Annotated in this window: 61 protein-coding genes, 1 tRNA gene and 1 pseudogene (2 of these 63 running past the window's edge); 44 read left to right on the plus strand and 19 right to left on the minus strand. The window is 66.8% G+C overall.

The features are described 5' to 3' along the window. Positions 1-630, minus strand: partial view of an ergothioneine biosynthesis protein EgtB gene (gene egtB / locus AB8619_RS15000; protein ID WP_436793442.1) — the 5' portion only. Its footprint begins 606 nt before the window's first position; 630 of the gene's 1,236 nt are visible here — the first part of the coding sequence; it begins with the start codon at positions 628-630; the stop codon falls past the left edge of the window. 94 nt (positions 631-724) lie between these two features. Between egtB and AB8619_RS15005 the strand changes: the two genes are divergently transcribed. The 4 genes from AB8619_RS15005 to AB8619_RS15020 all read left to right on the plus strand — a co-directional run bounded on the left by AB8619_RS15005 (position 725) and on the right by AB8619_RS15020 (position 6,052). Then, positions 725-1,534, plus strand: a complete 810-nt coding sequence (locus tag AB8619_RS15005) for a dienelactone hydrolase family protein (protein ID WP_436793443.1) — start codon at positions 725-727, stop codon at positions 1,532-1,534. Between the two features lie 59 nt (positions 1,535-1,593). Continuing rightward, on the plus strand, positions 1,594-2,427 hold the full coding sequence (locus tag AB8619_RS15010; protein WP_436793444.1) for an enoyl-CoA hydratase/isomerase family protein: 834 nt from the start codon (positions 1,594-1,596) through the stop codon (positions 2,425-2,427). A 135-nt stretch (positions 2,428-2,562) separates the two neighbouring features. Continuing rightward, positions 2,563-4,758, plus strand: a complete 2,196-nt coding sequence (locus tag AB8619_RS15015) for a GH92 family glycosyl hydrolase (RefSeq protein ID WP_436793445.1) — start codon at positions 2,563-2,565, stop codon at positions 4,756-4,758. 34 nt (positions 4,759-4,792) lie between these two features. Next, on the plus strand, positions 4,793-6,052 hold the full coding sequence (locus AB8619_RS15020; protein ID WP_436796392.1) for a glycosyltransferase: 1,260 nt from the start codon (positions 4,793-4,795) through the stop codon (positions 6,050-6,052). Between the two features lie 9 nt (positions 6,053-6,061). Here the strand turns inward: AB8619_RS15020 and AB8619_RS15025 are convergent, their stop codons facing one another. Further along, positions 6,062-7,135, minus strand: coding sequence for a Gfo/Idh/MocA family protein (locus AB8619_RS15025; protein ID WP_436793446.1), 1,074 nt, complete (start codon positions 7,133-7,135; stop codon positions 6,062-6,064). A 20-nt stretch (positions 7,136-7,155) separates the two neighbouring features. Here AB8619_RS15025 and AB8619_RS15030 point away from each other — a divergent pair, with 20 nt between their 5' ends. Both AB8619_RS15030 and AB8619_RS15035 read left to right on the plus strand, forming a co-directional pair. Beyond that, on the plus strand, positions 7,156-8,061 hold the full coding sequence (locus AB8619_RS15030) for an aldo/keto reductase (RefSeq protein WP_436793447.1): 906 nt from the start codon (positions 7,156-7,158) through the stop codon (positions 8,059-8,061). Further along, the gene (locus tag AB8619_RS15035; RefSeq protein WP_436793448.1) at positions 8,058-9,128 is read left to right on the plus strand and encodes an LLM class flavin-dependent oxidoreductase; all 1,071 of its coding nucleotides are present in this window, start codon (positions 8,058-8,060) and stop codon (positions 9,126-9,128) included. The genes AB8619_RS15030 and AB8619_RS15035 overlap by 4 nt, the downstream gene beginning before the upstream one ends. A gap of 107 nt (positions 9,129-9,235) precedes the next feature. Here the strand turns inward: AB8619_RS15035 and AB8619_RS15040 are convergent, their stop codons facing one another. Both AB8619_RS15040 and AB8619_RS15045 read right to left on the minus strand, forming a co-directional pair. Then, positions 9,236-9,850 (minus strand): thymidine kinase, encoded by a 615-nt coding sequence (locus tag AB8619_RS15040; protein WP_436793449.1) that lies wholly within the window; start codon positions 9,848-9,850, stop codon positions 9,236-9,238. An 8-nt stretch (positions 9,851-9,858) separates the two neighbouring features. Beyond that, positions 9,859-10,302, minus strand: coding sequence for a nitroreductase family deazaflavin-dependent oxidoreductase (locus AB8619_RS15045; protein WP_436793450.1), 444 nt, complete (start codon positions 10,300-10,302; stop codon positions 9,859-9,861). A 51-nt stretch (positions 10,303-10,353) separates the two neighbouring features. On the opposite strand from AB8619_RS15045, the gene AB8619_RS15050 reads away from it, so the two are divergent. Genes AB8619_RS15050 through AB8619_RS15060 form a run of 3 tightly spaced genes read left to right on the plus strand, consistent with a single transcriptional unit; the run spans position 10,354 to position 11,908 of the window. Then, positions 10,354-10,713: a response regulator gene (locus tag AB8619_RS15050; RefSeq protein WP_436793451.1), complete on the plus strand. Its 360-nt coding sequence runs from the start codon at positions 10,354-10,356 to the stop codon at positions 10,711-10,713. Positions 10,714-10,723: 10 nt separating this feature from the next. Continuing rightward, the gene (locus AB8619_RS15055) at positions 10,724-11,464 is read left to right on the plus strand and encodes a zinc-dependent peptidase (RefSeq protein WP_436793452.1); all 741 of its coding nucleotides are present in this window, start codon (positions 10,724-10,726) and stop codon (positions 11,462-11,464) included. Positions 11,465-11,488: 24 nt separating this feature from the next. After that, entirely contained in the window at positions 11,489-11,908 is a 420-nt protein-coding gene (locus AB8619_RS15060; protein WP_436793453.1) for a cupin domain-containing protein, read from the plus strand. Positions 11,909-11,927: 19 nt separating this feature from the next. Here AB8619_RS15060 and AB8619_RS15065 read toward each other — a convergent pair whose 3' ends face one another. Further along, positions 11,928-12,572 carry an enoyl-CoA hydratase/isomerase family protein gene (locus AB8619_RS15065; RefSeq protein ID WP_436793454.1) on the minus strand — a complete coding sequence of 215 codons (645 nt, stop codon included), beginning with the start codon at positions 12,570-12,572 and terminating at the stop codon, positions 11,928-11,930. Between the two features lie 139 nt (positions 12,573-12,711). Here AB8619_RS15065 and AB8619_RS15070 point away from each other — a divergent pair. Both AB8619_RS15070 and AB8619_RS15075 read left to right on the plus strand, forming a co-directional pair. Continuing rightward, positions 12,712-13,011: pseudogene (locus AB8619_RS15070) on the plus strand (arsenate reductase family protein); the annotation flags it as partial. Positions 13,012-13,030: 19 nt separating this feature from the next. After that, entirely contained in the window at positions 13,031-14,506 is a 1,476-nt protein-coding gene (locus tag AB8619_RS15075; protein WP_436793455.1) for a protein adenylyltransferase SelO, read from the plus strand. Positions 14,507-14,513: 7 nt separating this feature from the next. Here AB8619_RS15075 and katG read toward each other — a convergent pair whose 3' ends face one another. Beyond that, entirely contained in the window at positions 14,514-16,730 is a 2,217-nt protein-coding gene (gene katG / locus AB8619_RS15080) for a catalase/peroxidase HPI (protein ID WP_436793456.1), read from the minus strand. 46 nt (positions 16,731-16,776) lie between these two features. After that, a complete protein-coding gene (locus AB8619_RS15085; RefSeq protein WP_436793457.1) occupies positions 16,777-17,208 on the minus strand; it encodes a Fur family transcriptional regulator in 432 nt (143 codons plus the stop codon). Positions 17,209-17,440: 232 nt separating this feature from the next. Here AB8619_RS15085 and AB8619_RS15090 point away from each other — a divergent pair, with 232 nt between their 5' ends. Continuing rightward, positions 17,441-18,826: a multicopper oxidase domain-containing protein gene (locus tag AB8619_RS15090; protein WP_436793458.1), complete on the plus strand. Its 1,386-nt coding sequence runs from the start codon at positions 17,441-17,443 to the stop codon at positions 18,824-18,826. A 13-nt stretch (positions 18,827-18,839) separates the two neighbouring features. Here the strand turns inward: AB8619_RS15090 and AB8619_RS15095 are convergent, their stop codons facing one another. Beyond that, the gene (locus AB8619_RS15095; RefSeq protein ID WP_436793459.1) at positions 18,840-19,499 is read right to left on the minus strand and encodes a response regulator; all 660 of its coding nucleotides are present in this window, start codon (positions 19,497-19,499) and stop codon (positions 18,840-18,842) included. Positions 19,500-19,557: 58 nt separating this feature from the next. Here AB8619_RS15095 and AB8619_RS15100 point away from each other — a divergent pair, with 58 nt between their 5' ends. Beyond that, the gene (locus tag AB8619_RS15100; RefSeq protein WP_436793460.1) at positions 19,558-20,697 is read left to right on the plus strand and encodes a GAF domain-containing protein; all 1,140 of its coding nucleotides are present in this window, start codon (positions 19,558-19,560) and stop codon (positions 20,695-20,697) included. Here AB8619_RS15100 and AB8619_RS15105 read toward each other — a convergent pair. Next, positions 20,644-21,090 carry a pyridoxamine 5'-phosphate oxidase family protein gene (locus AB8619_RS15105; protein ID WP_436793461.1) on the minus strand — a complete coding sequence of 149 codons (447 nt, stop codon included), beginning with the start codon at positions 21,088-21,090 and terminating at the stop codon, positions 20,644-20,646. The two genes, AB8619_RS15100 and AB8619_RS15105, sit on opposite strands and share 54 nt — an antisense overlap. 120 nt (positions 21,091-21,210) lie before the next feature. Between AB8619_RS15105 and AB8619_RS15110 the strand changes: the two genes are divergently transcribed. The 14 genes from AB8619_RS15110 (at position 21,211) to AB8619_RS15175 (ending at position 34,646) form a co-directional block, all read left to right on the plus strand. After that, positions 21,211-21,762: a hypothetical protein gene (locus tag AB8619_RS15110; RefSeq protein WP_436793462.1), complete on the plus strand. Its 552-nt coding sequence runs from the start codon at positions 21,211-21,213 to the stop codon at positions 21,760-21,762. Further along, positions 21,759-22,550 (plus strand): universal stress protein, encoded by a 792-nt coding sequence (locus AB8619_RS15115; protein ID WP_436793463.1) that lies wholly within the window; start codon positions 21,759-21,761, stop codon positions 22,548-22,550. Before AB8619_RS15110 ends, AB8619_RS15115 begins: the two co-directional genes overlap by 4 nt. Next, positions 22,547-23,002 carry a pyridoxamine 5'-phosphate oxidase family protein gene (locus AB8619_RS15120; RefSeq protein ID WP_436793464.1) on the plus strand — a complete coding sequence of 152 codons (456 nt, stop codon included), beginning with the start codon at positions 22,547-22,549 and terminating at the stop codon, positions 23,000-23,002. The genes AB8619_RS15115 and AB8619_RS15120 overlap by 4 nt, the downstream gene beginning before the upstream one ends. A gap of 25 nt (positions 23,003-23,027) precedes the next feature. Next, the gene (locus AB8619_RS15125; RefSeq protein ID WP_436793465.1) at positions 23,028-23,468 is read left to right on the plus strand and encodes a universal stress protein; all 441 of its coding nucleotides are present in this window, start codon (positions 23,028-23,030) and stop codon (positions 23,466-23,468) included. Position 23,469: 1 nt separating this feature from the next. Then, positions 23,470-24,264 carry a universal stress protein gene (locus tag AB8619_RS15130; RefSeq protein WP_436793466.1) on the plus strand — a complete coding sequence of 265 codons (795 nt, stop codon included), beginning with the start codon at positions 23,470-23,472 and terminating at the stop codon, positions 24,262-24,264. A gap of 34 nt (positions 24,265-24,298) precedes the next feature. After that, positions 24,299-25,345, plus strand: a complete 1,047-nt coding sequence (locus tag AB8619_RS15135; protein WP_436793467.1) for an AI-2E family transporter — start codon at positions 24,299-24,301, stop codon at positions 25,343-25,345. Positions 25,346-25,391: 46 nt separating this feature from the next. Next, on the plus strand, positions 25,392-26,039 hold the full coding sequence (locus AB8619_RS15140) for a universal stress protein (RefSeq protein WP_436793468.1): 648 nt from the start codon (positions 25,392-25,394) through the stop codon (positions 26,037-26,039). Positions 26,040-26,156: 117 nt separating this feature from the next. Next, positions 26,157-26,570 carry a pyridoxamine 5'-phosphate oxidase family protein gene (locus AB8619_RS15145; RefSeq protein WP_436793469.1) on the plus strand — a complete coding sequence of 138 codons (414 nt, stop codon included), beginning with the start codon at positions 26,157-26,159 and terminating at the stop codon, positions 26,568-26,570. 56 nt (positions 26,571-26,626) lie between these two features. Continuing rightward, entirely contained in the window at positions 26,627-26,911 is a 285-nt protein-coding gene (locus tag AB8619_RS15150) for a hypothetical protein (protein ID WP_436793470.1), read from the plus strand. A 518-nt stretch (positions 26,912-27,429) separates the two neighbouring features. After that, on the plus strand, positions 27,430-27,798 hold the full coding sequence (locus AB8619_RS15155; protein ID WP_436793471.1) for a hypothetical protein: 369 nt from the start codon (positions 27,430-27,432) through the stop codon (positions 27,796-27,798). Positions 27,799-27,944: 146 nt separating this feature from the next. Then, positions 27,945-28,436, plus strand: a complete 492-nt coding sequence (locus AB8619_RS15160; protein WP_436793472.1) for a hypothetical protein — start codon at positions 27,945-27,947, stop codon at positions 28,434-28,436. A 61-nt stretch (positions 28,437-28,497) separates the two neighbouring features. After that, on the plus strand, positions 28,498-28,881 hold the full coding sequence (locus AB8619_RS15165) for a hypothetical protein (protein ID WP_436793473.1): 384 nt from the start codon (positions 28,498-28,500) through the stop codon (positions 28,879-28,881). 395 nt (positions 28,882-29,276) lie between these two features. Then, positions 29,277-34,085 carry a DEAD/DEAH box helicase gene (locus tag AB8619_RS15170; RefSeq protein ID WP_436793474.1) on the plus strand — a complete coding sequence of 1,603 codons (4,809 nt, stop codon included), beginning with the start codon at positions 29,277-29,279 and terminating at the stop codon, positions 34,083-34,085. 87 nt (positions 34,086-34,172) lie between these two features. Further along, complete coding sequence (locus AB8619_RS15175; RefSeq protein WP_436793475.1) at positions 34,173-34,646, plus strand: hypothetical protein; 474 nt, start codon at positions 34,173-34,175, stop codon at positions 34,644-34,646. Positions 34,647-34,763: 117 nt separating this feature from the next. On the opposite strand, the gene AB8619_RS15180 is transcribed toward AB8619_RS15175, so the two are convergent. Then, positions 34,764-35,258: a hypothetical protein gene (locus AB8619_RS15180; RefSeq protein ID WP_436793476.1), complete on the minus strand. Its 495-nt coding sequence runs from the start codon at positions 35,256-35,258 to the stop codon at positions 34,764-34,766. 412 nt (positions 35,259-35,670) lie between these two features. On the opposite strand from AB8619_RS15180, the gene AB8619_RS15185 reads away from it, so the two are divergent. Next, the gene (locus AB8619_RS15185; RefSeq protein WP_436793477.1) at positions 35,671-36,606 is read left to right on the plus strand and encodes a tyrosine-type recombinase/integrase; all 936 of its coding nucleotides are present in this window, start codon (positions 35,671-35,673) and stop codon (positions 36,604-36,606) included. Positions 36,607-36,610: 4 nt separating this feature from the next. On the opposite strand, the gene AB8619_RS15190 is transcribed toward AB8619_RS15185, so the two are convergent. From AB8619_RS15190 to AB8619_RS15210, 5 genes are all read right to left on the minus strand, one after another. Continuing rightward, the gene (locus tag AB8619_RS15190; protein WP_436793478.1) at positions 36,611-37,093 is read right to left on the minus strand and encodes a hypothetical protein; all 483 of its coding nucleotides are present in this window, start codon (positions 37,091-37,093) and stop codon (positions 36,611-36,613) included. Between the two features lie 464 nt (positions 37,094-37,557). After that, positions 37,558-38,310, minus strand: a complete 753-nt coding sequence (locus tag AB8619_RS15195; protein WP_436793479.1) for a PASTA domain-containing protein — start codon at positions 38,308-38,310, stop codon at positions 37,558-37,560. 96 nt (positions 38,311-38,406) lie between these two features. Next, entirely contained in the window at positions 38,407-39,228 is an 822-nt protein-coding gene (locus tag AB8619_RS15200; protein WP_436793480.1) for a GIY-YIG nuclease family protein, read from the minus strand. Positions 39,229-39,329: 101 nt separating this feature from the next. Continuing rightward, positions 39,330-39,824 carry an HNH endonuclease gene (locus AB8619_RS15205; RefSeq protein WP_436793481.1) on the minus strand — a complete coding sequence of 165 codons (495 nt, stop codon included), beginning with the start codon at positions 39,822-39,824 and terminating at the stop codon, positions 39,330-39,332. Positions 39,825-40,174: 350 nt separating this feature from the next. Beyond that, positions 40,175-41,080, minus strand: coding sequence for a hypothetical protein (locus AB8619_RS15210; RefSeq protein WP_436793482.1), 906 nt, complete (start codon positions 41,078-41,080; stop codon positions 40,175-40,177). 191 nt (positions 41,081-41,271) lie between these two features. On the opposite strand from AB8619_RS15210, the gene AB8619_RS15215 reads away from it, so the two are divergent. Further along, complete coding sequence (locus AB8619_RS15215; RefSeq protein ID WP_436793483.1) at positions 41,272-41,790, plus strand: hypothetical protein; 519 nt, start codon at positions 41,272-41,274, stop codon at positions 41,788-41,790. Between the two features lie 150 nt (positions 41,791-41,940). Here AB8619_RS15215 and AB8619_RS15220 read toward each other — a convergent pair whose 3' ends face one another. Continuing rightward, complete coding sequence (locus AB8619_RS15220; protein ID WP_436793484.1) at positions 41,941-42,411, minus strand: hypothetical protein; 471 nt, start codon at positions 42,409-42,411, stop codon at positions 41,941-41,943. A gap of 340 nt (positions 42,412-42,751) precedes the next feature. Here AB8619_RS15220 and AB8619_RS15225 point away from each other — a divergent pair, with 340 nt between their 5' ends. From AB8619_RS15225 to AB8619_RS15275, 11 genes are all read left to right on the plus strand, one after another. Beyond that, positions 42,752-43,543 (plus strand): hypothetical protein, encoded by a 792-nt coding sequence (locus AB8619_RS15225; protein ID WP_436793485.1) that lies wholly within the window; start codon positions 42,752-42,754, stop codon positions 43,541-43,543. Between the two features lie 119 nt (positions 43,544-43,662). Next, on the plus strand, positions 43,663-44,088 hold the full coding sequence (locus AB8619_RS15230; protein ID WP_436793486.1) for a hypothetical protein: 426 nt from the start codon (positions 43,663-43,665) through the stop codon (positions 44,086-44,088). 92 nt (positions 44,089-44,180) lie between these two features. Continuing rightward, complete coding sequence (locus AB8619_RS15235; RefSeq protein ID WP_436793487.1) at positions 44,181-44,651, plus strand: hypothetical protein; 471 nt, start codon at positions 44,181-44,183, stop codon at positions 44,649-44,651. Between the two features lie 455 nt (positions 44,652-45,106). Next, the gene (locus AB8619_RS15240; RefSeq protein ID WP_436793488.1) at positions 45,107-45,553 is read left to right on the plus strand and encodes a hypothetical protein; all 447 of its coding nucleotides are present in this window, start codon (positions 45,107-45,109) and stop codon (positions 45,551-45,553) included. Positions 45,554-45,731: 178 nt separating this feature from the next. After that, positions 45,732-45,980: a helix-turn-helix domain-containing protein gene (locus AB8619_RS15245; protein ID WP_436796393.1), complete on the plus strand. Its 249-nt coding sequence runs from the start codon at positions 45,732-45,734 to the stop codon at positions 45,978-45,980. Positions 45,981-46,067: 87 nt separating this feature from the next. Continuing rightward, positions 46,068-46,874, plus strand: a complete 807-nt coding sequence (locus AB8619_RS15250) for a hypothetical protein (protein ID WP_436793489.1) — start codon at positions 46,068-46,070, stop codon at positions 46,872-46,874. Then, positions 46,871-47,935: an AAA family ATPase gene (locus AB8619_RS15255; RefSeq protein ID WP_436793490.1), complete on the plus strand. Its 1,065-nt coding sequence runs from the start codon at positions 46,871-46,873 to the stop codon at positions 47,933-47,935. The genes AB8619_RS15250 and AB8619_RS15255 overlap by 4 nt, the downstream gene beginning before the upstream one ends. Positions 47,936-48,083: 148 nt before the next feature. Beyond that, positions 48,084-48,569, plus strand: a complete 486-nt coding sequence (locus tag AB8619_RS15260) for a hypothetical protein (RefSeq protein ID WP_436793491.1) — start codon at positions 48,084-48,086, stop codon at positions 48,567-48,569. Positions 48,570-48,625: 56 nt separating this feature from the next. After that, positions 48,626-49,054: a hypothetical protein gene (locus AB8619_RS15265; protein ID WP_436793492.1), complete on the plus strand. Its 429-nt coding sequence runs from the start codon at positions 48,626-48,628 to the stop codon at positions 49,052-49,054. Positions 49,055-49,170: 116 nt separating this feature from the next. Then, a complete protein-coding gene (locus tag AB8619_RS15270; protein ID WP_436793493.1) occupies positions 49,171-49,446 on the plus strand; it encodes a helix-turn-helix domain-containing protein in 276 nt (91 codons plus the stop codon). Beyond that, positions 49,443-50,666 (plus strand): tyrosine-type recombinase/integrase, encoded by a 1,224-nt coding sequence (locus AB8619_RS15275; protein WP_436793494.1) that lies wholly within the window; start codon positions 49,443-49,445, stop codon positions 50,664-50,666. Before AB8619_RS15270 ends, AB8619_RS15275 begins: the two co-directional genes overlap by 4 nt. Positions 50,667-50,854: 188 nt before the next feature. Here the strand turns inward: AB8619_RS15275 and AB8619_RS15280 are convergent. Continuing rightward, positions 50,855-50,931, minus strand: a tRNA-Met gene (locus tag AB8619_RS15280). 87 nt (positions 50,932-51,018) lie between these two features. Between AB8619_RS15280 and AB8619_RS15285 the strand changes: the two genes are divergently transcribed. Both AB8619_RS15285 and AB8619_RS15290 read left to right on the plus strand, forming a co-directional pair. Beyond that, complete coding sequence (locus AB8619_RS15285; RefSeq protein WP_436793495.1) at positions 51,019-51,339, plus strand: helix-turn-helix domain-containing protein; 321 nt, start codon at positions 51,019-51,021, stop codon at positions 51,337-51,339. A gap of 4 nt (positions 51,340-51,343) precedes the next feature. Then, complete coding sequence (locus AB8619_RS15290) at positions 51,344-51,886, plus strand: hypothetical protein (RefSeq protein ID WP_436793496.1); 543 nt, start codon at positions 51,344-51,346, stop codon at positions 51,884-51,886. A 12-nt stretch (positions 51,887-51,898) separates the two neighbouring features. On the opposite strand, the gene AB8619_RS15295 is transcribed toward AB8619_RS15290, so the two are convergent. Beyond that, positions 51,899-53,131 (minus strand): hypothetical protein, encoded by a 1,233-nt coding sequence (locus AB8619_RS15295; protein ID WP_436793497.1) that lies wholly within the window; start codon positions 53,129-53,131, stop codon positions 51,899-51,901. A gap of 156 nt (positions 53,132-53,287) precedes the next feature. Between AB8619_RS15295 and AB8619_RS15300 the strand changes: the two genes are divergently transcribed. Then, entirely contained in the window at positions 53,288-54,178 is an 891-nt protein-coding gene (locus AB8619_RS15300) for a hypothetical protein (protein WP_436793498.1), read from the plus strand. A 63-nt stretch (positions 54,179-54,241) separates the two neighbouring features. Beyond that, positions 54,242-54,667, plus strand: coding sequence for a hypothetical protein (locus AB8619_RS15305; protein WP_436793499.1), 426 nt, complete (start codon positions 54,242-54,244; stop codon positions 54,665-54,667). Here AB8619_RS15305 and AB8619_RS15310 read toward each other — a convergent pair. Continuing rightward, positions 54,664-55,050: the 3' portion of a UPF0182 family membrane protein gene (locus tag AB8619_RS15310; RefSeq protein ID WP_436793500.1), read on the minus strand. The gene runs 2,631 nt beyond the window's last position; 387 of the gene's 3,018 nt are visible here — the last part of the coding sequence; its start codon lies beyond the right edge, outside the window — the gene reads right to left on this strand; the stop codon is at positions 54,664-54,666. The two genes, AB8619_RS15305 and AB8619_RS15310, sit on opposite strands and share 4 nt — an antisense overlap.

Here is a 55,050-nt window from a genome sequence, read left to right on the forward strand (position 1 = left end):
GGCGATCTCGAACGGTTGCACGTGGACGGCATGGCGAGGTCGTTCGTTGTCGTAGCAGAACGACCCGTCGTCGGCGGCCCCGATCTCGACCAGTCCACCGACATTCCCGATCCACGAGACCGGCCTCGAGATGCCGACCGTGGCATCGCGGAAGGCCCGATACGCAGGGTCGAGCACGCTCTGCGACAAGACGTGCTTCGCGTCCATCAACAGCAACTCCTGGTGCTGTTGTTCGTGATGGAGGCCGAGTTCGATCAATCCGGCGAGCGAGGGGTCCACGCCGGCGGACAGCAGCGCCACCATCGCCGAGTCGACCGCCTGCCGGTACTGCGTCACGTCGTCGACGGTGGGGCGAGAGACCGCGCCGCGGGCGGCACGCGGATGCCGGGCGCCGACGGCCTCGTAGTACGAGTTGAACAGGTAGCGGTACTGCGGGTGGAACGGCTCGTGACCGTCGACGTGCGGACCGAGCACGAACTCCTCGAAGAACCACGTGACGTGGGCCCGATGCCATTTCGTGGGACTCACGTCCGGCATGGACTGCACGGTCTGGTCTTCGGGGCCGAGCGGGGCGGCGAGCGCCTCGGTCAGGTCCCGGACCTCGCAGAAGCGCGTCCCCGGCAGAGCCATCACTGATGCACCGTAACGCCGTCGGCGTGCCTTCCGTCCGCGGCACCGGAGGACGGGTCCTACAGCTACGGTGCCGGAGACTCTGGGAGGACTCATGGCCGACGATCCGTTGGACGACTTCGAACGCACGACCTTCACCCACGACGGGAAGACACGCGACATCTTCCGTTCCGGCTCCGGGCCGGCGGTGATCGTCATGAGCGAGATCCCGGGCATCACCCCCAAGGTCGCCGACTTCGCCCGCATGGTCGTCGGCATCGGCTGCACCGCCGTGATGCCGCACCTCATGGGCGAGCCGGGCCGCGACCCGGCCCCCGATGGCAAGCCGTCACTCGGATACATGGCGCAGAGCGTCGTGCCCTCGTGCGTCTCGCGCGACTTCACGGTCTGGGCGACCGGGAAGACCTCACCGGTGATCGACTGGCTGCGCGCGCTCGCCCGCGACGAGCACGAGCGCTGCGGCGGTCCGGGCGTCGGCGCCATCGGCATGTGCTTCACCGGCGGCTTCGCGCTCGCGATGGCCACCGACGAACGGCTCCTGGCACCGGTGCTCTCCCAACCGTCGATGCCCCTGGCCATCGGGTCGAAGCGCAAGGGCACCATCGACATCTCCGACGAGGACCTCGCCGTGGTCAAGGACCGCTGTGCGGCCGGCCTCGAGGTCATCGGGATGCGGTTCACGTCGGACCGCTTGGTTCCGTCGGAGCGGTTCCGGTTCCTCGAGCAGGAACTCGGGACGGCGTTCCGCGCCATCGAACTCGACGACGAGGACGCCAACCCCGAGCCGAAGATGACGCCACACTCGGTCGTGACCGAGCATCTGATCGACGAGCCGGGCTCGAAGACCCGCGCCGCCGTCGACGAGGTGCTCGACCTGTTCCGCAGCCGCCTGCTCGACGCCTGACCCGGCTCCACTGTCGGCCGGTCCGGGATCCGGCAGCCCGGTTGCGCTAGCCAGTGGCCATGCAGGCACTCGACGCCCTCCCGGAACTCACCACCATCACCGTCGAGGAGGTGGACGACCGCATCCTCCTCGTCACGCTCAATCGACCCGATCGCCTCAACGCGCTCACACCGCTCCTCATCGAGGAGGTCGAGAAGGTCGTGACCGCCGTCGACCTCGACCCTCGCCTGCGGGCGGTCGTGGTGACGGGCGCCGGCCGTGGGTTCAGTGCAGGCCTCGACATGCAGGGCGCCGACAGCACCCCGCCCGGGGCCGAGGGCGTCAGCCCGGTCGTCGGACAGTTCATGGGCCAGGACCAGATCGCCACGTTGAACGAGCACATCCACCGATCGCGCAAGCCGTGGATCGCCGCGGTGAACGGCGCCTGCGTGGGCGGCGGCTTCGCCATCGCGCTCGCGTGCGACATCCGGGTCGCCGCCGAGTCCGCGACCTTCGGCGCCGTCTTCCTCAAGATCGGCGTGTCGAACTGCGACATGGGGACGAGCTACTTCCTCCCGCGCTTCGTCGGTGCCTCACGGGCGGCCGAACTCCTCCTGACCGCTCGGATCTTCGATGCTCGCGAAGCCTCCGACATGGGCCTGGTCGTCGACGTCGTACCCGACGGCACGGTCGTCGATCGTGCACTGGAGACCGCCCACCTCATCCGCGACAACGCCCCGTTCGGCACGTGGATGACCAAGGAGACGATGTGGCAGACGCTCGACGCCCCATCGCTGCGGCATGCGATCGACATCGAGAACCGCACACAGATCATGTGCAGCGCGAACGGCGAGGTCGTCGAGGCCATGCGCGCCTTCGGCGAGAAGCGACCCCCGGTGTGGAAGGACCTCTGACCCCGGGTCGGTGACGCGTCACTGACGGTGCACATCGGCTTCACCGACGCGAAACACGCACGGAACACGCCACTCGTACCGTCCGGGACATGAGACGAGCACAGGGACCGAACCGGTGGTGACCGGGTCCGCCCGGTGATCGAAGCCGTCGACCCGTTCATCGGGACCGACGTGACCGACCTCTCCCCGCCGAAGGGGTTGGCCGCCGCGTGGTGGTGGCCCAAGCCCCAGATCGGCAACACCCATCCGGGAGCGACGGCACCGCTCGGCATGGTGTCGGCGTGCCCCTACTCGGGTGCGTATCCGACCGGCTACGGGCGTCACCACATGAGCACCGAGGGCATACCCGCCACGCTCCGGGACCGCCTCGAGGCCAGTGGGTTCACCCACTTCCAGCAGTCGGGCACGGGCGCCATCCGCAAGTACTACAACTACTTCCGCGTCTCGCCGATGCTCGAACCGCTCGACGCGCTCGACACGCGTTGGGCTCTGCAGGACGAGACGGCGGAACCCGGCTACTACGCAGCGAGCCTCGACACCGGAATCCGATGCGAACTCACCGTCGGACCGAAGAGCGCGATACATCGCTACACGTTCCCGACGAACGCCGACAGCCGTCTGGTCGTGGACTTCTCGCTCGGCGGGCTCGACATCGAGCACGGGCGAACGGTCCCGATGCGGGCGTCGTTGGCGAGCGTCGAACCGGGGGTCCTGCAGGGCGAGATCGTGGTCGAGGGGGTGCCGCTGTCGGTGCACGTCGAGTGTGACACCCCGGGATGGCGCCAGATGCTCTGGTACGACCGGCGTTTGATGGCCGGGAGCAGCCGTCTCGACTTCGACTCGATCCGCCAGACGACGCTCCGTCCCTTCGGCGCCATCTTCATCGGGCCCACCGAGGCCGGGCACCCCGTCGAGCTGCGCATGGGATTCTCGCTGCGCGGGGTCGAGCGTGCTCGCACCAACCTGCACACCGACTGCGGACAGGCCGGACACGCCTTCGACGCCCGGCGTGCAGCGACACGTGGCGACTGGGTCGATCATCTCGACCGGGTGCGGGTGGAGGGTGGCTCAGGCGCGCAACGGACCGTGTTCGCGACGGCGTTGTACCACTCGCTCCTGAAGCCGTGTTTCGCCGCGGACGAGAGCCCGTTCTGGCCCTCGTCCGGCGCCTTTGTCTTCGACATCTGCACCATGTGGGACATCTACAAGACGCAGCTGCCGCTGCTCACGGCGCTCGCTCCCGACCGAGCCGTCGAGTTGGTACAGGCACTCCTGTCGGTGGTGGAGGAGGAGGGCAACCTGCCGATCGGGTACCGGATGGCGCGTGGCGCCGACCGCTTCTTCCGCCAGGCCAGCGCGCTGGCCCACACGTTCCTGGCCGACGTCTGCCAACTGGGGCTGGCCGGCATCGACTGGGACAACGCCCTGGTGCACCTGCACACCGACCTCCGGCGAGGCTACGGCGAGGAATTCCTCGAGAAGGGCGTGGCGCATCCCATCACCCACACCCTCGACCTCGCCTACGGCTACCACTGCACGGCTCGGGTGGCCCGTCGCGTAGGGGACCAGCAGTTGGCCGAACAGCTCGAAGCCATGGCCGCTCGCTGGACCAATGCCTTCGACCCGGTGACCGGACTCCTCGTCGACTCGACGTACTACGAGGGTGGCCGTTGGAACTACTCGTTCCGGCTGCTCCACGACATGGCCCAGCGCATCCACCTCGCTGGTGGCGACGACGCGTTCGTGGCGATGCTCGACCGCTTCTTCGGCTTCGGCGAGCCCCCGGTCGAACAGCTCGGGGCGCCCCCCTACGCCGGCGAACTCGCCGCCGGGTACGCCCTCGACCGCTTCGAAGGTCTCAACAACGAACCCGACATGGAAGCACCGTGGGCGTACCACTACGCCGGACGCCCGGATCGCACCGCAGAGATCGTGCATGCCGTGACCCAGAACCAGTTCGGTGTCGGCCGCGGCGGTCTCCCCGGCAACGACGACTCCGGCGGACTCAGCTCGTGGTTCGTGTGGGCGACGCTCGGGTTGTTCCCGGTGGCCGGTCAGAACCTCTTCCTCGTCAATGCACCCGCCTTCCGCCGTTCCCGACTTCGTGTCGCCGGCGGCGAATTCATCATCGACACGACCGGGTACCACGAGCCCTCGCCCGACGGCCCTCCGCAGTACGTGCAGTCCGCGACCTTGGACGGGGCCCCGCTCGATCGCTCGTGGATCGACGGCACCGACGTCCACGCAGGAGGCCACCTCGTGATCGACCTCGGCCCCCACCCGTCCGACTGGGCGACCGACACTCGCCCCCCTTCCCACCCACCGACCTGACGGTCACCGAACCGAGGACGCCGCCGTGCACTCCATGACACCCACCAAGCGCCTGGTCATCGTCGTCCGCGCCGATCCGGTCATCTGCGGCCATTCGGGCGAGGCACGCAACCTCGCCGAGGCTGCACTCCTCCGCGGGTTCGACGACGTCAGGATCGTGACCTGGCCGCTCGACGCGCTCGGCGATCTCCCGTGCAAGCCGATGGACACCGTGCTCGCCTACTCGCCGGGCATCACGGTCGAGCGACCCCCGCCGGTCGGCGACTACAAGGTCCCCGACGGCCGGCACGTCGCCGGCATGGTGGGCCGCCTCGTCGAACTCTTCACCGACGGTGTCCCCACGACGGCGATGTCGCTGTACCTGATGCCGCACGCCAACATCGTCATGGAAGCGCTCCACATCGCGCGCCAGATCGGCAAGCCGGTCGACGTCACCACGATCGCCGAAGCCGTGGGGTCCGACATCACCAACATCGTCCGGTCCTGTGTCGACGAGGGTCGCTTCGGGGCCGCGGCCCAGGTGTACGCGACCTATCTCGGCCACGACCGGTGCGTCGCCGTGTCGGACTACACGAAGCAGTGCATCGTCGAGTCGGCCGAGACGGTGGACCGGGCCTTCGGCACGACGTTCGCCGACCAGTGCCGGGCGCGGGTGACCATCTCGTATCCCGCGGTGAACAGCCGCACCTTCACCGACATCGAGGACTTCGAGATCGATCGGGCGCTCGCGAGTCGGGGTCTCGAGCGCGATGACTACGTGCTGTTCCTGTCGAGGCTGACCCCCGCAAAGGGCGTCGACGACCTCATCGAGGGCTTCACCCACTCCTGCGTCGCACACACTCGCACGCTGGTGATCGCCGGGACGGGCGCCGCCGCCGGGGAACTCCGAGCACAGGCAGCGGCGACCGGTCTGGGGGGCCGCATCGTGTTCCTCGACGATGTCGACGACGACGAGAAGCGCATGCTGCTCGCCGGGTCTGCTGCCTACGTGCTGCCGAGCAAACCGATGCAGGAGTTCGTCGAGACGTTCGGCATCGCCCTCGTCGAGAAGATGCTCGCCGGCGGCGGTCCGATCATCACGACCGAGACCGGCGGCATCCCCGAAGCGGTCGGCGACTGTGCGACGATCGTCCCACCGGGATCGCCCACCGCCATCGCCGACGCACTCGACGAGGTGCTGTTGGTGATCAATCCGGCCGAGCGGGCAGCGCGTGCTGAGAAGGCCCGCAAGTTCGCGCTCCAGTTCGACCGTCTCAACGTCTTCGACCGCTTGTTCGCGCCCGTGGACGCCTGACCGGAGCGGTCACAGCACGTCGTCGAGGACCACCACCCGCTGCTCCACGATGGAACGCTGGGCCGCGACGCCGACGGCGACGCTCCACAACCCGTCCTCGAGGCTGACCACCGGGGTCGAGCCCGACCGGCAGGTCGCGAGGAAATCGAGGTGTTCGAGGTAGCTCGACCCGTGGTGGAACCCCTCCCATCGGACCCGATCGTCGGTGACGATCTCCGACGTCACTCCGTCGCGGCCGGCGGCACGGGTCCCGAGTCGGAACTCCTTCGACGGGAGGAACGCCTCGGCCTTCCCGGCGTCGCCGACCACCGACAACTCCTCGGCGTTGGTCGAGCCCTCGGCGAACATGCACAGATCGAGCGACGCCCGCACCCCGTTCTCGTACTCCACGATGACCATCGCGTTGTCGATGATGTCGGGGACCTCGCCGTCGTACCGCTCGTCGAGATGGTTCACGTCCTGCGCACCGCTGGCCATCACCCGCACCGGGCGCCGCCCCACCATGTGGTTCATCAGGTCGAAGTAGTGACAGCACTTCTCGACCAGCGTGCCGCCCGTGTTGCGGTCGAACCGATTCCAGTCGCCGATCTTGCGCAGGAAGGGGAACCGATGTTCACGGATCCCGATCATGTGCAACTGGCCGATCTCGGCATCGTGAACGGCCCGCACCAGACGGCTGACCGGGGGCATGTAGCGGTATTCCAATCCGACCCAGACCACGCCCTGACGATCTGCGGCGGCCTCGATCACGTCACGGCAGTCGGCGACGGTCGTGCACAGCGGCTTCTCGACCAACACATGGAGATCGGTGGCGAGCACGTCGAGCAGCACGTCGTGATGCGTCATGTTCGGTGTGGCGATCACGACGACGTCACAGAGCCCGGACGCGAGCAACTCGGCGTGGTCCTCGAACTCCTCGAACCGGACATCCTCGGGCGCGGCGCTACGGGCCCAGTCACGGGAACCACCATGCGGGTCGGCGATCGCCGTGACCTCCGCCCCAGGCACATGAGCGAGGTTGAGGAGATGCTCGATCCCCATCATCCCGGAGCCGATGATCCCGTAGCGGAGCGCGTCGCCCATCGTGTGCGACCCTACCCACCATGGAATCGCTGGTTGACGGGGGACCCCGGACGATCGTGGGTGTCGATCGGCCGGTCGGGCCCCTCGCCTTCGGGTGCTGGCGCTTCACCCACGGCGACGTCGGCCATGCTCGACAGGTACTCGAGGCAGCGATCGACGCCGGCATGGTCCTCGTCGACACTGCAGACGTCTACGGCCTCGACTGGGGTGGTGCCGGCTTCGGCGCCAACGAGTCGCTGCTCGGCCGGGTGTTGCGCGAGGCCCCGCACCTGCGGGACCGGATCGTCGTCGCCACCAAGGGCGGCATCGCTCCCCCGGTGCCCTACGACTCGTCGCCCGCTGGACTCCGGGGCGCGTGCGAGGCGTCGCTGCGTCGCCTCGGGGTCGAGACCATCGACCTCTACCAGGTGCACCGGCCCGACCTGTTCGTCCATCCTTCGGCCCTCGCCGACACCCTCCTGATGCTCCGCGACGAGGGCAAGATCGCCGCCATCGGGGTGTCGAACCACACCGCGTCGCAGCACGCTGCGCTGGAGGCACACCTCGGCGAACCGTTGGCCACCAGCCAACCGGAGTTCTCCGTCCAGGAACTCGCGCCGGTACGCGACGGCGTGTTCGACCACTGCATGCGCACGGGGACCCAGCCACTCGCCTGGTCACCACTCGCCGGCGGCGCACTCGCCACCGGCGTCGGAGCACGTCCGGACGTCGTGACCGTCCTCGACCGCATCGCCGAACGCGAATCCGTCGGCCGCGCCGACGTGGCGTTGGCATTCGTTCTCGCCCATCCGTCCCGCCCGATCGCGGTGGTCGGGTCCCAGGACCCGGCTCGCCTCGCCACCGCCACCACGGCGACCAGCGTGCACCTCGACCGCACCGACCTCTACGAACTCGTCGTCGCCTCCGAAGGGAGACCCCTGCCGTGAGCCGTCCCACCGTGCCGGAGGTCTCGTGGTTCGGCGCGCTCTGCGACGACGACTACGAGTTCCTCGGTGTGTCCGACCCGACACTCCGGTCGTCGTGGCCACACTGCCGAGACATCACCCTCGCTGCCGATCGCCACGGGTACGACAACCTGCTGCTCCCGTCGGGCTATGCGCTCGGCATCGACTCGGTGGCGTTCGCCAGTGCCGTCGCTCCACTGCTGGAGTCGATGCGACTCCTCGTCGCCGTCCGTTGCGGTGAGCTCGTCGTCGCCCAACTCGCTCGTCAACTCGCCACGCTCGACCACCTGTTGGGAGGGCGGCTGACCATCAACATCATCAGCTCCGACCTCCCGGGCGAGACGATGCCGAGCGGACCCCGCTACCAGCGCACCCGCGAGCACATGGCCGTCCTGCGGACGCTCCTCCGCGGCGAGGCCGTCGACTTCCACGGCGAGTTCGTCGAATTGACGATCGATGCGCCGCGCATCGCGCGGGACGCAGGAGGATGCCCACCCTTCTACTTCGGTGGCTTCTCGCCCGACGCGAAGCAGACCGCAGCCGAGCAGGCCGATGTGTTCCTCACGTGGCCCGACACGGTCGCCTCGGTCGGCGACACCGTGACCGAGATGACCACCTTGGCGGCGGCGGAGGACCGCACCCTGCGTTTCGGGCTGCGGACGCATGTGATCGTGCGCGAGACCGAGGGCGCTGCCATGGACGCCGCCCGTTCCCTCGTGTCCCGACTCGACGACGAGATCGGTGCCTCGATCCGAGCCAAGTCGCTCGACACCACGTCGGCCGGCGTCGGGCGTCAGACCGAGTTGCGGGCGACCGCCGACGACGACGGCTTCGCCGAGGCGAACCTCTGGACCGGGATCGGGCGGGCGCGCTCGGGTGCCGGTGCTGCGATCGTGGGCGATCCCGACCAGGTGCGGGCCAAGCTCGACGACTACCGGGCCGTCGGCATCGACGCCTTCATCCTCTCGGGCTATCCACATCTGGCCGAGTGCGAGCGCTTCGCCCGCCTCGTCCTGGACGACTTCCCGCACGCACCCCTCAGCCGCTGAAGCGCCCGGGCCCGACGTGATCGCAACGTGCCGATCGGCACGTTCGGTGTCGTTTCCGTACGCCAACGTGCCGATCGGCACGGAACGAACGGGGGGCGCCGGCGGTCTCAGGTCCCGACGACCCCGTCGCGGAAGTGGCGCCGGCACAGGAGTTCGTAGGTGACGACGTCGCCGAAGAGCGGTTTCTCGTCCGGCGACGACGTGTCGCCGACGACGATGGTGTCGCCTTCACGGACCAATGCCCCGTTGACCAGACGCGCGTTGTTGGTCGCTCGCTCGCCGCACCAACAGCGCGCCTCGACGTGGAGCTCGACCCGCTCGTCGGCGATCTCGAACATGCGTCGGGTCCCGTCGAAGAGCACACCGCGGAAGTCGGTGAGGAGTCCGAACGCGTACACGTCGACGTCGAGGTCGTCCGCGATCCTCGCCAGCTGGTCGACCTGGTCGACCTCGTAGAACTGGACCTCGTCGCAGACCAGGTAGTCGAGTCGGCCGTGCTCGTCGACGAAGCTCCGAGCGAGCTCGAGGAGGTCCAGGTCCGGCGTGACCTCGATGGCCTGCACCGAGACGCCGAGCCGACTCGAGACCCGGGCGCCCTCCCGGTCGAAGAGGGACAGCAGCATCCCCTGGCGCGACCGCTTCGACAGGTTGTGGTGGATCTGGAGCGCGAGCGTGCTCTTGCCCGAGCTCATGGTCCCGTACGAGAAGCGGAGCAGGCCCATGCGACGTGTCAGGCGGGGGACGCCACGAAGACCGGGATCAACCGGTCGGTGTTCTCCTGGTACTCGGCGTACGAGGGGTAGACCGCGACGGCTCGCTCCCACCACTGGGCCCGTTCGTCGCCGGCGACCTCGCGGGCCACGGCGTCGAAGGGAGCCGGACCGTCCTGGATCATGAGCGCCGTCGGGTCCGCCTTGATGTTGTGATACCAGCCGGGGTTCTGCGGCGCGCCGCCGACGGACGCGACCAACGCGTACTCACCCTCGTGTTCGACCCGCATGAGCGCGAGCTTCCGGATCTTCCCCGACCGGTGTCCACGGGTGGTGACGATGATGATCGGGATCCCGGTGTCCCACAGCGTGTTCGCCTCGGCCCCGCCGGATCGCTCGTAGGCATCGACCTGTTCACGCACCCAGTCCCAGGCGCTCGGTTCGTACTCGCCGTCCAGAGTCATGACCGCACCCTAGGCAGCGCGGCTCGATGACGATCTGCGTACGGTGTGGTCATGCGGGTCCTCATCTGCGACGACGAGCCGAACATCCGACTGCTCTACCGCATGGAGTTCGAGGAGAGCGGCGCCGAGGTCACCGAGGCGGTCGACGGCGACGACTGCATCGAACGGGTCACCGACGTCTGCCCGGACCTGATCATCCTGGACCTGTTCATGCCCAACCGCGACGGGCTTTCCGCACTGCCCGAGCTCAAGCGGCGCTGCCCCGATTCCCGGGTGCTGGTCGTGAGCGCACACGCCGCCGAGGACACCTTCACCCGCAGTCGAGCCCGTGGGGCCACCGCGTGTTTCGAGAAGGTGAGCTTCGCCAGCCGCATCCCCCGCCTCGTCGAGCGGTACGGCGGGGCTGCGTGACCGACAGCCGATGAGGCTGCGCAGACGCCCACTCCCCGACGACGCCGAGGAACTGATCGCCCGCGAGGTCGTGCACTGGCGACACCTCGATGCCGACGAACGAGAAGCCTTGCTCGGCATCACCGAATGGCTGCTCCGACACAAGACCTGGGAGGCGGCCCGGGGGTTCGCGCTCGACGACACCATCCGGGTGGTGATCGCCGCACAGGCCGCGTTGTTGATCCTGGGGCTGTCGACCGACCACTACCACCTGGTGACGAGCATCATTGTCCACCCGGCCGGCATGACCACCCACGGCGAGCGGGCCGGGCTGGCGCGCGGCACGGTCACCGACTCGATCCTCCCGATCCACGGTCTCGCCCAGGACCGTCGAGGCCCGGTGCTCATCTCCTGGAATCAGGCGATCGCCGGCGCCCGCCATCCGGAGTGGGGCCACAACGTCGTCCTCCATGAATTCGCGCACAAGATCGACATGCTCGACGGCATCATCGACGGGACGCCTCCGCTCGCGCGGCCCGACCGGCGCCGCTGGGTCGACGTGTGCACGGAGGTCTACGAGTCCGTCCGGGCGGGCGAACCCCGTCCGCCGTTGCGGGCCTACGGCGGCACCAATCCCGCGGAGTTCTTCGCGGTCGCGACCGAGGCGTTCTTCGACCGCGCCGTCGACCTGAGCGAGGCCGAACCCGACCTCTACGACGTGCTCCGGGCGTTCTACGTCCAGGACCCCGCGGCCCGGTGCACTCGCGCCTGAGCGACGGTCGTCCATGATGGCGACATGACGTCACCCCTCGTCGACGCCCTGGACCTCCGACCGCACCCGGAAGGCGGTTGGTTCCGCGAGGTGTGGCGATCGGGAGTCGAGGTCGAGACGTCGGACGGGCACGTCCGAGCGACGGCGACGTCGATCCACTTCCTCCTCCACGCCGAGGAGTCATCGGCATGGCATCGCGTTGCGTCGGACGAGATCTGGATCGCGCACGTGGGCACCGTGACCATCGAACTCGGGGGGCACGAAGCCACTCCCGACCCGGAGGCGCGGGCCACCGTCGGCACCGATGTCGCGGCCGGACAGGTGCTGCAGTTCATCGTCCCGGCCGGAGCATGGCAACGCACGCTCCCCGGCTCCGACGACGCCCTCGTCAGCTGCGTCGTCTCGCCCGGCTTCGACTTCGAGGACTTCGAACTCCTGGACTGACCGGTCCGCGAACGGGGTCTCAGCGAACGGGGTCGCCGTGGAGGAGTTTCTTGTGGGCGGCGATGACCGTTCGGTCCTTCGCCGCCAACGACGCGGCGAGCTCCACCGCTCGGTCGAGCACGGCGTCGTCGGTCGCGAGCTCGTGGACGATCCCGGCGGCGAGTGCTTCGGGGCCGCTGTACCGCTTGCCGGTCAACGATGCCTCGGCGAGCGTCGTGCGGGGCAGGTGCGTGTCGAGGGTGGCGAACATGACGTCGGTCAGCGGCAGCCCGAGGTCGACCTCCGGGATGCACCAATAGCCGCGGTCCTCCCGCATCACGCGGAAGTCGTGGGCGACGGCGAGCATGGCTCCCCCGGCGAAGGCGTGGCCGTTGACGGCGGCGACGGTGATCAGGTCGAGGTGGGTCACGCGCTGGAGGACCCGATGGACGTCGTCGAGGAACGTCGGATCGTTGCGACCGTCGTCCGAACCCATCCAGTCGAGGTCCAGACCGTTCGAGAAGAACTTGCCGACGCCCACCGTGACCAGAGCGACGGGTCCCTGCGTCGCGGCGACCTCGTCGAGCGCTGCATGGATCGCATCGACGCTGCTCCGGTTGAAGCGGTTCTCTCCCTCGTCGAGGCGGAGGACACGGACGTCGCCGCGGGTTTCGAGATCGATCATGAGGTGCTCCCGTTCCGGTCTGGTCGGCCAGAGCATGACCGATCCTCGACATTCCCGGCGAGCGCGCCCGGCCGCTAGTTTCGCTGTCATGCCGAAGGTCAAGATCTTCCACAACCCCAACTGAACGTCTTCCAAGAACGCCCTGGCGGTCGCCGAGGCAAAGGGAATCGACGTCGACGTCGTGCTCTACATGAAGAACCCGCCCGATCGGGCCGAGTTGCAGTCGATCGTCGACGCACTCGAGGACCCGCCGGGTGATCTGGTGCGCAAGGACGCCCAGTTCAAGAAGCTCGACCTCGACCCGGACGACTACACCGAGGCGGACGCCGTGATCGACCTCCTCGTCGAGCACCCACGGCTGCTCCAACGCCCGGTGATCGTCTCCGGATCGAAGGCGATCATCGGCCGGCCGACCAGTCGGGTCGAAGAACTGCTCTAGACGCTCGTATCGTCGGGCCATGGAGCCCGCCGCCACGATCGACCTCGATCACCGCTTCGCCGACGCCCTGCCCGACCTCGCGGTCGAGTGGGCGGCAGCACCGGTACCGACCCCGTCCTTGGTCGCGTACAACCCTGCGCTCGCCGCCGAACTCGGTCTCGACGACGGCTGGCTCCGATCGCCCGAGGGTGTCGCAGTGCTGGCCGGGAACGCCGTCCCCGAGGGAGCGAAGCCGGTGGCCATGGGCTACGCCGGCCACCAGTTCGGGAACTACTCGCCACGTCTCGGAGACGGGCGGGCGTTGCTGCTCGGCGAGGTCACCGCGCCCGACGGTCGTGTGCTGGACCTCCACCTCAAGGGGTCGGGCCGGACGCCGTATGCGCGCGGCGGCGACGGCCGGGCCACCCTCGGGCCGATGCTCCGCGAGTTCCTGGTGTCGGAGGCGATGCACGCGCTCGGCATCCCCACCACACGGAGTCTGGCCGTGGTCACGACCGGACAGACCGTGGCCCGATCACGCCCGGAGCCGGGAGCCGTCCTCACGCGTGTCGCTGCCAGCCACCTCCGCGTCGGGACGTTCGAGTACGCACGCTGGCTCTACGGCGGACATGCACTCGTACCGCTGATCGATCACGCCGTCGAACGACACGTCGCCCCGGGCGACGACGCCTCCCCAGCGATGGCGCTGCTCCGTCACACCGTGGAGGTCCAGGCAGAGCTGGTCGCCCGTTGGATGCTCGTGGGCTTCGTCCACGGCGTCCTGAACACCGACAACGTCACGATCTCGGGCGAGGGCATCGACTACGGGCCGTGTGCATTCATGGACGCCTTCGACCCGGCCACGGTGTTCAGTTCGATCGACCACGCCGGCCGGTACGCCTACGGCAACCAGCCGGCGATCGCCCAGTGGAACCTGACCCGTCTGGCCGAGTCGTTGCTGCCGGCGATCGACGACGACCGCGACACTGCGGTCGCGCTCGCGACCGGCGCGCTCGAGCAGTTCGTCGACCGCTACCAGGGGGCGTGGTCACACGGCATGGCGGCGAAGCTCGGCGTGGACCCGGACCAGGCTGGGAACAGCGACCTGTTCGACGGCCTCGTCTCGCTCCAGACCCGGTCGCGCGCCGACCACACCTCGACCTATCGGGCCCTGGCGGACGAACTCCGGGGCGATCCGACCGCACTCGCAGCGCTGTTCCCTGGGCACGGACCCGAGGTCGAGGCGTGGTCGGCGACGTGGCGATCTGCCCTCGGCGCGCAGGATCCGGCTGCCGTCGCCGACGCGATGGACCGGGTGAATCCGGTGTACATCCCCCGCAACCACCTCGTCGAGGCGGCGCTCGACGACGCGGCCGTCGGCGGCGATCTCACGTCGTTCGAGCGCCTCCTCGACCTCGTGACCGACCCGTATGTGGAGCGGGCTGGTCACGAGACCGAGGCTCGGCCTGCCCCCGACGGCTTCGACGCCGGGTATCAGACCTTCTGCGGGACCTGATCCGAGGTCAGCGGAGGTCGAACCGGTCGAGGTTCATGACCTTGTCCCACGCAGCGACGAAGTCCGCCACGAACTTGTCCTTCGCGTCGTCCGCTGCGTACACCTCCGAGATGGCCCGGAGCTGCGAGTTCGACCCGAAGATCAGGTCGTAGCGAGAGGCGGTCCACCGGACGTCGCCGGTGGAGCGGTCCCGACCCTCGAACACGTTGTCGGTGTCGTCGGTCGACTTCCACTCGGTCCCGAGATCGAGCAGGTTCACGAAGAAGTCGTTCGTGAGCGTGCCCGCCCGGTCCGTGAACACTCCGCGGTCCGAGCCGTCGGCATTGGCGCCCAGGGCGCGCATGCCACCGACGAGGACCGTCATCTCCGGAGCACTCAACGACAGGAGCTGCGAGCGATCGACGAGGAGTTCCTCGGCGGTCTGCACGTGGCCCTTGCCGAGGAAGTTCCGGAAGCCGTCGGCCGTGGGCTCGAGCGGGGCGAACGAGTCGGCGTCGGTCTGCTCCTCGCTCGCATCGGTCCGACCGGGAGCGAACGGGACCGTGATGTCGACGCCGGCATCCTTGGCCGCGGCCTCGACCGCGGCACAGCCGCCGAGGACGATCAGGTCGGCGAGCGACACCGTCTTGCCCGACTGATTGAAGTCGGCTCGGACGCCCTCGAGCGTGTCGAGGACCCGGCGCAGCTCGGGCGGGTTGTTGACCTCCCACTCGTTCTGCGGCGCGAGGCGGATGCGGGCACCGTTGGCGCCGCCCCGCTTGTCGCTGTTGCGGAACGTGGACGCCGACGCCCACGCCGTCCTCACGAGGTCGGCGATGCCGAGACCCGACTCGAGAACCTTGGCCTTCAGCGTCGCGATGTCACCGTCGTCGATCAGCTCGTGGTCGACCGCGGGGACCGGGTCCTGCCAGAGCAGGTCCTCGGCGGGGACCTCGGGGCCGAGGTAGCGGTCCTTGGGCCCCATGTCGCGATGGGTGAGCTTGAACCACGCCCGGGCGAAGACGTCGGCGAACTCGTCGGGGTTCTCGTGGAACCGACGCGAGATCGGCTCGTACACCGGGTCCATGCGCAGCGCCATGTCGGCCGTCGACATCATCGGCGCGTGGGTCCGCGACGGGTCGTGCGCGTCGGGGACGGTGCCCTTGGCCTCGGGGTTGGTCGGCGTCCACTGCTTGGCGCCGGCCGGGCTCTCGGTGAGCTCCCAGTCGTAGCCGAACAGCGTGTCGAAGTACGTGTTGTCCCAGGTGGTCGGCGTCGCCGTCCACGCGCCCTCGAGTCCGCTGGTCGTCGTGTCGACGCCCTTGCCCGAGCCGAGGTCGTTCTTCCAACCCAGGCCCATCTGCTCGATGGGAGCCGCCTCCGGCTCCGGGCCCACGAGGTCCGGGTCGCCGGCACCGTGGGTCTTGCCGAAGGTGTGGCCGCCGGCGATCAGCGCCACGGTCTCCTCGTCGTCCATGGCCATGCGGGCGAACGTCTCGCGGATGTCTCGCGCCGAGGCGAGCGGGTCGGGGTCCCCGTTGGGGCCCTCCGGGTTGACGTAGATCAGGCCCATCTGGACCGCGCCGAGCGGGTTCTCGAGCTCGCGGTCGCCGTGGTAGCGCTCGTCGCCGAGCCACTCGGTCTCGGGACCCCAGTAGATGTCGTCCTCGGGCGCCCAGACGTCTTCACGGCCGCCGGCGAAGCCGAAGGTCTCGAAGCCCATCGTCTCCAGCGCGACGTTGCCGGTCAGGACCATGAGGTCGGCCCAGGAGATCTTGCGTCCGTACTTGCGCTTGATCGGCAGCAGCAACGCTCGGGCCTTGTCGAGGTTGCCGTTGTCGGGCCAGCTGTTGAGCGGCGCGAAGCGCTGGGTGCCGGTGCTGGCTCCCCCGCGCCCGTCCTCGATGCGGTAGGTGCCGGCACTGTGCCAGGCCATGCGGATGAAGAGCGGTCCGTAGTGGCCGTAGTCGGCTGGCCACCACTCCTGGGAGTCGGTCATCAAGGCGGCGAGGTCCTGCTTCAGCGCCTCGAGGTCGAGCGAAGCGAACTCGGCCGCGTAGTCGAAGTCCTCGCCCATCGGGTCCGAGGCCGGGTGGTTCTGGTGCAGGATCCGCAGGTTCAGCTGGTTGGGCCACCAGTGCTGGTTCGCCGTCGATCCGACGGCGGTGTGGGTTGCGTGGGGCCCGTGCATGACGGGGCACCCCTTCTCGGTGTCGTTGATGTCCCAGACCTGTTCGTCGGCCATGGCGCTCGCTCCTCGGTGGTGGTGGTGATGGTGTGGTGGTGGTGGGTCAGTGGTGACGGCAACTGGGGCAGTGGCCCCAGTAGATGACTTCGGCCTCGTCGATCGCGAAGCCGTGGTCGTCGTCGGCCGTGAGGCACGGGACCTCGCCGACGGCACAGTCGATGTCGAAGGTCTTCCCGCAGCCTCGACAGATCAGGTGGTGGTGGTTGTCGCCGACACGGTCCTCGTAGCGCGCTGCCGATCCGGCGGGCTGGATCCGGCGGATCAGGCCCTTGTCGACGAGGACGCCGAGCGAGTCGTACACCGCCTGTCGGGAGATCGACCCGATGAGGGTCCGCACCTCCTCGGCGACATCGTCGGCCGTGGCGTGGGGGCTCGACCCGACCGCTCGCATGATCGCCAGCCTCTGGGCGGTCACCTGCACGCCGTGCGCACGCAGTCGGGCTTCGGGGGTGTCTGCGTCGGCGGTGGCGGGCACCGGTCCATCATGGGCCATGATTCCGTACTTTGTCAAGAGTTTGATCGTGTCCGGTTTCGGTGTGGCGTCGCATCTCGGACGCGATGACCGAGACGAGCGCATTCGGGACCTTGGTCCCTTCCATCGGGGACCTACGGCTCCTGATCTGTCGGTGTGGCACACGCACGATGGGCGGAGCCCCCGTCTCGGGGGCCTCACCGCCCGCGAGGGCCGAGCAAGGAGCACCCTGTCGATGACCTCGACTCCGACCGCCACACCACCGCCGACCGACCCTCCCCCGCCGTCCCGACGTGGCGACTTCGGTCTGGCCGTGGTGACGATCGCCGCCACGTTGGGGCTCGTGTTCAGCGTCGTGGCGATGGTGTCCGACGACGACGGGGGCGGAGGTGGCGCCGGCGCCGGCGCCGGCGCGGTGACCGTGTCCTTGACCGAGTTCGCCCTCGGCCCCGACGCGCTCACCGTCGAGGAGGGCGGCACGCTGTCCGTCTTCAACGACGGCGGTCAGACACACAACCTGCGCGTCGCCGACACCGACCTCATCACGCCCGACCTCCTCGGTGGCGAGTCCGCCGACCTCGACGTGTCGTCGCTGGCTCCGGGTGAGTACGAGCTGTTCTGCGAGATCGCCGGTCACAAGGACGCCGGGATGACCGGGACACTCGTCGTCGGTGGCGACGGGGTCGCCGCCGACGGAACCGACCACGGCACCGATGCCGACTGGGCCGCCCTCGACGAGGCGATGATGAGTTCGATGCGGGCGTTCCCCGCCGAGACCGAGGGCACGGGCAACCTGCCGCTCGAACCGACCATCACCGCCGACGGCGCGAAGCGTTTCGATCTCACGGCGTCGATCGTCAAGTGGGAGGTCGAGCCGGGCAAGTTCGTCGACGCCTGGGCCTACAACGGCATGGTCCCCGGTCCGTGGATCAAGGTCGAGGTCGGCGACCTCGTCCAGGTCCACATCCAGAACGACCTGCCGATGGGCACCGACATCCACTGGCACGGCATCAGGACGCCCAACGACATGGACGGCGTCGCACCGATCACCCAGGACCTGGTGCGGTCGGGCGAGGACTTCCTCTACGAGTTCACGGCCGAACGCAAGGCCGTCGGGATGTACCACGCCCATCATCACGGACAGATGCAGGTCCCGAACGGGCTACTGGGTGTGATCCAGATCGGTGACGTCGACCTCCCACGCGGTCGCACGATCAGCGGGACCGAGATCCCCGCCGATCTGGAGATCGCTCAGGAGATCCCGATGGTGCTCAACGACGCCGGGACCATCGGCCTGTCACTCAACGGCAAGAGCTTCCCCGCCACGGCGCCCTATGCGGTGGAGAACGGCGACTGGATCCTCGTCCACTATCTCAACGAGGGCCTGCAATCCCATCCGATGCACCAACATCAGTTCCCGCAGTTGGTGGTGGCCAAGGACGGGATCCCGCTGGACAACCCGTATTTCGCCGACACCGTGAACGTGGCCCCTGGTGAGCGCTACTCGGTCCTCCTCAACGCCGACGACCCCGGGACGTGGGTGTGGCACTGCCACATCCTCAACCACGTGGAACGCGACGAAGGGATGTTCGGGATGGTGACCGCACTGGTGGTCACCTGAGCGGACGAGATGATCAGCTGTCGCCTCGACGGGTCCCGCGACTGCGGCGCTCGTCGAGGCGGGCGGCGAACGCGGCCACCTCGGTGCGGCGGCTCATCCCCATCTTCGACAGAAGGTTGGAGACGTAGTTCTTGATCGTCTTCTCGGCGAGGAACATCTCCTCGCCGATCTGTCGGTTGGTGAGGCCGTCACCGATGTAGCCGAGGATCCGCTGCTCCTGCGGGGTGAGCATCGACAGTTCGTCCTCGGGTTCCTCACGGAGCCGGGCGAGGACTCGAGCGGTCACGGACGGATCGAGCAGGGACTCCCCTGCCGCGACCCGACGAACGGCGTCGACGAGGTCGTTGCCGCGTACCTGCTTGAGGACGAAGCCGGCGGCGCCCGCCATGATCGCGGCGAAGAGCGCCTCGTCGTCGGCGAACGACGTGAGCATCAGGCACCCGATCTCCGGACGCTGCGACCGGATCTCGCGACAGACCTCGACGCCGTCGCCGTCGGGCAGCTGGACGTCGAGGACGGCGACGTCGGGATTGGTCGCCGGGATGCGGCCCAGCGCGATCTCCGCAGTGTCGGCCTCGCCGACCACCACGATGTCCTCCTCGGCCTCGAGGAGCTCGCGCACGCCACGGCGGACCACCTCGTGGTCGTCGAGCAGGAACACGCTGATCGTCATGGCGTCATTGTGCCGCGGGGCGCAAGCGCTCCGCCGTGGGCGTTCGTAGGCTGGGGTGATGTCCGTCGTCGGCCCGCGTCGCCTCCACGAACTCCTCGACGCCGTCGTCGCCGTGGGGTCCGGTCTCGACCTGCCCACGACCCTCCGCCAGATCACGACAGCGGCGACCACGCTCGTCGACGCGAAGTACGGCGCGCTGGGGGTCCTCGACGAGTCGGGCGACCGTCTGTCCGAGTTCATCACCGTCGGGATCGATGCCGAGGCCCACACGGCCATCGGCTCGCTCCCCGAGGGCCACGGCATCCTCGGTGTCCTCATCGTCGACGCGAAGCCGCTCCGTCTGCCGGACCTCAAGGAGCACCCCGACTCGCACGGCTTCCCGCCGCACCACCCCGACATGCGCTCGTTCCTCGGTGTCCCGATCAGGATCCGTGACGAGGTCTTCGGGAACCTCTACCTCACGGAGAAGCAGTCCGACGAGGTGTTCAGCGACATCGACGAGGAGCTGGTCGTGGGCCTCGCCGCAGCTGCGGCCGTGGCGATCGAGAACGCGCGACTGCACGCGCGTGTCTCGAACCACGCGCTGTCGGAGGAGCGTGAGCGCATCGCCCGCGACCTCCACGACACCGTCATCCAACGGCTTTTCGCGACGGGTCTTTCACTCCAGGGAACGATCTCGCTCGTCGATCGCGAACCGGCGACAGCGAAGGAGCGGATCGAGACCGCGATCGACGACCTCGACGACACGGTCAAGAAGATCCGGACGTCGATCTTCGCCCTCGAGTCGACCCGCCGGGTGCGCGAGGGGATCCGGGACCGGGTCCTCGGGTTGTGCCGCGACGCGACCGGCCCGCTCGGCTTCGAGCCCCAGGTCACGTTCAGCGGCCCGATCGACGCGGTGGTCGACGATGCTGCCAGCGCAGACATCACGGCGACGCTCCAGGAGTCACTCAGCAACGTCGCACAGCACGCCCGCGCGACCTCGGTCCACGTCGAACTCCGCGTCGACGACGGCGAACTCACACTCACCGTCACCGACGACGGCGTCGGTCCACCTTCCGACGTCGAGCACACCGGCCACGGTCTCCGGAACATGGCCGGGCGGGCGGAGGATCATGGCGGTCGTTTTCATCTCGGCCCGGGCTCAGGCCGTGGGACGACCGTGGTCTGGGCGATTCCCCTGGCCGGGGGGCGGTAGTTCTCGCCCGCTGATCATCTCCGTCGAGATGGCGACGACATCGCCACCCGACGGCGCCCAGTGCGCGAGCGGCAGCGACTCCACGCGCCGGAGGTCGTCATCGTCGACGATGACGCGTGAGGTTCCGGTGACGACCACGCTCCAACCCGAATGGTCGATGGGGTCGAAGTCGTCGACCTCGAAGGCGACGACCGATCCACGGAGCGCTGCGGACAACTTCGACCCGTGTCCCGTGCGGACCAGGATCCGATCGCCGTCGAGCAGGAAGTTGACCGGGAGGACGACGGGCAACGCCCGAGAACTGATCCCGACTCGGCCGATGGTCACGCGCTCCAGGCGGCGGAGACTCTCGGTTCGATCGAGCACGCGCAGCCCGTTGCGGTCGAAGTCCACGGGCCCATCCTCCACCTCACCGCGCGCTGGGACGAGGGCCGAAGGTCCTGTCGCGCCGAACCGGAACGAGTGGGACCTTCGACCCTGGCCGAACCGAATGGATCCTGCGACCATGCAGGCATGGAGCGCCCAATCGCCACGGAGGTCGTCGCGCAGGTGTCGCTCCCTCGCGTCCAGGCGATCATCGACCGCGACCCTGGCATCGCATTCGGGTCCGTGGTCGGCAGCGGACCCTCGTGCCGGTTCCGGACCACGATCACCGTGGAGGGCCCCGGCGGGGTCTCCATGAGCCACCCCATCGAGATCGAGGCGCGCACCAGCCGCTCGGAAGACACCGGCTCAACGCTCGAGTTCGCATGGTCGCCCAGTGGCGGCGGCGAAGCGTTGCTGCCCACCTTCTCGGGCCGACTCGAACTCGTCCCGGCCGGACCGCCGGCCACCACGTTCCGACTCGACGGCGACTACCAGATCCCGTTGGGTGCGCTCGGACGCTTCGGTGACGGCGTCATCGGTCATCGGATCGCCCGTCAGTCCGTGCGGGGCCTCCTCGAGGCCATCGTCGGACGCATCGAGCGAGAGTCCCTGGACCATTCGCGCCGAGCCCCGACGATCCCCGCTCCCCATGCCCCCGACCTCCGCAGGTCGCCGAGATCGGAGTCACCGATCGGATGACCACCTCCTCCGCCCGGAGCCACCTCGTCTTCGGTGATGACGGATCGCCCGGAGCCGATGTCGCGTGGCTCTGGATCACCTGCCAACAATGGCCCGGATGGCGGATGACCGTCCTCCGCGCCGATCCGCCGCCACTCGGCACGACCGTCGATCCCGCGGAGGCCGGCGCCCACCCCGACGACCACGCCGGACGTCCGATCGTCTCCGATGCCGGCCTCGACTCCGTCGACTTCCAGGTCGCCGCGGCCGACCCACGCATCGCCCTCACCAGCGTGGCCGACACCGATCTCCTCGTCGTCGGAGACGCCACCAGTGGGATCGGTCGACGACGCATCGGGAGCACCACCGAGTGGCTGCTGCACGACCCACTCGCGCCCATGGTGCTCGCCCGACGTGGACGGCCGGTCCGCCGAGCGATGGTCTGTGCCGACGGGTCACGCCACGCCGCCGCAGCAGCTTCCGCTCTGGCCTCACTCCCGTGGAGCGCCGACCTCGCCGTCGAGGTCATCAGCATCGACGACGGGCGGAGCGACCCGGTGGCAGCGATCAGCGCGATCACCGAGCTGCTTCCGACCCGGACCGAGGTCGTTCGTTCGACCCGACGAGGATCGTCCCCGCACCGCGAGATCCTCGAGGCGGCCGAGCAGTCGGATCCCGACCTGATCGTTCTGGGAACCCATGGCCTCACCACGATGCGCCGCCTCACGTTCGGCTCCACTGCGAGCGCCATCGCTCGGCAGGCATCGTGCTCGGTGCTCGTCGCTCAACACACGAGGGTGGACGCATGAGCGAGCCCCGGTTCGATCCCCATGGGCTGATCCGCATGGAGGAGGCCGACTGCTGGGAGTTCCTGCGTCAGCAGCGCCTGGGGCGGATCGCCCTCTTCCAGTACCACCGACCCCTCATCTACCCGGTCAACTACGCGGTCGACGGCGAGTCCGTCGTCTTCCGGACGTCACGTGGGTCGAAGCTCACCGCCGCGGCCAACGAGCAGCCCGTCGCCTTCGAGGTCGACGCATTCGACGAACACCTCGAGCAGGGGACCAGCGTGATCGTCCACGGCGTGCTCACCGAGATCCGCGATCCGTCCGAACGTGGCGTCGCCGACCGTCTCGACGTACGCACCTGGGCTCCGGGCGACCGAGATCACGCGCTTCGGGTGCGTTCCCAGTGGATCACGGGACGACGCTTCCCGACACCGGTCGAGGCGGCCGCTGTTCCCGGAACACAACAGAACTGACCAGTCGATGGATCGGAGCAAGGAAATGGGAAGAATCGTCGTGGGCGTGGACGGGTCCGAGAACTCGGCCGCAGCCCTGGAGTGGGCCATCGGCGAGGCGCGGGTCCGCGGCGCGACCGTCGAGGCCGTGCTCGGTTGGCACGAGCCCATCATGGGCGGCACGGCAGCGGTCATGATCCCGGTCGACACCCGGGAATTCGAGGAGTCCTACCGGGCGCAGCTCGACAAGGCCGTCGACGCGGTCGTGGGTGGCATCGGGGACCTCGGCGGCGTGGAGATCGACCGGCAACTCGTCCACGCGCCCGCTGCCCGATCCCTCCTCGACGCTGCCGTCGACGCAGACCTCCTCGTGGTCGGCCGACGAGGGCATGGTGGGTTCCTCGGCCTGGTCCTCGGCAGCATCAGCCAGCAAGTGGTCTGGCACGCGCCTTGCCCGGTGGTCGTCGTCCCTGCACCAGGTTCCTGACATGCCGACGCCGACCGTGATCGTGCCCCTCGCGAGCGAACGCGACGCCGAACGGCTGCTGCCCGTGGCTCAGACGATCACGGATGCACTCGGCGCGACCATGAAGATCTCCCGCGTCGTCACCGACCTCGAGAGCCCTCGAACCGAGGAGCACCGCACCTGGATCGAGCCGCTGGCAACGGAGTACGGGGCCGAGATGCTCCTCGTCGAGTCGGACACGGTGGCATCAGGGCTGCGCTTCCTCCTGTCGGAACATCCCGGCGCCACCGTCTGCATGACGGTCGACGCCACCGGTGGACGCGTCGACGCCTGGCTCGGCTCCATCGTCATGGATGTCGTCGGAACCGGCCACGAGTCGTTCTTCCTGGTCGGGCCGTCGGTGCCGTCGACCCATGACGTACGCCGAGGACCGGTGGTGATCTGCGTCGACGGGTCGGACCTCTCGGAGTCGATGCTCCCAGAGGCCGCTGCGTGGGCAGCGACGACCACCTCGGTGGTCTGGCTGGTCCAGGTCGTGACCGGAGCCAAGCCCGACGTCGAGATCCCCGAGGCGGCCTACGTCCACCGGCTGGCTGGCTCGATCGACGTCGACGACGTGCAGTGGGAGGTCCTGCACGGCCCCGACCCCGCGGACGCGATCGTTGCGTTCGCCGATCGTCTGGGGGCCTCCTGCGTCGCCATGGCCACCCACGGGCGTGGGGGCCTCTCCCGCATCGCGGTCGGAAGCGTCGCCACTCGCGTGGCGCATCGTGCCCACTGCCCGGTGCTCGTCCGACGCCCGCCGAGCCCTTCCTGAACGTTCGACGGCCCCGCGTGGGACCATGCCCCCGGTGAACCCCATCGTCGACCGACTCGCAGGTTGGAGCTGGCGGCTGCTCGTGATCGCCGGCGCGGCCTTCGTGCTCGCGATGGCCGCTGCCCGACTCCGGTTCGTGCTCCTCCCGTTGGGCGTGGCGTTCCTGCTCGCCACCGTCCTCGTGCCACCTGCTCGATGGCTGGTCGCCCGCGGCCTCCGCCCGCTCCTCGCGACGTGGCTCACCGTCTTCGGCTTCCTCGGCGTGTTGGTCGGTGTGTCCTTCGCGGTCCTGCCCCCGGTCTTCGACCAGTTCAGCGATCTCTCTCCTGCCTTGAGCGAAGCCATCGACGACGGCGAAGCCTGGCTCGTCGACGGACCTCTCGGTCTCGACGAGAAGACGGTGGCCGACCTCCGCGAACGCCTCGAACAGTCCGGCGACGACGCACTCACCTCCGACGGCGCGCTGCTCGACGGCGCCATCGTCGCCGGCGAGGTCGTCGCCGGTGCGATCCTCACGCTCGTCATCTCGTTCTTCCTGGTGAAGGACGGTCCGCAGTTGCAGCAGTGGGCGCTCGGGCGGGTCCCGGAACGCCACCGAACCCGAGCTCGGCGCATGGGCGCCGCGGCCTGGTCGACGCTGGGCCACTATCTCGCCGGCGCGGCGACGCTCGGCGTCGTCGAAGGCGTCATCATCGGCATCGCGCTGTCTGTGACCGGCAGCGACGCGGCCGTCCCCGTGGCGGCGATCACCTTCCTCGCCGCCTTCTTCCCGTTCCTCGGCGCGCTCGTCGCAGGTGTCCTTGCCGTCGTGGTGTCGTTGGCCTCGAGCGGACCGGAGGCGGCGCTCGTCGTCGCGATCGTCGCGGTCGTCGTCCAACAGTTCGACAACGAGCTCCTCGCACCGTTGGTCTACGGACGGGCGCTGCATCTCCACCCCCTCGTGGTGATCCTCGCCGTCGCCGGCGGGGCCGCCGTCGGTGGCTTCCTGGGGGCATTCCTCGCTGTTCCCCTGACGGCGGTCGCCGTCAGCGTCGCGACGGCGGGAACGACCACGCAGAGCGATGTCGGGGCGGATCCGTGACCTTCGACCCTGGACCTCCGACCGATCTCCGGGAGACGATCACCCCATGACCGTCATCGTCGTCGTCATCCTTGCCTGGCTCCTCCTCGGCGCCCTCCTGGGCCTCTACGAGGCACGCCGCGGCCACTGGCGGTGGCTGTGGCTGCTCGGAGCCATCGGCGGACCGCTCGCCATCCCGCTGGCCCGCCAGATCGAACAGAACGAGCAGGGCGCCAGTCCGCTCTCGATGAGCGAGGCCTCGGGACGCGGGCCTGGTGGCATCCGCCTCCTGGTCGGCGTCGACGGTTCAGCCGAGTCGATCGAGGCCGCTCGTCGCGCCACCGACATCCTCGGCTCGCGGCTCGGCGCGTGCACCATCGCGTTCGTGACCGACTTCGAGACCCTCGAGGCCGTCCCCGGGCCCGTGGACGCCGACCACCCCGACCTCCAGGCCGAACGGGCGATCCTCCAGACCGCCACGTTCGAACTCGAACGCTGGTTGGGGTTCGCCCCTGCAGCGGTGCTCCTCGCCGGTGCTCCGGCCGAGGCGCTCAAGCGCCACGCCGGCACCGGCGACTTCGACCTGATCGCCATCGGGAGTCGCGGCAAGGGCCTCTCGAAGGCGCTGCTCGGATCATGCGCTTCCCGCCTGGTGAGCGGTGCGCCCGTGGCCACCCTGATCCTCCCGGCCAACGACCCCACCGCAACCTCCTGACCCGGGCCACCCACCGCTTCTGGGTGCGCGATCTGCCATCTGGCGTCCACTTCGTGCACCCAGAAGCGGGACTTGTGGCCCTATCGGTGGGGTCTCAGGCTGGTGGATGCTGGATCCATGGGAGACGCTGACCGCTCACTCGATCACCAGGGTCTCGAGGTCCTGCCGCCGGACGAGTGCTGGGAGTTGATCGCATCGACGCCCGTCGGCCGCATCTCGTTCGTCGACGAGGGTTCCCCGATGATCCTGCCCGTCAACCACGCCGTCGTCGGACATCGCGTGGTGTTCCGCACCGCCCGCGGCACGCTGCTCCACGAGGCGCTGATGGGACGGCCCGTCGCCTTCGAGGTCGACGGCTTCGACCAGTCCGAACGGACGGGGTGGAGCGTGGTGTTGCGAGGCCTGGCCACGCTCGCCGACGACGAGGACTCACTCGACGCACTCGGCCTCCACCCCTGGGCCAGCGCCGTCGAGCGGAACGACTGGGTGTCCGTGGTCCCCGAAGACGTCAGCGGGCGTCGGATCACCTGACCGGATCAGGACCAAGGGCCCTTCCGATGGCCTCGGACATGGAGGACAGTTGGCGCATGACCGAGACACGAACCGCATGGGCTGACGTCGCTGACCACTTGTCCGCCCTCTGCCTGAAGCTCAAGCTGCACGCCGAGGAGGAGTTGTCCGACGACGAGGTGCGAGCCAAGGCCGGCCTCGACCGACTCGCCGCCGTCCTCGACGAGACCGCCGAGGCGATCGAGGACGCCTACAAGGACGAAGCGGTCCGAGAGGACGCACGCGCGGTCGCCCGATCGTTCGCCCACGCGGTCGACTCCACCATGCGAAACGTCGGCCAACGGATGCGCAAGACCACCTGACCCGGCTGGCGCAGCCCTCAGAGGCAAACCCGATCCGGGGCGACCACGCAGCTCAGGACCGGACACCGGGACAGGACGACGCTCCGGGCCGTTCACCCGGACAGCAGAAGGCCCCACTCCGAGAAGTGGGGCCGGAACTGCTGTTTCGATGGTGGCGGGGGTTGGATTTGAACCAACGACCTTCGGGTTATGAGCCGTTGCGGGGGGTCCTGCTGCGTCCTGGCCAGTCCCGCTCGAAGGGTGTTTGTCCAGGTCAGAGCGCTGGCGAGTCCTGCTCAGTCCTGCTTGATCCTGCCCAGTCCCGCTCCGGGGATTTGACAGGAGATTGACACGGAGCATCCTCACGACGCCCAGAAGTCGACGTACCCACCGCACGCCCCGACGAGCCTCCCCGCCCGTCCGGGACGGTGGCCTGGGCAGAGAACTCCATCTCAGTCTTCCCCCTCATTAGGCCCGCCCTCTATTCGGGCAGGGTGGGACATTCCCGGCGCAGGAGGATGTTTGGCACCATGGTGGCCATGGATCTCGTCATCTTCTTCAGTCTCCCCATCATCATTCTTCTCGCGTTCTTCCTTCTTCCGAGGACCGCTAGCGGGAAGAAGGCCGTCGACTTCATTAGGGACCTCCAGTCGAAGGCCAATGAGAAGAATGCCGCCGCGGCAGCATCGGCATCGGCAGCGATGGCGACGCTCGTGTGCCCTCATTGCGGCGAGAAGGGGTCCGTGTCCTCCAGCGGAGCGACGGTCAAGGATGGCATCTCCGGCGGCAAGGCCACCGCCGCCGTATTCACCGGCGGGCTGTCCTTGCTCGGCACCGGGCTGAGCCGAAAGAAGGACGTGACGCGGCGATCCTGCGGCCTGTGCCAATCAAGCTGGGTGGTCGAGTAATCGCTCGACGGTCAACCTCCGTAGCGCGGTTCGACCCGACCTCGCTGATGATCGCCGACGGTTCTTGGTGTTGGGGCACGTCGGCCTCCGCGACAGACCGTTGCCACCTAGATCCTGTGGACGGCGGTGGATCTCCCGCGTAAGGGGTGAGCAGCACCGACGACGGGAGCGAACATGGTCACCAACGGAATCACTCACCGCAAGGCGCATGGCCGGATTGGCCAACAATGACCGCGAAATCGAACAAGGACGCCGAGAACGAACTCTTCGTCGCTGCCCGATCCCGCGGCCTCTCGACAGTCGAGTCGGCGGAGATCGTCGGTATCAGTGACCGGACCGCGAGGCGTCGCCTGGCCGACCCCGCCATGGTCGAGCGAGTCCGGGAGGCGCGGGCGGAGCGACTCGAAGCGCTGACCGACCGCATGCTCGAACTCGGCTGCCTCGCCGTGTCCACCCTGGAGGATCTGCTCCTCGAAGCACAGACCCCCTCGGTCCGATTGAAGGCGGCGACGACCCTGCTGGGCGAGTTGAAGAGCGTCCGGGACCACGAGCTTGTGGGCCGACGCCTCGATGAACTCGAAGCCGCCAGGGAGGCCGAGACGGGCGACACGTTCGAGAGGTGGACCGATGAAGCGTGAAGCTCGCTCCCGGATCGAGGGACTTCGGCGCGGCCCCAAATCCCGGTCCTATCGAGATGCCATGGGCAAGCTGATGCACGGGACCGCCACCATCGACGACTTCCGGGTCCTCTACCGGGATGAGATCGACGAGTACCGGCGGCGACTTCGGATCTGCGGACCGAACCTTCGACAGGCCCGGTCCGACGGCACGGCACCGTCCCCCGACGACCCCGGCCTCCACGCCGGGATCATCGCCTCCTATGGGTTGGACGAGGAGGTCCCCCGAGTCCACGGCCAAGAACTCATGCGGTGGGCATCGTGGACACCACCGAAGAACAGGCTGGACTTCGACCACCAGTACAGGCTGTGGGGCGACGCCCACCTGATGCTGATCTGCCTGGACGGGCCGACGGGTCGGGCAGTGCGACCTAAGCATTGGCCCACCGAGACGCCGCCTCCGTGACGGCAATCGAGACGACGGCAGGGGACCTCGGTCGGCACCATGGGTACGTGACTCTTTCGACAAGGAAGCCCTCGGCACGGTTCTGGACCAAGGAACACAAAGAGGTTCGAGTTCGGATCGAGCGCGTTCGGCGTCATCGGGCGAAGCTGGCGATCCGGAGGGGCGACGAGCCGGAGAAGCAGCGCAAGACCGAAGGGTGGGAGACGTGGTGGCGGTGCCCGAGCCGACGGTGGGAGTCACGGTCGACCCGTAGATCGGAGAGATGAAATCATCTCCGGCTCTAGGGTGCCCGTCGTCCACCGACCACGACCGAGGGGCAGTGTGCGGTACCTCCTCCATCTCGACGACCTGATCACGTCCGTCCCCGACGGGGACCCGCGGGATGGACTCGGCGCATGACGACGTTTCGGCAGCTTCTGGAGCAGTTCGAGGAGTCGGCCAAGACCCGCCAGGCCAAGGGCCGGGTGTTCGAGGAGTTCTGCGAGGCGTACTTCCAGACCGACCCGGACTGGGCATCACGCTTCGATGCTGTGTGGTCGTGGATGGACTGGCCCGGTCGTGACGGGCGTGCCGACACCGGCATCGACCTGGTAGCCCGCGAGGCCGGGACCGAGAAGCTGGTGGCGATCCAGTGCAAGTTCTACTCACCCAACGCCACCCTCCAGTGGGGGCAGGTGTCGACCTTCGCCGGGATGATGTCCCAGAAGGACTTCAGCTACGGCCTCGTCGTCTCCACCGCGGGGAGCCACTCGGCCAATGCCCTCGACAACCTCGCTCGGCATGAGAAGGAGATACGGGTCGTCGATGTCGACGACTTCGAGGCGTCACGCATCGACTGGGACCAGTTCCTGATCGAGAAGCCAACCCAGTTGACGCTCAACGACCCGAAGGAACTTCGCCCGCATCAGGAGAAGGCGGTCGCCTCGGTGGTCGAGGGCTTCGACCTCGGGGACCGAGGCCAGCTTGTGATGGCTTGCGGGACGGGCAAGACCTTCACCTCGCTCCGCCTGGCCGAGCAGATGGTCGGTTCCGGCGGCTCGGTTCTGTTCCTGGTGCCCTCTATCAGCTTGTTGTCCCAGGCGGTGAAGGAGTGGGCCAACGACGCCGTCATCCCCCTCGCCACCCATGCCGTGTGCTCCGACATCCAAGCGGGCAAGCGCACCAAGACCGAGGACATGAGCGTCAACGACCTCTCGTTCCCGGCGTCGACCGACGCCGCCTCGCTCGTCGAGCGCGTGACCACCCGCCCGGGCGACGACCACATGACCGTCGTGTTCTCGACCTACCAGTCGATCGACGTGATCACCGCCGCCCAGGCAGCCGGACTCGACGAGTTCGACCTCGTGATCTGCGACGAGGCCCACCGCACCACCGGGGCCTTCAAGGAGGAGACAGATCGGTCAGCGTTCACCAAGGTCCACGAGAACGACTACGTCCGAGCAGCGCACCGGCTCTACATGACCGCCACGCCACGCGTGTACGGCGACCAGACCAAGGCGAAGGCCAAGGCCACCGACGTGTTGGTGGCCTCGATGGACGACAAGGACATCTTCGGGCCGGAGTTCTACGAGTTGACCTTCGGCGATGCCGTCGCCCAGAAGCTCCTCACCGACTACAAGGTCCTCGTCCTGGCGGTGGACGAGGACGCCGTCTCCTCGGCCTTCCAACGCCAGTTGTCAGACAAGGACGGCGAACTCGCCCTCGACGACGCCGCCAAGATCGTCGGCTGCTGGCACGGCCTCTCCAAACGAGGCCCCCAGTTCGGCGACGACAACATCCCCATGCGCCGCGCCGTGGCCTTCTCCTCGACCATCAAGCAGTCCAAGGCGTTCACTCGCGCCTTCCCCGAGGTCGTCAACGCTGCACTCGAAGACCGCAGCGACGCCAACGCCGTCAGGGTCGAGACCGACCACGTCGACGGGTCCAACAATGTCAAGATCCGCACCGAGGCCCTCAACTGGTTGAAGGAGTCACCCGGCCAGCGAGCGTGCCGGGTGTTGTCCAATGCCAAGTGCCTCACCGAAGGCGTCGACGTACCCGCCCTCGACGCCGTCCTCTTCCTCCAGCCCCGCAAGAGCATCGTCGACGTGGTCCAGGCCGTCGGCCGCGTGATGCGCCTGTCCCCCGACAAGGACTTCGGATACGTCATCCTCCCCATCGGCGTCCCGGCGGGCGTCGCCCCCGAGGAGGCGCTACGGGACAACACCAAGTATCAGGTCGTCTGGCAGGTCCTCCAAGCCCTCCGGTCCCATGACGAGCGCCTCGCCGCCGAGATCAACAAGATCGACATCAACAAGCGATCCGGGAAGATCGCCGTCGTCGGTATCGGCCTCGACGGCGGCGACGACCCCGACAACCCCGGTGTCACGACCACGTCCGACGCCCCCGAGCAGAGCGTGCTCGACATGCCCGACATCGGTGAGTGGCGTCACGCCCTCTACGCCCGCATCGTCGAGAAGGTCGGCGACCGCCGATACATGGAGACCTGGGCTGCGGACATCTCCGCCATCGCATCGGCCCAGGAGACCCGAATCCGCACCCTGCTCGACCACCCCGAACAGAACCCCCAGGCCGTCGAACGCTTCGACGAGTTCCTCGGCGCGCTCCGGGACAACCTCAACGACGGCATCACCCGAGACGACGCCATCGGGATGCTCTCCCAACACCTCATCACCCGCCCTGTCTTCGAGGCCCTCTTCGGGGGCGACGAGTTCACCCGCCACAACCCCGTCTCCCAAGTCATGCAGGGGATGCTCGACGAACTCGACGCCGCCAACCTCACCGAGGAGACCCGCACCCTCGAAGGCTTCTACAACCACATCCAGATGATCATCGGAGGCATCGACAGTGCCGAGGGTCGCCAACGCGTGATCACCGAGTTGTACGAGAAGTTCTTCAAGAAGGCCCTGCCCAAGACCGCCGAGAGTCTCGGCATCGTCTACACCCCGATCGAGATCGTCGACTTCATCAACCGGGCCGTCGACGACCTCCTCGGCAAGCACTTCGACGGTGCGTCCATCTCCGACGAAGGGGTCCACGTTTTGGACCCCTTCTCGGGAACAGGGACCTTCTTGACCCGGCTCCTTCAATCCGGTCTCATCCGAGACGAGGACCTAGAGCGCAAGTACCGCTCCGAGTTACACGCCAACGAACTGATGTTGCTGGCGTACTACATCGCCGCGGTCAACATCGAGACCGCGTTCGAGGGGCTGGCCGGAGTCGGCGACGGATACTCGCCCTTCGATGGCATCGTCCTCACCGACACCTTCCAACTCTCCGAGGAAGGCGACCCGATGGACGAGGTCTTCTTCCCCCGCAATAACGAACGAGCCGACCGTCAGAAGAAGCTCGACATTCGAGTCATCATCGGTAACCCGCCCTACTCCGTCGGCCAAGGCAGCCAGAACGACGACAACCAGAACCTGAAGTACCCGACCCTTGATGGGTCGATCGAGCGCACCTACGTTCAATCGTCGACCGGGAATCCGCGCTCTCTGTACGACTCGTACATTCGAGCGTTCCGGTGGGCTTCCGATCGCCTTGATGCTGCTCGGGAGGGCGGTGTAGTGGGCTTCGTTACCAACGGCGGTTGGCTCGACGGCAAGACCGCAGATGGCATACGGCATTGCCTCGCAAGGGAGTTTCATCACGTCTACGTGTTCAACCTGAGAGGCAACTCGCGAACCAGCGGCGAGCAGCGGCAGAGAGAAGGCGACGGCGTCTTTGAGCAGGGAAGCCGCAACACGGTGACAGTTACGTTTCTGGTCAAGCTGCCGGGACACGTTCCGGATACTGGTGCCAGAATCCGCTACCGGGACATTGGCGACTACCTGTCAGCCGAGGAGAAGCTTGCGGAAGTCGAGCGCTCCAATCTGGACGGAGAACGTTGGCGGGAGATCGTTCCGAACGCGCAGGCGGACTGGATCAACCAGCGCAACTCGTCCTTCGACGCCCTAGCACCACTCGTTGGAGTCGATGGCCTCTTCCACACCGAGAGCCTCGGCTATCTCTCCAGCCGGGATGCCTGGGTCTACAACTCGTCGTTGCCTGAACTCAGGTCAAACGTCGACAAGATGGTCGACTTCTTCAACCAACAACTGACCGAGTTCTCGCGAAGCGATGGCGGCAAGAAAGGCTCGAAGACCGAAAGGGCCAAGGCAGCCGCACTGTTCGTCGACAAGGACCCGCGTTCGTACAGTTGGAACCTGAGCGATTTCGACCGAATCGCCGGTGGCCATGAGCTGCAACGAACCGAGAGCAGGGAACGGATCTCGCTGTATCGGCCCTTCTTTCCGATGCACGTAGCGTTCCACAAGTCGTTTGCTCGGACGATCGCACGGCTCCCAGCGTTGTTCGGCGAGGACGTACCCGGCGACAACCACGGAATCGCGATTGTCGCAGCGGGGTCGAGAAGCCCATTCGGTGCCATCGCTACGACCGCTATTCCCTGTGTCCACCTCATCAACTCGGACGTGACGAAGATCCTGGCTCGGTGGCGCTACGTCTCGACCGATTCGGATGCTGATCTCTTCAGCGCCGGAGAGTCAGGCCGCATCTCCAACCTGACTCCGACAGGCGTCGCTCGCTTTCACAACGCGCTCGGTGCAGACATCTCTGAGGACGACATCTTCTACTACGTCTACGGCGTGCTCCATTCGTCGGATTTCCGCGACACATTCGCCGTCAACCTGAAGAAGGAAGCTCCTCGGGTTCCCGTCGTGGAGAATCGTGCGACCTTCGACGCCTTCGCATCAAGCGGCCGCGCCCTCTTCGATATCCACAACGGATACGACGAGGTCGAGGCGTTTCCGTTGACCGAGGAGTGGTCTACAGACCCTGCCGTGGATTCGTCGGCTCTGCTCGTCACCAGAAAGATGAAGTACCCAAAGGTCACCGACCCCGACACCGGTGACAAGGTCGTCGACAAGACCCGGCTCATCTACAACTCCCATCTCACGCTCTCGGGCATCCCACTCGAAGCGCACGACTACGTCCTCGGCACCCGGTCAGGCATCGACTGGATCATCGACCGCTGGTACGTGAAGACCGACAAGGCATCCGGCATCGTGAACGACGTGAACCAGTGGGGGCTTGAACGGGGCGAGCCGCGCTACATCATCGACCTCATCAAGCGGGTCGTGACGGTGTCGCTGCGGACAGTCGAGATCGTGAACTCGCTTCCGGCACTGTCGTTCGATGACTAGTTGCTTGGCCATCAGCATCGTGGGCGACCGCTACCGATTGTCCGAAGGCAGGAGAGGGTTCCGATGGACATTCTTCTAGGCGGACTGATGGGTCTGACCGGAACCGTCGTAGGAGCAATCCTGAACGAACGAATCGCGGCACGCGCCCACCGCCGAGCAGTCGAGTCAGACCATCGGGCATGGCTTCGCTCCAAGTACGACTACGCCGCCGATGCGCTCGGAAATCTTCTAGAGGTCCTCGAAGTTGACCCATCGATGGTCATCGAGTTCGGTGAGGATCAGTCCGACGCCGTCGAGATCTGGTTGGGCTGGATCAACCGACTCAACGAGGTTCTCAAAGATCTCCGGGTGCTACGTGCCCATCCGAATGACGACGTTGCCGAGAGCGCGCGGACTCTTCTCGCGCAAACCGTCCGGCTACAAAGCGACACGCTGAACTACCGCGTTGGCCCTGGGGACATCACTCGAACCGACCTTGTCAGTCGCTGGGGGGTCGTGAGCGAGAACGCGGAGAGCCTTCTCCACGCGCTTCGTCTGTCAGCCCATGACCCGCCCAAATGAACCGTCTGGTTACCGCATGAGACAGGGCGCACCATGCGAATCAATCTGAGCGACGTTCCGCTTCGACTCCCGCCGTGCACAGGGGCGCGCGCCCAACCCGATTGACACGCCGTCCCGTCACTTAACGAGCGATCGCAACTCGTCGGAAACGTCGCGGACGTACGGGTGAGCCGCGAACGCGGGGGAGAGTCGCAAGGTGAACCCCGACTTGTGCGTCTTCGCGAAGGCTCGTATCTCCGAGGGTCGGACCAGGAACATCGACACCCGCCCGATACCCGAACCCAGAACCACCACAGCTAGCTCATCGAAGTTGAGGCTCCGAAGAGTCACGGCGGGCGCTCGACTGTTCGTTGTGTCGCGTCGAGCGGTCTTGACCTCCACACGCTGTCGACCATCGACGACAAGGTCGAAGCCACCCCCTGGTTCGGGGGAGCGCACGGAGTGACCAGTGTTGTCGAAGTACAGCCAGACCAGTTGCTCACCGAGTTGAGCCGCCAACTGACGAGCGACGCCGCTGTCAGCCCCTCTCGCAGCCAACTCGTCCGCATCGGACAGCATCTCCCACGCGATTCTCCACGAGGGCCGGTTCTCTGCTGCATCCGTGCCGCTCACGCGGGGCCTCGCTTTCCGCCCAAGGTCAGGCTCCCGAGATACTCCTCGGTGTCCGGGTCGTACACGTTGCCAGTCATGTCGAACACAACGTTGTCATCCCCACGCCGACCATGCGCCTCCTTTAGATCGTGCAACCTTCCACTCGCAACCCGCAGGTCGATCCCGTGGTATCGCTCCAGATGAACTGCGATGCGATCGAACGCCGTCGTCGTTTGGGTAGCACGACGTAGCTGCGGGGTCTCATCGACCATCTCCACTCACCGAAGCCTTACACCGAACGCGAGCGTCGAGCACGACCTGAATACTCTGCCGCATGAAATAGACAGTTCTCTGCGGTAGCGTGACGGGTGATGCGCACCACTACGAGGATTCCTGTAGCCGACGGGGACACCTCGACTACGCGTTTAGTGCGATGAGTCGTGCCAAGGTCACCCGGCTTCCCGGTACCGAGGTGACCCTCGGCCAGGCCGCCGAGTTGTTCCTCAACCGTCGCGACCTGGCCGACACCACCCGCGCCACCTACGCGGTGACCTGCTCGAAGGCGCACGAGGACCTCGGTGCCGACTGCCGCCTCGTGGACCTCGACGCCGTCGCCATCGAGCGCCACCTCGAAGGCCGCTACGGATCGGCCAGCCCCGCGACCTATAACCGGGTGCGCGCCACCCTCGGCTCGCTCTTCACTACCGCTGCCCGGAAGGGCCTCATCGACTCGAACCCGGTCGAGGGCATCGAGCGGCGCAAGCCCCGCAAGACCAAGGGCGAGGTCGCCCGTCGACGAGCCATCGACTACGAGGCACTCGACGCGCTCTGGACCCGACCCGACATCGCCATCCGCGAGAAGACCCTGTGGCGCATGCTCTACGAAACAGCAGCCCGCGCCAACGAGGTCCTCAGTCTCAACGTCGAAGACCTCGACTTCGACGACCGGAGCGCCATCACCATCGGGAAGGGTGGGCACGCGGAGACGATCTTCTGGAGCAGTGGCACAGCCCGGCTCCTCCCAAAGCTCCTCGACGGACGCTCCACCGGCCCCGTGTTCCTAACCGACCGACGCGCCCTCCGACCCATGCCTGCCAACGACACCGATCCCGCCACGGGCCACACGAGGCTCTCCTACCGGCGCGCCGCCGAGATGTTCACCGAGGCCAGCGGCGGCTGGACCCTGCACCAGTTGCGTCACTCCGAACTCACTCGGCTTGCTGAGAGCGGTGTCGACATTGCTCTGCTGAAAGCGAAATCCAGGCACGCCTCGATCCGCTCGCTGGAGCGCTACGTCAACCCGTCGGAGGCATCGGTGGCCAAGTTGACCGCTGATCACGATCCGGAGGCGCGGCGCAGTCGTCGCTGACCACTCAGCCCGGATACCTATCCCTCAGGTAGGCCCGACAATCGTCGGTCAACGCGATAAAGAGCTTGATGTTGAAGGCTGCGAGGCGACCCCAGTCCTGGCCGAGATCATCACCTACCGCCCGCATCGCGCCGAATAGATCGGACTCGTACTCCCTTGTGAGCCTCTTCCGTTCCCGCCGGTTGCCATCGTTGCGGAGTCGAACGACCACGTTGTTGGCGATCGCGTCGGCCAGCCGACTATTTCCACCTGTCGCCCGCATCGCCGCCCTGTGCGCGACATCGGCGAGATGGGGGGGACCAAGGCTAAAGATGGCTTTGCGCTCGTTGTGACCGACTCGGGCATGGTTGGCCAGCCCTTTGATCGCAAACAGGAAGGTCATGACTAGCTCGGGCGCCTCGGCCTCCCCCACGTTTGCGTGAATGTCGCCATTGGTGCCCACCCCCAACAGATAGGAGTTGACATCGCTGATGTTGGTCGCGTCCATGGGCCGAGTGTTGCATAGCGCCACAGAACCGGGACTCCGCTCTACCCAAGGACCTCCAGACCAGGTTCGACGACGTTCCCTAGTAGTCGGCGAGGCTCGCCTGCCTGGGGTCGATGGCATCAACCGACAGCGGCTCGGCCACTTCGGCTATATGAGCGGTCACGTCTTCACAGCGCTAACCAAGGCGCGCCAGTGACGAAGCTCACCGCCGACCATGACCTGGAGGCACGGCGACGACGATGACGGTCGTTCGTGTTCTACCGATTCCTCATCTCACGGACGAAGATCCAGATCAACCAGAGGCCCGCAGTGATGACGCACATGAAGATGTCGAAGGCGAAGCTGAAGAGGTTGTAGCGGCGGCGCTTGTTGCTCACTGTGTGTGCCTTCCTTTGGTGAGGGAGATCGAGGGGTCCACCGACACTCGTCTCCCAGATACGAGCGCGCTGCGACGCTGCGCGATTTCAGTCCCGAAGTAGCAGTACTTCGTCGCGTCTGGTCGTACCGATGTCAAGACCGTTGGAGTTGTAGGAGACGATGGTGAGGAGTTCTGGATACTCCTCACCCACGAAGTTGAAGAGATGCAGGCGCGCATCTGCTGCGTACTCGCGTTGCTCGGCATCAGAGATGTCGCCGGGGAAGCCGAGATGCACATCGACTCGCGACGGGCTATCCCTGCCGGTGAGCCCGTCGTAGAAGCAGTGCCATCGCAGATCGTTGAAGTCGCATGCATCATTGATCTCGACGCCCAAGATCTCGACGACGCGATCCTCGATCGCGGCTACGTAGGCCGTGCCATCGAACGCTGGGGCCTCTTCGGGTTCGTTCGAGTCGTCCTCAACGATCGGGTCTGGCTCAGGTTCGTTCTCGTCGTCGTCACGGTCGTCGACCGGCTCGTCCGCCACTTCGTCGTTGTCGTCGCCGCAAGATCGGTCGACCGAGAGTCGCGGGGATTGATCGACTTCGGCTCCTGCCCCAGGAGTCTGATCGCAGACCCTCCAGTTGGACTCATCAACGATGCCGAAGAGTCCACCACCGTCCACATCGACCTCGGCTTCGATGCCTGCGGCTTCGATGACGCTCAACGCGTCGTCAAGTTGCTGGCCGATCACGTCGGGCATCACCTTGGCCGTGGCGGTGTCCTCGCTTGATCCGCAACCTGCGGTGGCGGCGAGAAGTGTGAATCCGACGATCAGACCAAGCGATTTCACCAGCACGTCTCCCGATTCCTATGGCCCCAACGATCTGGAGCGTACCGACATGATCGGAGCTTCTCACTCGCAACGTTGATGTCGGTTCGGGGATCGAATGATTCAGTTCCGGTTGTAGCCAACCAGTCGCGCCCCGAGCTTGTCCTTCCAGAGCGATTCGATCCCCTCGACGGTCTGGTCCGGCGTCGAGGGGTCGAATGTTTGCAGGACGGTGACGGTGTATGGGCCGACGGCGTCCTGCAAACCGATGTTTCCGCCGGAGCGGCTGTCCCGGTATGAGTCCCAGCGCCCGAGGAATCCATCTCCGCCCTTGGCCGAGCCGACGTAGTGCCGACCGACGCTGTCAGTGAGCAGATAGACGCCTGCCGTTGACCTGAGCACCTCTCGCCAGGTTCGAGGCAGACCGCCGATCTCGTCGACTGGGCAGCAGAAGTCGAGCCAGCCGGGAAACGGCTGTTCCCGCTGGGTCGCGATCTCGACAATGGGCTTCGGATTCCGCGCTGCCCACTGCTTCCAGCCAGGGTGCTTACCTCCCGTGAACCACTGGATCACCAGACGGTCCTCGTAGCACTCGAACTCCGGAACGACGGTCAAGTCGTAGGTGGCGATCGAGGGCTTGTCGGGTCCCTCCTCGGTGACTTCACCGGTCAGCACGTCGCGGCTCCCGATCGGAGCCGGGGTCGATCCTTCGACCCTGTACAGACCGCCAAAGACCTCAGTCCCGGTGTGACTGACGAGGAAGCATGCGACGTGGGTGGCTCGATCGAACGCACCTGCTAGCTGTCGACTTTGATAGCCCTCAACCCTGGGCCGGTCAGTTCGCCAGATGTCGAGCACGGGCATGGTCCCGACCTTGTGCCGCAGGAGAAGCACGCCCTTGGGATCGACACCTCCGGCGAGAAGGAGGTCGTTCAGCGTGATCATCCGATCATCCTTGCGTAGTACTTGCCCTTCACGGGCCACTAGGCCAGCACATGACGCCGCCGCCAAACCTCGACGTTGCTAGGAGTCGACAACCGCGCTGGCTAGACCATCGACCGCAGTGCGGCGATGGTGCCGGTCAGTCCGTCCCAGTCGTCGACGACCGGCGGACGATCTCTCGGGTCCTCCAGCCAGAGTTCCTCGACCGTGCAGTCGCCCTTGCTGAACTGGCAGGTCCAGCAAGCAGATACCAGGTTGTCTGGCTCATTGCTGCCCCCACTTGACCGGGGCACGACATGTTCGGGCGAGAAGCGACTGCCAGCTACAGCCGCATGCTGCTCGGCGTCACGACGACCCCACGGCAACTCCTCGGGGAATCGTGCGCACAGGAGCTTCAGCACCTTCCAGTTGATCAGTCGGAGTGCGCAGAACCGGCAGCGCCATCCATCTCGCTCCTGAATCGTGCGGAGTGTGGCTGCCGGGATGTAGGCGGGCGCTCGCTCCCCCGCGAACGGGATGTGGTCGGTCGGGCGGTGCCGCCACTGCCACTCCCAACCTGCCGTGTCCCACCTCGCCCGGAAGGGCGCGTCCTCAATCAAGCGCAGACGATCTCGGGCGCTCCCGTCGTTGCCGTCCCGTACGAACTGGACGACCTCGACGAAGCGGTAAGCGGCCTGGTGATGAACCGAAAGGGCCGGGACCAGACATCGGTCGGGCTGTTCTGCTAGCCGGATTGAGGAAGGCAGCACCCTGGCTTGACCGACGAGGTAGATGGTCGCGCCACCGCTACCGCGGTCGAGTCGAAGGGCACCGAACACGACACGGGCGGGGCGATCAGGCGGAGGCTCCTCACGTCGTTGGTGGACGTAGACCCCGGCACGGACTCGTCTTCCACCCCACTCGTGGATAGGGAGCCGAACGTCCACTCCGGGTCCGCCGACGAAGCGATTCATCGATGGATGGCGTCGAGGAATCGGATGAAGGCTCTGGCGTGCGATCGGTAGTCCGAGATCGAGCCAGTGGCGAGTTCATCTCTCTCGATGAGGTGAGCATGGAAGCGGTCGGCTGAATGGTGAGGATCGAGATCCGCACCTCGGCAGAAGCGGGCATACCTCTTCGCGCCCGCGGTGTACGAGGAGGCCGATGCTTGGGTCGCTCCGCCTTGGATACGCCATGCCTTGAACTCATCGATCGCCGAGTTCTGGAGCCAGATCCAATCGACACCTTGGGCACCGACGGGGTCCGGCAGTTCGGGGCCGGGAGCCGATCCCCGCTGAGTTCCAACCGCCCGAAGAGGACGACTTCTCGGTCGGCGAGTCTCGTCCGGGTCGCTGCGCGACGGGGTCGGGATCGGGGCGTCGGCGAGCACCGCACGGAGCCGTTCGGTCACGTCGATCGCTCGTCGGTGAGCTATCACGTCGGCGGTCATCTGGACCGTTGACCCGTTGACGTGCTCGCGGTAGGTGGCGACCTCCTTGACCACCTCCAAGGGGACGACGCTCGCCGAGCGAATCCAGTAGGTGGCCTCGTCGACCAGAAGCAACAGCGCGTCGTCGAAATCCCACGAGCGGAACGGCGAGGTCTGTAGTTGGCCAGCCTCCGGTGGGTCGCTCACACGACGTGCCTTCACCTGGACTCGCCGCCCCGCATCGGTGACAAGGTCAAACGAGCGCTCAGAGTTGGGGGCCAGCTTGCCTCCCAAGGCTTTCACGGCAAGCCACTCGGCATAGTCCCCGAGGGGAGCGTTGTTGGTGCGGACGATTCCGCGGCGACGAAGCTCGGCCACTGCACCCGAAGACAGCGAAAGAAGATCCCTGACCTCCATCGATTCGAGGTCCATGCCCGCGTAGCCCATGTCCGAAAGGTACCTACCCGGCGCGTCCCCCCCCATAGTGTTCCGCTATTCGATTCGTCGACTGGAACTCCGGCGGAGGTTCGTCTCGATAGGGAGGCTCGGGTAGGACGCCTACTCTCCTCACCCATCACCGAGGGCGGGAGGAACACTTGGCCAGCGCAAGACGAACGTTCGTCGCAACGGTCCTGACGATGGCGATCACGGCGACGGGGTGCAGCGAAGGGTCAAGCGATTCTGCCCAACCCGCGACTTCTTCGACCCCGTCAACGACGACCACCGTCCCCGCGACAACAACCACGATCGTCGACCCCTACGAGGCCGACTCCGCCACGATCAAGTCCCTGTTTCGCCGCTACTCCGACGCCTGGAGCATCGGCTTCGATGCCGCTATCGAATTTCAAGCAGCGAACAACTACCCCGGGATGGGCAATACCGTTGAGGTCTGCCGCGATTGGTCATTGTCCATCGGACCCGTTCCTCCTGGATACAGCGAGGAGTACATCGTGGACGGCACGACCATCGACCGCGACGACGGATGGGTGGTGCCCGACGGGCCGATAGCCGGAGAGGCCCTCGACGGGCGGATATACATCTTCTCTGTCACCGTTGCGTTCGCATCAGCAAGCGCTCTACCTGATTCGTCGACAACCGAGGCGCACGCAACCGTCTTGGACAATGGGTCGGCCAAGTTCTTCATCTCGTGCTACTGAGGCATCCGAACCGACGACAGACTCGGCTCCGGCCAACCTGACCGCTCTCGCCCCGGCGCTGGCAGCAGGCCGACCAGTCCACATCGACTGCTGCCTCATCCATGCGACCACGTCCCGCTGATCGTCGACATCGTTATCTAGGACGAACCGTCATCGCGCCGCCGTTCTTACCGCCTGTGCGAGTCCATCGAGTCCGATCGGATCGACGATGCCTCGAATCGCCCTCAGGGTTATCGAGTTCTTGCCGCGCTCGTTCAGCACGCAGGTCGGGATGACGTAGAACTCCCACCCGCCGTCGAGGTCGTCGCCGTCGAGCGCCCCGAACACGTACACGTCGGCGCGGCGCGCCTTGATCCTCTTGCCGTCGCGCATGGCGCGTTCGGGCACCTGCCACGAACCCACTCGGCTGGCCTTGACCTCGATCTTGATTCCATCCCATTCGAGGTCCCACGGTGCGACACCGAACTCAGACTCGACCGACCCCGGAAGGGCGTCAGCGACGAGCGCCTCACAGAAGGTGCCAGCAATCATGCGAGCGCCGCGGCGCAGACGGCGAACCATCGTCTCAGCGAAGCGGCGCTCGGCCCCAGTCAGCTCTCCGAGGTCAACAGGGTCGATCACCGGCTGGACAGTAGCTGCGCTTCTGACGAACCGTGATGAGGACGACCAACGTGCGCTCTGTGTGAACGGCGAGTCGTCCCCGCCAGTGAGGACGCTTGCCTGGGGTGGATCGAGGATGCGGTCGCCTCATCCTGCAGCCACGGCATCAAGCCGGGGACGCGCTCTACCAGGACGGTGAACGCGTCGCTTTCGCTGTCCTCGCGAGCGAGATCGTCCACTGCACGCGATGATGCGGGTTCGAGTGAAACCGTGCAGGCAGATGAAGGCTGACGGATGACCGACAGAACGACAGCAGGAGCCGTCGGGGGACGGACACACTCAACCCAGGGACTGGTATGACATGAGCGGCGCAGACGACGAGGCAATCAACCGGGTCGAGCGATACCTCCTTCGTGAGAACCACGACCGTCAGTGGGCTGTAGACGGGTCACCACTGGTTCTTCAAGTCACCGCTTCAGCGGCATCGTGGCGAACCACTCTTGATCCCGGAAGCCTCCCACCCGTGATGCGTGACGGGACGCTCCTGGCGCTGGAACAGATCGCCGCCGGTGGTGATGTGGTGACCCGAGACATGCTGGCGCGGCTCTCAAGCACGATGAGCGACGATCGCTCGATGGTCGCCTGTTGGGTCGCCACCATGTGCTGGGGCGCTGGCCCTCGCAATCGACCTCGTCTCCGCCAATGGTCTAGATCTCTCAGCGGGGCCTCAACGGCGGCGGTGCTTCGCTCATCCGCCGATGAACTACTCCACGGTAAGCCCGAGGACGCCTATCGAAGGATGACTTCCCTCCCTGGTGTGGGCGAGGCGTACCACACCAAGTGGTTGTGGGCTGTGGGCCTCGGAGCAGATTCCACCCTTCAGCCCACGCCTCTCATTCGCGACAGCCGCGTCGATAAGACGCTGAGGGATCTCCAGTGGTGGCCCGAGGCACGAGGCGCGGCCGCTCGGTGGGTCCGACTCTGTGACGCCCTCGGCGAGTGGGCAGACGAACTAGGCCGTCGGCACCCGACGTGGACGGTCGAAGCCGAGCACATCGAACAACTCCTCTTCGACCGCGACCACGCTGACGCTCCCGGACCCTGCCTTCGGACTTGGCTCCGCACGCAGTCAGATCACCCAAGGGTGATCTAGCTCCTTCAGCTTCGCACGACCGCGAACTAGCGAGGCGTCACGCCACCCACGTACGTGAAGGCGTGGCTCGAAGCAACTCAGATGTGACCGCCCGACGCATACGCGGCGACGAGGGCGCCGTGCTGCGAACTCTGATGCTCACCGCGTCTGAACGGCTCCACCCGGTCGAGCACTCGGTGTTCACCTCGCGATCGGCCCCCGAGTGGTCGGACCTGGCTCGTGAGCGAGCGACCCACCCCCGGCGAGCGATCTTCATCGCGCACAACGCCGGGACCACCTGCTTCAACGGGGTCTTGTGGGCCTTCGACAGCCACGACGAGCACTCGATCGAGTTCACCTGGACCTGGGCCGACGGCGGCAACGCTCCGGACGTGATGGCCGCGCTCGTTGCTCAGGCCCGCCAGTGGGGCGTCCGCCTCGGCCGCGGACACCTCCGCCTCGCAGCCGACAACACCCACGAGGCAGATCTCTTCCTTCGGCTCGGCTTCGTCGAGGTCGGCGTCGCAAGAGATGGTGTACGGCGGGTCCTTGCGTCACGACCCTGACGTACCCCTTACCTGTGAACAGCAGCAGCGTGTCCAATCAGATCGAAGTCCGATCGGTTCGAGCCGACGATGGACCCCTCCTACGACAGGTCATGATCGATGCCGCCGCAGCCCACGGAGCCGAGGACTCGCTCGCTCGGTTCAAGTCGTTGACCGACGAGGATTGGGCATGGGACGCCAACAACTTCGCAGAAGAGAAGACCCCCACCGTGAAGATCTTCGCCATCGACCCAGAGGGACGAGGCGTCGGCCTGCTCTGGGCGTGCCCATCGGGCACCCACAAGCGCGCCCGCTTGAACTGGGCCTACGTAGATCGCCAGTCCCCCCACGAGGGCATCTTCCTCGGGCTACTTCAGTACGCCGCCACATGGGCACTCACACAGGGCTGGACCTCGCTGACCGGCGAGGTGCGCATCGAACGCATCGCAGAGCACCTCGTCGACACGTACGGCTTCGACGTGATCTCCGAGGAGAAGGACGCACACCATCTCCAGGTGCCTTGTGCGGCGCTCGTGGACCGACGGGCGCTACCCGGATGCCAGGCGAGCGAAGGCGTCTTCTAGTCCTCGGTTCGGAGCCTCCACTCGGTACCCGCGACACCGCGGTCGAAGGTCGCTCCGCATTCGGAGCAGTGCCCGGACTCGCTGTCCATTGATGTCGGGGGTGACCCGGCACTAGTCGCTCGACTCCCACCCGTCGGGAGAATCCTGTCGTGCTTGCATTGGTTGGCCATGGGTGTACCCCATCACACCGAGGATCATGACCACCTGGGGGTTTGCCCCACCTGAAGCTGTCACCGCTCGCGCCGATGATCGTCTCGTGCCGGTCTGGTCCACTCTCCGTCGAGGTGATCCCTCCAGTGTGGGGCACCGCATGCTCGACGATGAGCACGGTCGGCCCGGCTCGCCCGTCTGTGGTCGGACGACCGAGGGCCTCTTCTTCCGACTCGATGTCGGCTGGGATCGCGTACCAACGTCTCAGCGATGTGCTCACTGTGATCGCCGGTACGTTGCCGACCATGAGGACCTCGATGCCGCCGGAAGGCTCGACCGCGTGGCAGACGATGCTCACGGCAGATAGGAAGGCCGCCGCTGACCTCGACCCCGACACCATCCCGACCTCCCCCGGTGTCTACGCATGGTTCCGAGATGACGCGCCGGTGTACGCCGGACGGGCGGTGGCCAAGTACGGGCTGAAGGGGCGACTGAAGCGGAACCACCTCGCCACCGGCCTAGATCTCAGCCACTCCAGCTTCCGGCGCAACGTGTGCGAGCACCTCCTCGGCATCGCGACCTCCGTGACCCGCCAGCGACCGACCGTGATGACCGAGGAGCAGGTGTCCGTCGTGAACGCCTGGATTCGCGAGTGCGACGTGACCTGGGTGACTTTCGAGACGGGTGACGAGGCCAAGGATTTCGAGAAGACCTTGCTCGGCGACTGGATGCCACCTTTCTCGAAACGCTGACGACCGATCGACGAGCCGGCCTTCGCCCATCGTCACTACGTTGCGTGCTGAGCGGTCGCGTTGCGTGCGATCTCACTACAGGGTTTTGCTGCAGTACGAAGCGAAGAAACTGAAAGAAGTGGGTGGATTCGATGGGTTTCGTCGGGATCCGCAGGTATCGGCGGGATACAACGAACGCATGGAAACGGTTCGGCCCCTCACCCATGACCCACCATCGGCCCTGCTGACGATCGAGGACATCGCGACCTCCACCAGGTACAGCGTTTGGACGGTCCGATCCTGGGTCCGGAGCGGACTGCTGCCCGCCTACAAGATTGGCGGAGGCGCAATCCGTGTTCTCGCAGACGACCTGGAGACATTCATCCGTAGCCATCCGGCGCATGGGTCCGACCCCGACGGCGACGCTCTCGCCGGACGCTCCCCCTAGAGAACGAGAGGCCATCCACGGTCAGGTGGACAGCCTCTCAATGACAGCAACACCCCTCCCAACGCGAATCAGAAGGAAGTCCTTGTCATGCTCAATGGTACCCCCCTTGAAACCGACGCCGATCTCATCGACAGCGTCGACACCTCTCTTGATATCTATCGCGGGCTTACAGGTGCATCAGGAACCCTGCCCCCAGAAGTGGTGAACCAGGCTGCTATCGAAGCCGCCTCGTCGGAGCGGTTCTGCTCCTCAGTGCTGGGTCACCTGGGTGCCCGTTGCTTCCGCCGGTTGCAACCCCCAGGTGATGAAGGATGGCCGCGCACCTGCAACGGAAATCGATGCCTGACGTGTAGCCCGCGCAGGGCGTTCTGGATGGGCGCAGCAATCGACCTTGCCCAGCCGACCCATCTCGTCACTCTCACCGACATCGGCCATGACTGGGACACCGTCCACACCCGCATGAAGACGGTCATCACCAAGCTCCGGAGGACTGGCGCAACATTCGAGCTGGCCTGGCACGTAGAGCGGAACCCGCGCAGGGACGGCGCTCACGTCCACTGGTGGCACCGGGGAACCATTGTCGCGACCGACTGGCTCTCCGAGATCAGTCGATCGGTCGGCGGTGGCCGGGAGGTTGACATCACCAACGTCACCAGGCGCAGCGCGAGCGGCATGGGCTACGGACTGAAGGCTGTCGCCTCCACCAACCACATGTCGATCCCCGCAGCCATCGCCGAGCAGGCCACGTACCGGCACCTCAACGGGGGTCGTCGGCTCGTCCACCCGACACGAGACTTCTGGCTCGACGAGCGTGGCGAGCGGACGACGCTCGCCCAAGCACTCCTCGCTGCCAAGGCAGCCCACCGTCAACGGTTGCAGGAGACGGTGGCATGACAGCATCCACCCCGACCTTCACCGCCACGGCCCTGAGCAACGTCACCCCGATGCCCGTCCGCTGGCTCATCCCCCGTTTCGTCGCCATCGGCAAGATCACCCTGCTGGTCGGCGGGGCCGGGGTCGGCAAGGGCACGTTCCTGGCCTCGCTGACGGCCACGGTCACCACCGAGGACGCCTGGTGGACAGGAGACGCCTCAGGCCACCCAGGAAGGGTCTTGTGGATCTCCGGCGAGGATGACATCGAGGGCACCCTCCGAACCCGGACCGAAGCTGCCGGGGCAGACCTGGACCGCGTGCACACGCTCGTGCAGCACGACCTCGACCACCGCCTCCAGTTTCCCGAACACGCCGACGCGCTGCGGAACATCGTCAGGAGCACCGAGGCCACGGTGGTCATCATCGACCCGATCACCGAGTTCCTCGACCGCTCGACCAACCTCAACCATGAGCCATCGGTCCGCCGGCTCATGGCAGCACTCAGCCGTATTGCCATTGACCTCGACCTGGTCGTGATCGTCGTACTCCACACCCCCAAGACCGTCGCCAACGCCACCTACATGGCCTCAGGGAGCGCCGCTCTTGTCAATGCCACCCGCACCGAGCTTCGCATCGTCCCCGACCCCGACGACCCCGACGACCGCATCCTGACGGTGGCTAAGAGCAGCCACTCCGAGAAGCCGCCCTCATGGCGCTTCCACATCGACTCGGCGTCGAACGATGCTGCGCTGATCGCCTGGGACGGGCAGACCTCGCTCACCGCGTATGACCTTGCCACCAGGGGCACCCGTGGGCAGACCAAGACCCAGCGCGCCACCGACCTCCTCATCGAACTCCTGGCCCATGGCCCAAGATCGCAGTCTGAGATTCGCGGGGCGGCGTCTGTCGCCGGTATCGGCTTCCGCACGATCGAGAAGGCAAAGGCTGCGCTCAGGATCGAGTCCCGGCAGCGCCCCGAGCGTGGACTCCGAGGTCCCGGACCGTCGTGGTGGGGCTTGCCCAACACCGAATGGTCCGAAATCGAGAACGTGCGGGCCATTCGATCGGACCTCATCGGATGACGCCTCAGAACCGGCCCGACGACACCCGCGCTCTCACGAGTCGCTGCCAGGCGCAAGCGACCGTCGGGGCACCCCCAGCCCCGGCGGTCGCGAGTCCGTCGTTCCACCATCCCATCAACCCGCACAAGCCCGACGACGTGCGGACCACATGACCACCAACACCGGCATCGCCCCCTGGGCCACGACGTTCCATCGGGAGGCCCCCATCGGGAACTTTCGCCGTGGCGCACCCGCTCGACCGCCAGGCCGTGTCTACGTCCTCCGCGAGCGGATCGAGAAGCTGTCCGAGCCGCTCCAGGACCTGTACCTCGACATCCGCCAACAGGCCAACGACATGACCGGGTACCTCTACGACGACCAGTGCCCCAAGTGCGGCGAGCCGATCGCTCGCCACTTCCTCCTCAGCAACCGCGTCCGTGTTCTCGGCGTCCGCACCGGCACACAACTCTTCGATCGCTTCAGGTTCATCCTCGACGCCGAGGACCACGGCTTCGAGTACGTCAGTGACCTGTGGGCGATCGGCCAACGGCTCACGAAGGCCAGGTGCCCGGCCCACGGCTCGTTCACCGTGTATCCGATCACCTACGAAGATGCCGACCCAGCGGTCTGGGACAACGAAGGGATCGAAGCATGACGCCACCCATCACATCCCCGGCTCCGAAGTTCCGGCGTGGCCCTCAGAACCCGCCGATGAAGATCACCACCCTCCCGTCGCCGCCCCTGCGCCTGACCCGACGACGTGCAGGCCAGATCATCCCCACGGATGCTGAGATGCTCTGGCAGGAGATGTCCTTTCATTTCAACCTCCGTCGAGCCAAGAGTCCATCGGCCACCGGCATCGCGGTCCGTTGCTGCGATCGCATCGTCGCCGTCATCGATCACGTCGGCCAAGCACGCGTTCTCGCCGCCCGAGGTACCGGCCATTTCGACCACTTCGACGTTCTCAGCCTCGAAGGCACCAACCAGGGCGACCGCAGGTCGTTGGCCGAAGCGTCCGACCGGATCAACACGCTGACGTGCAGGACCTGCGGCACGAGGCACCCGACCGACGCGCTTCGACGCCACTACAGCAATAGCAAGGTCAACCTCACCCGAGGCGACCACGACCTCGACATCTAGAACATCAACATCCCAACCGAGCCAGCCCCCGCTCCGCCGGGGAAGCCGAAGAGCGCCTTTGTGCTCCAAGCACCTCTGTCGTGGCAAGCAGACATCGAAGCTCCAGGAGGAGTCCGATGCCCCCTGCACTGTTGGCACTCGTCTACGGCGACGACCGCTCACGCATCACGCTCACCGTTGACGAGCTGGCCGAGGTTCTCGACAAGAGTCGGAGCGCGACGTACGCAGCAGTCGGCCGCGGCGAACTCCCCGCTCGACGTGTCGGTCGTCAGATCGTGGTGCCGATCCCTTTGCTTCAACAGTGGCTCGGACTTGATGTCAGACCTCTGAGCGATGATGGACCCCACGAGGCCACTGTCATTCGCTTGGCCATCGATGAGGGAGCGCAATGAGAGGTCACGTTCGCAAGCGGGAGCACAAGCGCAAGGACGGGTCCACCAGCAGGCTCTGGTACGCCGTCATCTACCTCGGCACCGACTCCACATCCAACAAGAAGACCTACGACTGGGGCCGCGGCTACAGGACCCAGCGGGAGGCGATGGGGGCGCTCAATGAGCGACTCCAGTCGCTCGCCACCGGGACCTACGTGCGGTCGGCCAACCTCTCGGTGGCCGACTACCTCGTGGACTCATGGTTGCCCTCGGTCAAGGCCAGAGTGAGGGGGAACACCTTCACGACCTATCTGTCTGTCGTCGAGCGACACCTCGTCCCGATGATCGGCACCCGACGGCTCCAAGACCTGACGACGATGGATCTGACGGCCATGTATGCACGGATGGCGACTGGCGACGTTCAGCCTCATCTGAAGCATCCTGGACGCAAGGCGAAGCCGCTGGCAGCGAAGTCAGTGAACAACATCGCCCGCGTGGTCAGCGTCGCGCTGAACGATGCGATGGACAACGGCCTCGTGAGCCGCAACGTCGCCGTTCGAGCCAAGACGCCGAAGCCGGTCAAGCCGCAGATCGAGGCATGGACCGCACACGAGTTGCTCCAGTTCCTCCACTCGACATCGGACCAGCGGCTCCACAACGTGTGGCACCTGGCGTCGATGACTGGGATGCGTCGCAGTGAGTTCCTCGGCCTTCGTTGGGACGACGTGTCCTTCGTGGGCAAGAACGCGAGCGTCCGACAAACCCTGGTGTCCGTCGCCGGGCAGACCGAGACCTCTGCTCCAAAGAACGGTCACGCTCGGGTCGTCGATCTCGACCCCGAGACCATCGCTGTCCTACGGCGTCATCAGAAGTCCCAGAAAGCGGACAAGCTCGCGTTCGGTCCCGGCTACACCATGACCGGGTACGTCTTCACCAAGGAGGACGGCCAGCCCTACCACCCGGATGTTGTTAGCAAGGCGTTCACGCGTGCGGTTGCGGCTACAGACTTGAAGCGCATCACCCTGCATGGCCTCCGTCATACCCATGCGACGCTCATGATCGCTGACGGAGTCCCCGTGAAGGTCGTAAGCGAACGCCTCGGCCACTCCAGTCCAGCGTTCACCATGGCCGTGTACCAGCACGTCATGCCTGGGATGCAGTCCGACGCCGCAGCCCAGTTCGCAACCGCGATCAGGAACGCCACGAAGGATCAGGACGAGGTCGGCGAAGACTCCGGCTGATCCGGGTGACATGCGCCTCGCCGGGAGCGCCTCGCTGGTGTAACCGAGCCTCTCGGCCCCGGCTTCAGGTCGTTCTCGACCTCACGCGACCACGGGTCCTCAATCCGGGGATTTGACGCAGATTTGACACGGCCCCCGGAACGCAGAAGAGGCCACTCCGAGAAGTGGCCTCTGACCTGCTGTTTCGATGGTGGCGGGGGTTGGATTTGAACCAACGACCTTCGGGTTATGAGCCCGACGAGCTACCAGACTGCTCCACCCCGCGGCGGACAGACGACAGTAGCAACACCAGGCCGTGGCGCCAACCTCAGATCCCGCGTTCGTCGATATCGGAACCGATAGCATGGAGTTCATGACTGCGAGCGAGTTGATCCGACGGAGCCGGGCGTGGGCGGGACTGAGCCAGCGCCAACTGGCAGAGCGTGCCGGTACTTCGGGGCCGGCGATCAGCTTCTACGAGACCGGCGAACGGGTGCCTCGGCTCGACACGCTGGAGCGCATCATCGGGGCAACCGGTGCCGAACTGACCGTCGCCGTCCACCTCGACGGATGCCGACCCGACCCAAAGGACACTGCCCGGCGACTCCGCGATGTCCTCGATCTCGCCGAAGCGCTCCCCCAACGCCACGATCCCGAGCTCCGCTATCCCGTGCTCCGCGACCTCCTCGGCTGAGCCGGTGCGTCTCACCGAACGCATCGTCACCCTCGACCGGGGCCTCGCCGGTGCCGGGCTCCCCCATGCCTTCGGCGGCGCCATCGCCCTCGCCTACTGCACCGCCAGCCCGCGTGGCACCGACGACATCGACGTCAACATCTTCGTGGGCACGCGCCGCCTCGACGAGGTCCTCGCCGCGCTCCCGGAGGGGGTGACGATCACCGACGCCGACCGACGTCAGCTCCGCCGAGCCGGCCAGGCGCGGCTGTTCTGGGACCGGACGCCCGTCGACGTGTTCCTGTCGAATCATCCGTTCCATGGCCGAGCCGAGCTCCAGACACGGTTGCAGCCCTTCGAGTCGATCGAGATCCCCGTGCTGGCGTGTATCGACCTCGCCGTCTTCAAGACGTTCTTCGCGCGTGGCAAGGACGCGGTCGACATCGCCGAGATGGTCAAGGCCGGCTGCGTGGACCTCGACGAACTGACCGACCTCGTCCACGGCCTGATCGGTGAGGAACGCCAATCCTTCCTCGCCGACGTCGAACGCTTCAGTCACGAGGCCTGAACGCCCCTCGGACTACATGTCGAGGTACGAGTCGAGGAAGGCGTCGAGCGCCGCCTCGTCGTCGAGATCGACGCCGGCGGCCACCGCCTGCTCGAGGATCTCGACCCGTCCGGAACCCTGGGCGTCGTCGACCTCGGCCTCGACGGCGTCGATGATCGCCACCGTGTCGGCCACATAGCGGTCGGCCCAGCCACGCTCGGCGTGCACCCACGGTACGAACGACCGCATCACGTCGCCGAAGCGTCCGAGCGTGGTCTCGTCGAGATCGGCGCGGGGCAACCACCCCGCCATGACCAGGTGGACGACGACGGGCGACCAACGGTCGGCCTCTCCCCCGACCTCGTCGACCACGAAGCCGACCGCGGCGAGCAGCGCATCTCGTTCACCGGCGTGTGCTGCTCCCGCCTCGGACGCGAGGAACGCATCGACCAGCGAGGCCTGCTCGGCAGCCGTCGACGGATCTGGCATCGCCAGTGCCGACGCTCCGGTGGGCAGCTTGGCCACGTAGTGCTCGACGATCGAGAACAGCGACGAGAACGTGTCCGAGACCGGCACGATCGCGCCTTCCTCGAAGGTCGCGTCGATGGCCTCGTCGATGGTCGCTGCGGCGATGCCGAGGTCGAGCTCGGAGACGACCATGGCGTCGTCCTCGGCTGCCAGGTCGAGGAACCGCTCCGCGTCCGAGTGCACGAGCACGTCCTTGGCCAGTCCACCGAGTGTGCGGTCGACATAGACGGCGAGGACGTGATCGGCTGCGGCGCCGGGATGGCGGGCGGTGAGGACCACGTCGAAGCCGTCGCCGGTCTCGTGACCGACCGTCCAGGCGCCCGTGGCCTCGGCGTTGCCGACGGCCATGAGCCAGCCGGGTGCCGCCGGCAGTGCGCTGGTCTGGAGACGCTCGTGGAGCGGCCACTGCACGTAGCCGGGATCGAAGGCGTCCATCACCCAGCAGAAGTCGATGACCACCCGCGGCGGGCTCTGGTCGAGATGGTGGAGGCTGACCTCGATCAGCCCGTTCAGCAGTTCCTCGTGATCGGGTTCGTCTGGGGCGAGGTCGTCGAGTGACCCTGCGCCGAGATGTCCCAGGAACTCCGAGGCGCGCAGCTCGATGTCGAGCGGCGAGGCATCACCGATGCCGTCGAAGCCACCCAACGCCGGCACCACACCGTCGAGCGGGGGCAGACCCGGCTCGCTGGCCGGCCACACCGGTGCATGGATCTTCGGGGGACGTCGACGCGCGGCCATCCAGCGAGGCTACGGGTCGAGACGCCGCGACCCTTGACGGAGGTCTGGTGGCCTGCGATCCTCGTCCTCTCGCGGAGCGATCCGCCTTCCCGGCCAGGGCCACGAGCCCAGCCGCTCGCCGTCGCCACGGCCGCACCTGCTCCGGAAGGCTCCGCCATGACCCGTTCGACCACCGTCGACCCGTCCGCCATCGACGCATCGCTCCATCTCCTCGCCCACCAGGTGCTGCACGACCTGGTCGACGAGACGCTCGAACCCTGTCTGCTCCACGTCGCCGAGCGGCACGACACGGTCGACCTCGGGGTCCGACCGCTCGACGGCGCCCACCCCACCGAGCTCCTGCTCGGTTTCACCGCACCGGCCGACTGGCATGCACTCGGCATCGCGACCGCCGGGTGGGCCTACGACGTCGCCGATCGTGCGACCGCTGCGCCCGACCGTTCGCGCGTCCACGTCGTCACCATCGTCTCGCGCAGCGGTGAGGTCGTGTACCGAACCCACGCCGAGGACCACCGACTCCTCGGCTCGGCGACGGACGACGACGACGTCAGCGGCGAGCAGATCGACCTGCTCCGCCGAGCCCTCGACCTCCCGACCGCCGGTGCGCCGTGTGGCACCGACGTGTTCTTCACCATCGAGTGGCTGGCGACGCTCCTCGCGCTGGAGCGCGAGACGGTCACCACCTGGGACGAGGTGGTTGCCCTGCATCCTGCTCGTCGCATCCTGCAGGGGGCGCGAAGCAGCGTCGCCCGAGACCACGGCCTCGTCGTGACGGCAACGATGTTCGCCCGCGCCTGGCCGTGGTCACGGTTACGGCAGATGGCGGGCCGGGGAACCCATCTCGTCCCCGACCTCGACCAGACGGCAGCGCGTTGGCTCGACGACGGAGCGTTCGCCCGCTTCGTCCTCAACCGGTGCCCACCGCTGTCCCTGGTCCGAGCGCGGATCCGATCCGAACTCGTCCCGACCCTGGCCGACCGGGTCGAACAGGCGCTCGAGGAGATGCGCATCCCGCACACCGCCTGGCCCGATGCCCAGGCCGTGTGAGGCTCCGGCGAGCGTCGATCGACATCCACCACCGGTGCTCGACTCACTCGTACGGTTGCTGCCATGGGTTGGTTCCGACGCTCGCGCCCCGCACGCACGACCGATGCACCTCAGCCCGAGGCACCCGAGACCGACGTCCCGGCGCCGGACGGCACCGCGTTGGTGCCCCTGACGGCCGACGCCGCACCGGCGCTCGCACGCACCGAACGGGCGCTGCAGATGCTGGCGACGCAGTCGGCGCAGCTCCACACCTCGATCGTCCATCTCGAGCACCGCGTCGACGCCATGTCGGCGGCGATGCAGGACCGGTTCGACGCCGCCAGTCACGAAGACGTGATCAAGGCTCGGCTGCACACGGCGAAGGTCGCCGCCGAACTGTCACGCCTCGAGATCAACGTCGCCGCCCGCATCGAGCAGGTTCGTGGCGAGGTACGGGGTGCGGCCGAGATCGATCTCCGCCACCGCACCCCGGTCGACACCGGCTTCTAACCAGCCTGCGCCCACACCCGCCAGTCGGCGGGCGCCAGCGCTTCCTCCTGCTCGACCGTCGTGGTCGTCGAGTCGGGCGGCGTCGTGGTCGTGGTCGTCGACTGCGCCAAGAGCTTCAGCGCTTCGCTGACCTTCTCCTCGGCCTCGTCGTTCTTCGACTGGTAGGTGCCCAGATCGCCGTCGGCGAGGGCGGCCCGCGATTCCTGGAACAGGGCCTCGGCGTCCTCGAGCAGCTGCGCCGCTCGTTCGTTCACGCCGAGCTCCGGGCCAGGATCCTCCGGGGTCTCGCCGGGACCGTCGGGGCCGGGGTCCGGGTCGTCGACGATCTCGTCCAGGTTGGGGACCTCGTCGAAGAGCTGCCCGAGCGCACCGGCGAGCGTGTC

The sequence above is a fragment of the Actinospongiicola halichondriae genome, from assembly GCF_049103745.1.
In the GTDB taxonomy this organism is placed as follows: Bacteria; Actinomycetota; Acidimicrobiia; order Acidimicrobiales; family Salinilacustritrichaceae; genus Salinilacustrithrix; species Salinilacustrithrix halichondriae.

What these genes read in the sequence shown, in the direction of transcription:
- AB8619_RS15005 (WP_436793443.1), top strand. Translation starts at nt 725, where the DNA reads ATGGCCGACGATCCGTTGGACGACTTCGAACGCACGACCTTCACCCAC.
- AB8619_RS15010 (WP_436793444.1), top strand. Translation starts at nt 1,594, where the DNA reads ATGCAGGCACTCGACGCCCTCCCGGAACTCACCACCATCACCGTCGAG.
- AB8619_RS15020 (WP_436796392.1), top strand. Translation starts at nt 4,793, where the DNA reads ATGACACCCACCAAGCGCCTGGTCATCGTCGTCCGCGCCGATCCGGTC.
- AB8619_RS15025 (WP_436793446.1), bottom strand. Translation starts at nt 7,135, where the DNA reads ATGGGCGACGCGCTCCGCTACGGGATCATCGGCTCCGGGATGATGGGG.
- AB8619_RS15030 (WP_436793447.1), top strand. Translation starts at nt 7,156, where the DNA reads ATGGAATCGCTGGTTGACGGGGGACCCCGGACGATCGTGGGTGTCGAT.
- AB8619_RS15040 (WP_436793449.1), bottom strand. Translation starts at nt 9,850, where the DNA reads ATGGGCCTGCTCCGCTTCTCGTACGGGACCATGAGCTCGGGCAAGAGC.
- AB8619_RS15045 (WP_436793450.1), bottom strand. Translation starts at nt 10,302, where the DNA reads ATGACTCTGGACGGCGAGTACGAACCGAGCGCCTGGGACTGGGTGCGT.
- AB8619_RS15050 (WP_436793451.1), top strand. Translation starts at nt 10,354, where the DNA reads ATGCGGGTCCTCATCTGCGACGACGAGCCGAACATCCGACTGCTCTAC.
- AB8619_RS15055 (WP_436793452.1), top strand. Translation starts at nt 10,724, where the DNA reads ATGAGGCTGCGCAGACGCCCACTCCCCGACGACGCCGAGGAACTGATC.
- AB8619_RS15060 (WP_436793453.1), top strand. Translation starts at nt 11,489, where the DNA reads ATGACGTCACCCCTCGTCGACGCCCTGGACCTCCGACCGCACCCGGAA.
- AB8619_RS15065 (WP_436793454.1), bottom strand. Translation starts at nt 12,572, where the DNA reads ATGATCGATCTCGAAACCCGCGGCGACGTCCGTGTCCTCCGCCTCGAC.
- AB8619_RS15075 (WP_436793455.1), top strand. Translation starts at nt 13,031, where the DNA reads ATGGAGCCCGCCGCCACGATCGACCTCGATCACCGCTTCGCCGACGCC.
- katG (WP_436793456.1), bottom strand. Translation starts at nt 16,730, where the DNA reads ATGGCCGACGAACAGGTCTGGGACATCAACGACACCGAGAAGGGGTGC.
- AB8619_RS15090 (WP_436793458.1), top strand. Translation starts at nt 17,441, where the DNA reads ATGACCTCGACTCCGACCGCCACACCACCGCCGACCGACCCTCCCCCG.
- AB8619_RS15095 (WP_436793459.1), bottom strand. Translation starts at nt 19,499, where the DNA reads ATGACGATCAGCGTGTTCCTGCTCGACGACCACGAGGTGGTCCGCCGT.
- AB8619_RS15100 (WP_436793460.1), top strand. Translation starts at nt 19,558, where the DNA reads ATGTCCGTCGTCGGCCCGCGTCGCCTCCACGAACTCCTCGACGCCGTC.
- AB8619_RS15110 (WP_436793462.1), top strand. Translation starts at nt 21,211, where the DNA reads ATGGAGCGCCCAATCGCCACGGAGGTCGTCGCGCAGGTGTCGCTCCCT.
- AB8619_RS15115 (WP_436793463.1), top strand. Translation starts at nt 21,759, where the DNA reads ATGACCACCTCCTCCGCCCGGAGCCACCTCGTCTTCGGTGATGACGGA.
- AB8619_RS15120 (WP_436793464.1), top strand. Translation starts at nt 22,547, where the DNA reads ATGAGCGAGCCCCGGTTCGATCCCCATGGGCTGATCCGCATGGAGGAG.
- AB8619_RS15125 (WP_436793465.1), top strand. Translation starts at nt 23,028, where the DNA reads ATGGGAAGAATCGTCGTGGGCGTGGACGGGTCCGAGAACTCGGCCGCA.
- AB8619_RS15130 (WP_436793466.1), top strand. Translation starts at nt 23,470, where the DNA reads ATGCCGACGCCGACCGTGATCGTGCCCCTCGCGAGCGAACGCGACGCC.
- AB8619_RS15140 (WP_436793468.1), top strand. Translation starts at nt 25,392, where the DNA reads ATGACCGTCATCGTCGTCGTCATCCTTGCCTGGCTCCTCCTCGGCGCC.
- AB8619_RS15145 (WP_436793469.1), top strand. Translation starts at nt 26,157, where the DNA reads ATGGGAGACGCTGACCGCTCACTCGATCACCAGGGTCTCGAGGTCCTG.
- AB8619_RS15150 (WP_436793470.1), top strand. Translation starts at nt 26,627, where the DNA reads ATGACCGAGACACGAACCGCATGGGCTGACGTCGCTGACCACTTGTCC.
- AB8619_RS15155 (WP_436793471.1), top strand. Translation starts at nt 27,430, where the DNA reads ATGGATCTCGTCATCTTCTTCAGTCTCCCCATCATCATTCTTCTCGCG.
- AB8619_RS15165 (WP_436793473.1), top strand. Translation starts at nt 28,498, where the DNA reads ATGGGCAAGCTGATGCACGGGACCGCCACCATCGACGACTTCCGGGTC.
- AB8619_RS15170 (WP_436793474.1), top strand. Translation starts at nt 29,277, where the DNA reads ATGACGACGTTTCGGCAGCTTCTGGAGCAGTTCGAGGAGTCGGCCAAG.
- AB8619_RS15175 (WP_436793475.1), top strand. Translation starts at nt 34,173, where the DNA reads ATGGGTCTGACCGGAACCGTCGTAGGAGCAATCCTGAACGAACGAATC.
- AB8619_RS15185 (WP_436793477.1), top strand. Translation starts at nt 35,671, where the DNA reads ATGAGTCGTGCCAAGGTCACCCGGCTTCCCGGTACCGAGGTGACCCTC.
- AB8619_RS15190 (WP_436793478.1), bottom strand. Translation starts at nt 37,093, where the DNA reads ATGGACGCGACCAACATCAGCGATGTCAACTCCTATCTGTTGGGGGTG.
- AB8619_RS15200 (WP_436793480.1), bottom strand. Translation starts at nt 39,228, where the DNA reads ATGATCACGCTGAACGACCTCCTTCTCGCCGGAGGTGTCGATCCCAAG.
- AB8619_RS15210 (WP_436793482.1), bottom strand. Translation starts at nt 41,080, where the DNA reads ATGGGCTACGCGGGCATGGACCTCGAATCGATGGAGGTCAGGGATCTT.
- AB8619_RS15215 (WP_436793483.1), top strand. Translation starts at nt 41,272, where the DNA reads ATGGCGATCACGGCGACGGGGTGCAGCGAAGGGTCAAGCGATTCTGCC.
- AB8619_RS15225 (WP_436793485.1), top strand. Translation starts at nt 42,752, where the DNA reads ATGAGCGGCGCAGACGACGAGGCAATCAACCGGGTCGAGCGATACCTC.
- AB8619_RS15235 (WP_436793487.1), top strand. Translation starts at nt 44,181, where the DNA reads ATGATCGATGCCGCCGCAGCCCACGGAGCCGAGGACTCGCTCGCTCGG.
- AB8619_RS15240 (WP_436793488.1), top strand. Translation starts at nt 45,107, where the DNA reads ATGAGGACCTCGATGCCGCCGGAAGGCTCGACCGCGTGGCAGACGATG.
- AB8619_RS15245 (WP_436796393.1), top strand. Translation starts at nt 45,732, where the DNA reads ATGGAAACGGTTCGGCCCCTCACCCATGACCCACCATCGGCCCTGCTG.
- AB8619_RS15250 (WP_436793489.1), top strand. Translation starts at nt 46,068, where the DNA reads ATGCTCAATGGTACCCCCCTTGAAACCGACGCCGATCTCATCGACAGC.
- AB8619_RS15255 (WP_436793490.1), top strand. Translation starts at nt 46,871, where the DNA reads ATGACAGCATCCACCCCGACCTTCACCGCCACGGCCCTGAGCAACGTC.
- AB8619_RS15260 (WP_436793491.1), top strand. Translation starts at nt 48,084, where the DNA reads ATGACCACCAACACCGGCATCGCCCCCTGGGCCACGACGTTCCATCGG.
- AB8619_RS15265 (WP_436793492.1), top strand. Translation starts at nt 48,626, where the DNA reads ATGAAGATCACCACCCTCCCGTCGCCGCCCCTGCGCCTGACCCGACGA.
- AB8619_RS15270 (WP_436793493.1), top strand. Translation starts at nt 49,171, where the DNA reads ATGCCCCCTGCACTGTTGGCACTCGTCTACGGCGACGACCGCTCACGC.
- AB8619_RS15275 (WP_436793494.1), top strand. Translation starts at nt 49,443, where the DNA reads ATGAGAGGTCACGTTCGCAAGCGGGAGCACAAGCGCAAGGACGGGTCC.
- AB8619_RS15285 (WP_436793495.1), top strand. Translation starts at nt 51,019, where the DNA reads ATGACTGCGAGCGAGTTGATCCGACGGAGCCGGGCGTGGGCGGGACTG.
- AB8619_RS15295 (WP_436793497.1), bottom strand. Translation starts at nt 53,131, where the DNA reads ATGGCCGCGCGTCGACGTCCCCCGAAGATCCATGCACCGGTGTGGCCG.
- AB8619_RS15300 (WP_436793498.1), top strand. Translation starts at nt 53,288, where the DNA reads ATGACCCGTTCGACCACCGTCGACCCGTCCGCCATCGACGCATCGCTC.
- AB8619_RS15305 (WP_436793499.1), top strand. Translation starts at nt 54,242, where the DNA reads ATGGGTTGGTTCCGACGCTCGCGCCCCGCACGCACGACCGATGCACCT.